The organism is Halomonas sp. MS1 (assembly GCF_024182575.1).
Taxonomy (GTDB): Bacteria; Pseudomonadota; Gammaproteobacteria; order Pseudomonadales; family Halomonadaceae; genus Vreelandella.
Genome location: NZ_CP098926.1, coordinates 4,024,738 through 4,081,454, shown reverse-complemented (window position 1 = coordinate 4,081,454; position 56,717 = coordinate 4,024,738). Strand labels below are relative to the sequence as shown.

The 56,717-nt window shown below is 51.0% G+C and carries 59 protein-coding genes and 2 pseudogenes (2 of these 61 only partly in view); 47 read left to right on the top strand and 14 right to left on the bottom strand.

Annotation, left to right across the window (positions count from 1 at the left end; all coding sequences use genetic code 11):
• The 5 genes from NF683_RS18925 to NF683_RS18905 form a co-directional block, all read left to right on the top strand.
• Positions 1-486 carry the end of a branched-chain amino acid ABC transporter permease gene (locus NF683_RS18925; protein WP_253920730.1) on the top strand. 507 nt of this gene lie to the left of the window's left edge, so 486 of the gene's 993 nt are visible here — the last part of the coding sequence; its start codon lies beyond the left edge, outside the window; the stop codon is at positions 484-486.
• A gap of 247 nt (positions 487-733) precedes the next feature.
• Positions 734-1,888, top strand: coding sequence for an acyl-CoA dehydrogenase family protein (locus NF683_RS18920; RefSeq protein WP_253920729.1), 1,155 nt, complete (start codon positions 734-736; stop codon positions 1,886-1,888).
• Positions 1,889-1,908: 20 nt separating this feature from the next.
• Positions 1,909-3,024 (top strand): enoyl-CoA hydratase/isomerase family protein, encoded by a 1,116-nt coding sequence (locus tag NF683_RS18915; RefSeq protein WP_253920728.1) that lies wholly within the window; start codon positions 1,909-1,911, stop codon positions 3,022-3,024.
• Positions 3,025-3,072: 48 nt separating this feature from the next.
• Entirely contained in the window at positions 3,073-3,981 is a 909-nt protein-coding gene (mmsB, locus tag NF683_RS18910) for a 3-hydroxyisobutyrate dehydrogenase (RefSeq protein WP_275050942.1), read from the top strand.
• Positions 3,982-4,163: 182 nt separating this feature from the next.
• The gene (locus NF683_RS18905) at positions 4,164-4,796 is read left to right on the top strand and encodes a glutathione S-transferase family protein (RefSeq protein ID WP_253920726.1); all 633 of its coding nucleotides are present in this window, start codon (positions 4,164-4,166) and stop codon (positions 4,794-4,796) included.
• Positions 4,797-5,062: 266 nt separating this feature from the next.
• Here NF683_RS18905 and NF683_RS18900 read toward each other — a convergent pair whose 3' ends face one another.
• A complete protein-coding gene (locus tag NF683_RS18900) occupies positions 5,063-5,983 on the bottom strand; it encodes a ketopantoate reductase family protein (protein WP_253920725.1) in 921 nt (306 codons plus the stop codon).
• A 576-nt stretch (positions 5,984-6,559) separates the two neighbouring features.
• On the opposite strand from NF683_RS18900, the gene NF683_RS18895 reads away from it, so the two are divergent.
• The 7 genes from NF683_RS18895 (at position 6,560) to NF683_RS18865 (ending at position 10,907) form a co-directional block, all read left to right on the top strand.
• The gene (locus NF683_RS18895; protein WP_253920724.1) at positions 6,560-6,898 is read left to right on the top strand and encodes a DUF7079 family protein; all 339 of its coding nucleotides are present in this window, start codon (positions 6,560-6,562) and stop codon (positions 6,896-6,898) included.
• A gap of 119 nt (positions 6,899-7,017) precedes the next feature.
• Positions 7,018-7,770, top strand: a complete 753-nt coding sequence (locus NF683_RS18890; protein ID WP_253920723.1) for an SDR family oxidoreductase — start codon at positions 7,018-7,020, stop codon at positions 7,768-7,770.
• 143 nt (positions 7,771-7,913) lie between these two features.
• A complete protein-coding gene (locus tag NF683_RS18885; RefSeq protein ID WP_253920722.1) occupies positions 7,914-8,291 on the top strand; it encodes a hypothetical protein in 378 nt (125 codons plus the stop codon).
• A gap of 164 nt (positions 8,292-8,455) precedes the next feature.
• On the top strand, positions 8,456-8,746 hold the full coding sequence (locus NF683_RS18880; protein WP_253920721.1) for a hypothetical protein: 291 nt from the start codon (positions 8,456-8,458) through the stop codon (positions 8,744-8,746).
• A gap of 160 nt (positions 8,747-8,906) precedes the next feature.
• A complete protein-coding gene (locus tag NF683_RS18875) occupies positions 8,907-9,320 on the top strand; it encodes an immunity 70 family protein (protein WP_253920720.1) in 414 nt (137 codons plus the stop codon).
• 230 nt (positions 9,321-9,550) lie between these two features.
• On the top strand, positions 9,551-10,159 hold the full coding sequence (locus NF683_RS18870) for a class I SAM-dependent methyltransferase (protein ID WP_253920719.1): 609 nt from the start codon (positions 9,551-9,553) through the stop codon (positions 10,157-10,159).
• Between the two features lie 286 nt (positions 10,160-10,445).
• Positions 10,446-10,907: a DUF6194 family protein gene (locus tag NF683_RS18865; RefSeq protein ID WP_253920718.1), complete on the top strand. Its 462-nt coding sequence runs from the start codon at positions 10,446-10,448 to the stop codon at positions 10,905-10,907.
• Positions 10,908-10,979: 72 nt separating this feature from the next.
• On the opposite strand, the pseudogene NF683_RS18860 reads toward NF683_RS18865, so the two are convergent.
• The 3 genes and pseudogenes from NF683_RS18860 to NF683_RS18850 form a co-directional block, all read right to left on the bottom strand.
• Positions 10,980-11,153 (bottom strand): annotated as a pseudogene (locus NF683_RS18860) (integrase core domain-containing protein); the annotation flags it as partial.
• 31 nt (positions 11,154-11,184) lie between these two features.
• Complete coding sequence (locus NF683_RS18855; RefSeq protein ID WP_253920717.1) at positions 11,185-11,598, bottom strand: hypothetical protein; 414 nt, start codon at positions 11,596-11,598, stop codon at positions 11,185-11,187.
• The gene (locus NF683_RS18850; RefSeq protein WP_253920716.1) at positions 11,577-12,953 is read right to left on the bottom strand and encodes an MFS transporter; all 1,377 of its coding nucleotides are present in this window, start codon (positions 12,951-12,953) and stop codon (positions 11,577-11,579) included. The genes NF683_RS18855 and NF683_RS18850 overlap by 22 nt, the downstream gene beginning before the upstream one ends.
• A gap of 99 nt (positions 12,954-13,052) precedes the next feature.
• On the opposite strand from NF683_RS18850, the gene NF683_RS18845 reads away from it, so the two are divergent.
• Complete coding sequence (locus NF683_RS18845) at positions 13,053-13,943, top strand: LysR family transcriptional regulator (RefSeq protein WP_253920715.1); 891 nt, start codon at positions 13,053-13,055, stop codon at positions 13,941-13,943.
• A gap of 41 nt (positions 13,944-13,984) precedes the next feature.
• Here NF683_RS18845 and NF683_RS18840 read toward each other — a convergent pair whose 3' ends face one another.
• The gene (locus NF683_RS18840; RefSeq protein ID WP_253920714.1) at positions 13,985-14,941 is read right to left on the bottom strand and encodes a GlxA family transcriptional regulator; all 957 of its coding nucleotides are present in this window, start codon (positions 14,939-14,941) and stop codon (positions 13,985-13,987) included.
• 146 nt (positions 14,942-15,087) lie between these two features.
• Between NF683_RS18840 and NF683_RS18835 the strand changes: the two genes are divergently transcribed.
• A complete protein-coding gene (locus NF683_RS18835) occupies positions 15,088-15,966 on the top strand; it encodes an MBL fold metallo-hydrolase (protein WP_253920713.1) in 879 nt (292 codons plus the stop codon).
• 129 nt (positions 15,967-16,095) lie between these two features.
• On the top strand, positions 16,096-16,641 hold the full coding sequence (locus NF683_RS18830; protein ID WP_193060463.1) for a cysteine hydrolase family protein: 546 nt from the start codon (positions 16,096-16,098) through the stop codon (positions 16,639-16,641).
• A gap of 196 nt (positions 16,642-16,837) precedes the next feature.
• Here NF683_RS18830 and NF683_RS18825 read toward each other — a convergent pair whose 3' ends face one another.
• Entirely contained in the window at positions 16,838-18,223 is a 1,386-nt protein-coding gene (locus NF683_RS18825) for an FAD-binding oxidoreductase (RefSeq protein ID WP_253920712.1), read from the bottom strand.
• A gap of 419 nt (positions 18,224-18,642) precedes the next feature.
• Here NF683_RS18825 and NF683_RS18820 point away from each other — a divergent pair, with 419 nt between their 5' ends.
• A complete protein-coding gene (locus NF683_RS18820; protein ID WP_253920711.1) occupies positions 18,643-19,176 on the top strand; it encodes a GNAT family N-acetyltransferase in 534 nt (177 codons plus the stop codon).
• A gap of 75 nt (positions 19,177-19,251) precedes the next feature.
• Here NF683_RS18820 and lhgO read toward each other — a convergent pair whose 3' ends face one another.
• On the bottom strand, positions 19,252-20,466 hold the full coding sequence (gene lhgO, locus NF683_RS18815) for an L-2-hydroxyglutarate oxidase (protein ID WP_253920710.1): 1,215 nt from the start codon (positions 20,464-20,466) through the stop codon (positions 19,252-19,254).
• Positions 20,467-20,530: 64 nt separating this feature from the next.
• Positions 20,531-21,493: a glutarate dioxygenase GlaH gene (gene glaH / locus NF683_RS18810; protein WP_253920709.1), complete on the bottom strand. Its 963-nt coding sequence runs from the start codon at positions 21,491-21,493 to the stop codon at positions 20,531-20,533.
• A gap of 252 nt (positions 21,494-21,745) precedes the next feature.
• Here glaH and NF683_RS18805 point away from each other — a divergent pair, with 252 nt between their 5' ends.
• The 5 genes from NF683_RS18805 (at position 21,746) to NF683_RS18785 (ending at position 26,854) form a co-directional block, all read left to right on the top strand.
• Positions 21,746-22,372 carry a LysE family translocator gene (locus NF683_RS18805; RefSeq protein WP_038485060.1) on the top strand — a complete coding sequence of 209 codons (627 nt, stop codon included), beginning with the start codon at positions 21,746-21,748 and terminating at the stop codon, positions 22,370-22,372.
• 485 nt (positions 22,373-22,857) lie between these two features.
• Positions 22,858-23,466: a hypothetical protein gene (locus NF683_RS18800; RefSeq protein WP_253920708.1), complete on the top strand. Its 609-nt coding sequence runs from the start codon at positions 22,858-22,860 to the stop codon at positions 23,464-23,466.
• 130 nt (positions 23,467-23,596) lie between these two features.
• Positions 23,597-24,550, top strand: coding sequence for a hypothetical protein (locus NF683_RS18795; protein WP_253920707.1), 954 nt, complete (start codon positions 23,597-23,599; stop codon positions 24,548-24,550).
• 48 nt (positions 24,551-24,598) lie between these two features.
• Positions 24,599-25,426 (top strand): hypothetical protein, encoded by an 828-nt coding sequence (locus NF683_RS18790; RefSeq protein WP_253920706.1) that lies wholly within the window; start codon positions 24,599-24,601, stop codon positions 25,424-25,426.
• Positions 25,427-25,513: 87 nt separating this feature from the next.
• Positions 25,514-26,854, top strand: a complete 1,341-nt coding sequence (locus NF683_RS18785) for a hypothetical protein (RefSeq protein WP_253920705.1) — start codon at positions 25,514-25,516, stop codon at positions 26,852-26,854.
• A 263-nt stretch (positions 26,855-27,117) separates the two neighbouring features.
• Here NF683_RS18785 and NF683_RS18780 read toward each other — a convergent pair whose 3' ends face one another.
• Positions 27,118-28,482, bottom strand: a complete 1,365-nt coding sequence (locus NF683_RS18780; RefSeq protein ID WP_253920704.1) for an aminotransferase-like domain-containing protein — start codon at positions 28,480-28,482, stop codon at positions 27,118-27,120.
• A 174-nt stretch (positions 28,483-28,656) separates the two neighbouring features.
• On the opposite strand from NF683_RS18780, the gene NF683_RS18775 reads away from it, so the two are divergent.
• The 9 genes from NF683_RS18775 (at position 28,657) to NF683_RS18735 (ending at position 35,915) form a co-directional block, all read left to right on the top strand.
• Positions 28,657-28,890, top strand: a complete 234-nt coding sequence (locus NF683_RS18775; RefSeq protein WP_089038592.1) for a hypothetical protein — start codon at positions 28,657-28,659, stop codon at positions 28,888-28,890.
• Positions 28,891-28,892: 2 nt separating this feature from the next.
• A complete protein-coding gene (locus tag NF683_RS18770; protein ID WP_253920703.1) occupies positions 28,893-30,245 on the top strand; it encodes a tripartite tricarboxylate transporter permease in 1,353 nt (450 codons plus the stop codon).
• A 100-nt stretch (positions 30,246-30,345) separates the two neighbouring features.
• Positions 30,346-31,605, top strand: a complete 1,260-nt coding sequence (locus NF683_RS18765) for a hydroxymethylglutaryl-CoA reductase, degradative (protein WP_253920702.1) — start codon at positions 30,346-30,348, stop codon at positions 31,603-31,605.
• Between the two features lie 9 nt (positions 31,606-31,614).
• Complete coding sequence (locus tag NF683_RS18760; protein WP_125748723.1) at positions 31,615-32,520, top strand: hydroxymethylglutaryl-CoA lyase; 906 nt, start codon at positions 31,615-31,617, stop codon at positions 32,518-32,520.
• A 155-nt stretch (positions 32,521-32,675) separates the two neighbouring features.
• Positions 32,676-32,915, top strand: a complete 240-nt coding sequence (locus tag NF683_RS18755; protein WP_089038588.1) for a DUF333 domain-containing protein — start codon at positions 32,676-32,678, stop codon at positions 32,913-32,915.
• Between the two features lie 524 nt (positions 32,916-33,439).
• Complete coding sequence (locus NF683_RS18750; RefSeq protein WP_253920701.1) at positions 33,440-33,601, top strand: hypothetical protein; 162 nt, start codon at positions 33,440-33,442, stop codon at positions 33,599-33,601.
• A 172-nt stretch (positions 33,602-33,773) separates the two neighbouring features.
• Positions 33,774-34,505: an AraC family transcriptional regulator gene (locus tag NF683_RS18745; RefSeq protein WP_253920700.1), complete on the top strand. Its 732-nt coding sequence runs from the start codon at positions 33,774-33,776 to the stop codon at positions 34,503-34,505.
• 89 nt (positions 34,506-34,594) lie between these two features.
• Entirely contained in the window at positions 34,595-35,476 is an 882-nt protein-coding gene (gene yddG, locus NF683_RS18740) for an aromatic amino acid exporter YddG (RefSeq protein ID WP_253920699.1), read from the top strand.
• Positions 35,477-35,522: 46 nt separating this feature from the next.
• Entirely contained in the window at positions 35,523-35,915 is a 393-nt protein-coding gene (locus tag NF683_RS18735) for a GNAT family N-acetyltransferase (RefSeq protein ID WP_193084979.1), read from the top strand.
• 21 nt (positions 35,916-35,936) lie between these two features.
• Here NF683_RS18735 and NF683_RS18730 read toward each other — a convergent pair whose 3' ends face one another.
• Positions 35,937-36,818 carry a helix-turn-helix domain-containing protein gene (locus tag NF683_RS18730; protein WP_022520598.1) on the bottom strand — a complete coding sequence of 294 codons (882 nt, stop codon included), beginning with the start codon at positions 36,816-36,818 and terminating at the stop codon, positions 35,937-35,939.
• Between the two features lie 168 nt (positions 36,819-36,986).
• Here NF683_RS18730 and NF683_RS18725 point away from each other — a divergent pair, with 168 nt between their 5' ends.
• On the top strand, positions 36,987-37,892 hold the full coding sequence (locus NF683_RS18725) for a DMT family transporter (protein WP_253920698.1): 906 nt from the start codon (positions 36,987-36,989) through the stop codon (positions 37,890-37,892).
• 190 nt (positions 37,893-38,082) lie between these two features.
• Here the strand turns inward: NF683_RS18725 and NF683_RS18720 are convergent, their stop codons facing one another.
• On the bottom strand, positions 38,083-38,904 hold the full coding sequence (locus tag NF683_RS18720; RefSeq protein ID WP_253921906.1) for an aldo/keto reductase: 822 nt from the start codon (positions 38,902-38,904) through the stop codon (positions 38,083-38,085).
• Positions 38,905-38,997: 93 nt separating this feature from the next.
• Between NF683_RS18720 and NF683_RS18715 the strand changes: the two are divergent.
• The 13 genes and pseudogenes from NF683_RS18715 to NF683_RS18655 form a co-directional block, all read left to right on the top strand.
• Positions 38,998-39,084: pseudogene (locus tag NF683_RS18715) on the top strand (Txe/YoeB family addiction module toxin); the annotation flags it as partial.
• Positions 39,085-39,262: 178 nt separating this feature from the next.
• Positions 39,263-39,520 (top strand): type II toxin-antitoxin system Phd/YefM family antitoxin, encoded by a 258-nt coding sequence (locus NF683_RS18710; RefSeq protein ID WP_095603088.1) that lies wholly within the window; start codon positions 39,263-39,265, stop codon positions 39,518-39,520.
• Positions 39,508-39,810 carry a type II toxin-antitoxin system RelE/ParE family toxin gene (locus NF683_RS18705; RefSeq protein ID WP_253920697.1) on the top strand — a complete coding sequence of 101 codons (303 nt, stop codon included), beginning with the start codon at positions 39,508-39,510 and terminating at the stop codon, positions 39,808-39,810. Before NF683_RS18710 ends, NF683_RS18705 begins: the two co-directional genes overlap by 13 nt.
• Positions 39,811-40,011: 201 nt before the next feature.
• Entirely contained in the window at positions 40,012-40,599 is a 588-nt protein-coding gene (locus NF683_RS18700) for an O-methyltransferase (RefSeq protein WP_253920696.1), read from the top strand.
• A gap of 83 nt (positions 40,600-40,682) precedes the next feature.
• Complete coding sequence (locus NF683_RS18695; RefSeq protein ID WP_253920695.1) at positions 40,683-41,087, top strand: DUF1801 domain-containing protein; 405 nt, start codon at positions 40,683-40,685, stop codon at positions 41,085-41,087.
• Positions 41,088-41,179: 92 nt separating this feature from the next.
• Positions 41,180-42,394 (top strand): winged helix-turn-helix domain-containing protein, encoded by a 1,215-nt coding sequence (locus NF683_RS18690; protein ID WP_089040879.1) that lies wholly within the window; start codon positions 41,180-41,182, stop codon positions 42,392-42,394.
• Positions 42,395-42,416: 22 nt separating this feature from the next.
• Entirely contained in the window at positions 42,417-42,836 is a 420-nt protein-coding gene (locus NF683_RS18685) for a DUF2784 domain-containing protein (RefSeq protein ID WP_253920694.1), read from the top strand.
• 140 nt (positions 42,837-42,976) lie between these two features.
• Positions 42,977-43,183: a ParD-like family protein gene (locus NF683_RS18680; RefSeq protein ID WP_038485042.1), complete on the top strand. Its 207-nt coding sequence runs from the start codon at positions 42,977-42,979 to the stop codon at positions 43,181-43,183.
• Entirely contained in the window at positions 43,176-43,967 is a 792-nt protein-coding gene (map, locus tag NF683_RS18675; protein ID WP_253920693.1) for a type I methionyl aminopeptidase, read from the top strand. The genes NF683_RS18680 and map overlap by 8 nt, the downstream gene beginning before the upstream one ends.
• A gap of 151 nt (positions 43,968-44,118) precedes the next feature.
• The gene (locus NF683_RS18670; RefSeq protein ID WP_253920692.1) at positions 44,119-44,607 is read left to right on the top strand and encodes a VOC family protein; all 489 of its coding nucleotides are present in this window, start codon (positions 44,119-44,121) and stop codon (positions 44,605-44,607) included.
• 163 nt (positions 44,608-44,770) lie between these two features.
• Positions 44,771-45,364, top strand: a complete 594-nt coding sequence (locus NF683_RS18665) for a LemA family protein (RefSeq protein WP_089038560.1) — start codon at positions 44,771-44,773, stop codon at positions 45,362-45,364.
• 25 nt (positions 45,365-45,389) lie between these two features.
• Positions 45,390-47,348, top strand: coding sequence for a M48 family metallopeptidase (locus NF683_RS18660; protein ID WP_089038559.1), 1,959 nt, complete (start codon positions 45,390-45,392; stop codon positions 47,346-47,348).
• A 52-nt stretch (positions 47,349-47,400) separates the two neighbouring features.
• The gene (locus NF683_RS18655) at positions 47,401-48,120 is read left to right on the top strand and encodes a ZIP family metal transporter (RefSeq protein WP_089038558.1); all 720 of its coding nucleotides are present in this window, start codon (positions 47,401-47,403) and stop codon (positions 48,118-48,120) included.
• Between the two features lie 129 nt (positions 48,121-48,249).
• Here NF683_RS18655 and NF683_RS18650 read toward each other — a convergent pair whose 3' ends face one another.
• The gene (locus NF683_RS18650) at positions 48,250-48,951 is read right to left on the bottom strand and encodes an FMN-dependent NADH-azoreductase (RefSeq protein WP_089038557.1); all 702 of its coding nucleotides are present in this window, start codon (positions 48,949-48,951) and stop codon (positions 48,250-48,252) included.
• A gap of 122 nt (positions 48,952-49,073) precedes the next feature.
• Between NF683_RS18650 and NF683_RS18645 the strand changes: the two genes are divergently transcribed.
• Entirely contained in the window at positions 49,074-49,979 is a 906-nt protein-coding gene (locus NF683_RS18645) for a LysR substrate-binding domain-containing protein (protein WP_089038556.1), read from the top strand.
• 113 nt (positions 49,980-50,092) lie between these two features.
• On the opposite strand, the gene NF683_RS18640 is transcribed toward NF683_RS18645, so the two are convergent.
• Positions 50,093-52,009: a DNA topoisomerase III gene (locus NF683_RS18640; RefSeq protein WP_089038555.1), complete on the bottom strand. Its 1,917-nt coding sequence runs from the start codon at positions 52,007-52,009 to the stop codon at positions 50,093-50,095.
• A gap of 192 nt (positions 52,010-52,201) precedes the next feature.
• Between NF683_RS18640 and NF683_RS18635 the strand changes: the two genes are divergently transcribed.
• The gene (locus NF683_RS18635; protein ID WP_089038554.1) at positions 52,202-53,449 is read left to right on the top strand and encodes an ABC1 kinase family protein; all 1,248 of its coding nucleotides are present in this window, start codon (positions 52,202-52,204) and stop codon (positions 53,447-53,449) included.
• 82 nt (positions 53,450-53,531) lie between these two features.
• Complete coding sequence (locus NF683_RS18630) at positions 53,532-55,352, top strand: SEC-C domain-containing protein (RefSeq protein WP_089038553.1); 1,821 nt, start codon at positions 53,532-53,534, stop codon at positions 55,350-55,352.
• A 2-nt stretch (positions 55,353-55,354) separates the two neighbouring features.
• Here NF683_RS18630 and NF683_RS18625 read toward each other — a convergent pair whose 3' ends face one another.
• Positions 55,355-56,717: the 3' portion of an AmpG family muropeptide MFS transporter gene (locus tag NF683_RS18625; protein ID WP_253920691.1), read on the bottom strand. 8 nt of this gene lie beyond the right edge of the window; the window shows 1,363 of its 1,371 coding nt (coding positions 9-1,371); its start codon lies beyond the right edge, outside the window; it ends in the stop codon at positions 55,355-55,357.

Sequence of the window (56,717 nt, the reverse complement as noted above, 5' to 3'; positions counted from 1 at the left end):
AGCAACTTAGCGATGTATTACTTCGTTTTTGCCATCTTCATATTTGGTTTTGCGCTGATCCAACGCACCGTGCATTCCCCCTTTGGGCAGGTGCTTAAAGCGATTCGTGAAAATGAGCCGCGTGCTATTTCGCTGGGCTACAACGTTGATGCTTATAAGCTGCTGGCGTTTGTACTTTCTGCGGCGCTGGCCGGGTTGGCAGGGTCTACCAAAACCGTCGTGTTTCAACTGGCGTCGTTAACCGATGCACACTGGCACATGTCGGGTGAAGTTATCCTAATGACGCTGCTGGGCGGGGTAGGCACACTGCTTGGCCCCCTTATGGGCGCGGGCATTGTGGTTAGTCTGCAGCACATTTTGGCACAGTCGCCGTTGGGTAACTGGGTAAGCGTCATTCTGGGGGTTATCTTTGTTGTCTGCGTACTTAGCTTCCGCAGCGGCATCGTGGGTGAACTCACCAAAATGTATCGCAAAAACTTCAAATAACCGTTTCTGTCCGATGATTGGGTGCCCTAGGGCACCCTTTTTTCTGCCCAAATCACGTCTCTACGCCAAAGGTAGTGAGCTAAGCCGGTTGCACCTGTCAGAGTAAGAATATAAGTTAACGTAAACGTCAACGTTGCCAGTAAAGACAATTGCCAATAACGCCAACGGCTAATAAAGATAATAGCAAACGCCAAGCTGCCCAGCCTGCTCACAGGCTGTTCAGTTAAGCATGCTGCGGAGATTCGCCATGAATTTTGAGTTAAGTGAAGACCAGGTCGCCTTTGCCGATATGGCCCGGGCATTCGCCCAGAACGAGTTAGAGCCCCACGCTGCGCAGTGGGATGCCGAAGCCTTTTTTCCTGTCGATGTTATCCGCAAAGCGGGAGAGTTAGGTTTTTGTTCACTTTACGCGCCAGAACGTGTGGGCGGGCTGGGTCTTTCCCGCCTGGATGCCAGCATTATTTTTGAACAGCTTTCCATGGGCTGCACCTCAACCACCGCTTATCTCACCATTCATAACATGGTGACGTGGATGCTGGCAGACTTCGGTACCTCTGAAGCAGTGGCGCAGTGGGGCGAAAAATTGGCCACCGGCGAGTTGCTGGGGTCTTACTGCTTAACTGAACCCAATGCAGGCTCTGATGCGGCCTCGCTTAAAACCACCGCCAAGCGGGATGGCGATGACTACGTACTCAACGGTAGCAAGATGTTTATCTCTGGCGCCGGCAGCACCGACTTTTTGGTGGTGATGGCGCGTACCGGCGGTGAAGGCCCCAGCGGCGTTTCTGCCTTTGCGGTTGATGCGAAAGCAAGCGGCATTAGTTACGGCCGTAAAGAAGACAAAATGGGCTGGAACAGTCAGCCAACCCGCATGATTACCTTTGAAGATGTGCGCGTTCCCGCCAACCACCTGTTAGGCAACGAAGGTGACGGCTTTAAAATTGCCATGAAAGGCTTGGATGGCGGTCGTATCAACATCGCCACCTGCTCAATCGGCACCGCCCAGCAGGCGATCAACAAAGCCCGTGAATATATGCTGGAGCGTAAGCAGTTTGGCAAGCGTTTGGCAGACTTCCAGGCGCTTCAGTTCCGTATGGCGGATATGGTTACTGAGCTTGTCGCGGCTCGCCAGCTAGTGCGTATGGCAGCCACAAAATTGGATGCTGGCCACCCCGATGCCACTACCTATTGCGCCATGGCTAAGCGCTTTGCGACTGATGTCGGCTTCAAGGTGTGTGATGAGGCGCTTCAGCTCTATGGTGGCAACGGCTACATTAAAGAGTATCCGATGGAGCGCTATGTGCGTGATTCTCGTGTACACCGTATTTTGGAAGGAACTAACGAAATCATGCGGCTGATTATTTCCCGTCGCGTGCTCTCTGATGGTGCCTCTGAGCTGTAGCCAACCACAAGGACAATGGAATGAGTAGCGTACTGTTTGCTGAACACGCCACCCAAGATGGCCATGTTATTGGCGAGATCACGCTTAACGCCGAGCGTTCGCTGAACGCCCTGACGTTAGAGATGATTGAAGAGATTCTGCCGCGCTTGAAAGCGTGGCAAACCGATGAGCGAGTTGTTGCTGTTCTGCTTGATAGCGCTGGTGAAAAAGCGTTTTGCGCAGGCGGCGATGTCGTCAATCTGTATAAAGCGATTAAAGGTGACGGCGAGCCAGATTTTCCTGAGCGCTTCTTTGAACATGAGTACCGCCTGGATTACCTGCTCCACACCTATCCCAAGCCGGTCATTTGCTGGGGCAGCGGTATTGTGATGGGTGGGGGAATGGGGCTGCTTAGCGGTAGCAGCCACCGAATCGTGACGGAAACTTCTCGGCTGGCGATGCCAGAAGTGACGATTGGCCTTTATCCGGACGTTGGCGCTAGCTGGTTTTTAAACCGTCTGCCAAATGGTACCGGACGCTTTTTAGCCATGACCGGCAGTCAAATTAACGCGCCAGATGCCGTTCATCTCGGCCTTGCCGATCGTGCGATTGCTAGCCATTACCGCGCAGACCTGGCTCAAAAACTGATGGATGCCACCTGGGGTGAAGGAAAGCAAACTGACGCCCATGGTGTCGTCAATCGCGTGCTGCGCGAATTTGAACAAGCCTCTCAAGAGGTATTTGCCGAGCTGGAATCGCCGGTTCAAAAATCTGCCGCACTGATTCGTGAGCTAATGGATCACGATACGGTTGAGCAAACCGTGGATGCCGTGCTGGCGGTTCGCAGTGATGACAAATGGTTCAGCAAAGCGCAGAAAACGCTTTCCCACGGCAGCCCCGTATCAGTGAAGCTGATTGATGAGCAGCTAAAGCGCGCCAAGCACATGTCGTTGGCTGAGGTGTTCCAGTTTGAGCTGGCGCTTTCAGTGCAGTGTTGCCGCCATCAGGAATTTCCCGAAGGCGTGCGTGCGCTGTTGGTCGATAAAGACGGCACGCCTGCCTGGAAATACCCAGATGTCGCGTCCGTCGAACAAACCTTTATCGATGAGTTGCTGGTTTCGCCGTGGCAAACGAGCCCTCTGGCGGATCTTCACTAAGCTATTTCTTCAAACCATTTCCCAACCCAATTCACCGTCAATTTTCGAATAAGGACAATAAAGATGACTACTGTCGCGTTTATCGGTTTAGGCAATATGGGCGGCCCCATGGCGGCCAACTTGGCGAAAGGGGGCTTTAACGTTCGCGCGTTCGACCTTTCTGAACAAGCCTTGGAAACGGCTAAATCCCAAGGCTGTGAAGTAGCAGTCTCTGCAAAAGCAGCGGCCACCGACGCAGATTTTATTATTTCCATGCTGCCCGCAGGCAAGCACGTGCGTGGGCTGTATGTGGATGGCGACGAGCCGCTGTTTGATGTGATCAAAAAGAGCGCTCTGGTGATTGACTGCTCGACCATTGATGCGGATACCGCCCGCAGCGTCGCTGCCGCTGGCGCTGAGAAAGGCGTTGGCTTTGTCGACGCGCCGGTATCTGGCGGGGTAGGCGGAGCGCAGGCCGGCACGTTGAGCTTTATTGTGGGCGGTAGCGCGGCACAATTTGAGCAGGCCAAGCCTGTACTAGAAGTGATGGGTAAGAATATCTTCCACGCCGGCGACCACGGTGCAGGCCAGGTGGCCAAAGTGTGCAACAACATGCTGCTTTCCATTCTGATGGCGGGCACCTGCGAAGCGATCAATATGGGCGTAAAAAATGGCCTGGATCCAGCGGTGCTTTCCGAAATCATGAAACAAAGCTCGGGGGGGAACTGGGCGCTAAACGTTTACAACCCGTACCCCGGTGTGATGGAAAATGCCCCTGCTTCGAAGGGCTATCAAGGCGGCTTCCAGGTAGACCTGATGATTAAAGATCTGGGTCTCGCCATGGATGTTAGCCAGCAAAGCGCCTCACCGGTGCCCATGGGCTCTGCCGCACGCTCGTTATTCACCCTGCATAAAGCCGGCGGCAACGGCAAGCTCGATTTCTCCAGCCTGCTGCAGTTTTATCAAGATAAGGAGTGAGAGTAAGGCGTGAATGGAAAATAGTGAGGAGCAAGGGGTGGTGTAACGAGTTTTGCGCGGAACGAGCAACACTAGGCACCTGTGAGCGGGCGGCATAAGCCGCCCCTTGTCACTGGCTTCAAGGGCGGGCAAACTCATTCTCTTCGCTATTCTCAGATGTATGCTCAGATAAAAGGACTGCCATGATTACGCTTTGGGGCCGCAATAACTCGACTAACGTCAAAAAAGTACGCTGGGTACTTGAAGAGCTCGGATTGACGTTTGAGCAAATTCCGGCAGGAATGCAGCACGGGGTCAACAATACCCCGGCGTACTTGGCCATGAACCCCAATGGGCTAGTGCCGCTACTCAAAGACGACGCTACCGATAGCGTGTTATGGGAATCCAACACCATTGTCCGCTACCTGGCTGCGCAGTATGGCCAAGGTAACTTATGGATAGATGACCCCGCCAAGCGTGCCCAGGCAGAGAAATGGATGGACTGGGCGAACAATACGCTTTCGCCCAGGCACCGCGTTATTTTGCAGGGATTCGTAAGGACACCGCCAGAAGAGCGCGATAACGACGCTATTGATGCCGGAATGCTAGCCTGTGAAAGGTCATTCGAACTGCTAGATAACGCGCTGGCAAACCAAAGCCAACCCTGGTTTTCCGGCGATGAATTTGGCCTCGGCGACATCGCCCTAGCGCCATTTATCTATAACCTTTGGAACATTGGGTTAACCTGGCAGCGGCGCCCCAATCTGGAGCGCTGGTACCAACAGATTGCAGAACGCCTCGCCTTTCAGAACGTAGTGATGATTCCTGTAACCTGATGTAAAAAGCAGCCTTCCCTGATGACGGGAGGGCGCTCTAGCACGCTACAATTTGCTAAACGGCTAAATACACAGGCTTTATCGTGCATTTATGCGAAGGAGCATACGGGGTTTGTAGTGCGTGGTAAGCGAAGCGCACCCGCAATGGCAGCCCGGCGCAGCGGTTGTAAGTGGAACAGCACAGCCCTGACAGCACAGTAAATAAGGGCAATTTAATATTGTGGGAGGGCGCTTTAGCGCGCGATGATTCAGCCACTAAATGTTCCCTAAAACTCCGCCTCCAATTTAGCCAATTCGCTATCAAGCTCCTTCAACGCCTCACACGGCAAACCATGGCGCTCGGCGCTATCAATCAACGGCCCTAAAATCGCCCCGCGCTCGGTGGGACGCTTGGCCTCAACATCCTGCAACATCGAGGCCTTATTGTTAGCGGTGTTCTCCACCACCTGCCACACAAGCGCCAACCACGCGTCTTCGCCTTCGCCACCATTCGGTGGTGCAATGTTTTCCTGCTTTAAAATCGCCGCGACCTCTTTGACCACCACTTCCAAACGGCCTGCATAAGCGTCACCGCGCAGCTCTCCATTGCGCACGCCATTGAGCGCCACCAATGGGTTGATCGCCGCATTCACCGCCAATTTTTGCCACAAGCGTTGGCGTATATCGCTCACCGCCGTTGCGGTAAAGCCTGCCTCACTCAATAGCGCCGCTAACGCCTCCGCCAATCCCGCGTGCTGATTATCTAAATCACCAATAAACGTAGGCCCGCGCCCCGCGTGAACCACACCATCATCCCCAGTGAGATAAGCACCCTGAGTTGTGGTCGCGCACAGCACTGGCCCAGGCCATGTTTGTGTAATACGCGGTTGTGCCAAAAAGCCGTTCTGCCACAGCACCAGTGGGGTAGTGGGCGCAACCACATCGGCAATACTGGCAAGTGCCGCCTCGGCGGCCATGGCTTTGGTGGTGATATGTACAAACCCAGGCGCGGGAAGCGGATGAGAGGCTAGTTCCGCAACCGTAGCGCTCGCCAGCCGCTGAGTTCGCTCTTCACCTTCAGGGGTGGTCAGGTGTTGTTGTTCAGGCAGCGCACGTCGGCCAATCAAAGTGGTGTCAGTGAAGGGGGAAAGCGAATGCGCCAACAGGCGACCAATGGCCCCAGGGCCAAGTATCCAATGGGAAGTCATCGTTGATTTTTAGCCATTAACAGCGGTGTTGTCGCCAAGCTTACCGTGTTCAGCACTAGGAAATGAAGGTGAAGTGACCAGCGACTTCATAGTCTCCGAAAGATCCCCGTATTAAAGCAGTCCGTATCGCGCCGATGCAGCTGACCTAGCTAACCTAGTTCACTGCATCGGCTTTTTTGTATAAGTGATAGCAGCGGAAAGGTGTGTCATCAGCCAATAGACTCTAGGCATGGCAGAAAACTGCAATGCGCGGCTAATGACTAATGACGAGGCTAAGGATTATCTGATAAATATTTTGTTAGGGTGATTGGGCCGCGTTATAAAGAAAGAGGGGAACACGTTTGAAATGGTGCCTATGATGTCGGTTTTACGGCCTTGAGAGGCTTATCGAGTCAAGATGCCATGCTGGTTCAGCAGTGTTATGCAGCCTACTTATACTTTATTTTCTTTGATTTCATTGAGCTATGTCGTAAATGAAAGGCGGTATAACCTGAATTAGCACGCTGCCGGGTTCATTAAGGTTATGTAGCGGGATGTATAATCACTGTTAAGCATCAGTAGGGAGGGTAGCGATAATTGAGTAGCGAACAACGGCTTAAAGTATGGCGAGCTTTATCTGACCTGTTTCTTGACACAGAAATAGATGATGTAACGTTCAGGTATATTGCCCGTACAATTTCAGAGAGCGAATTTTCCTTGCCTGAAGTTGAGAGCATCCTTTGGTACGAGGTCTACCCAGTATTGGAAAGTAACCTACGAAGCGTTGCCGGTATTTGGGACGGCTGGCCAGATTCTTGGCTTCTTCAAAACTTGCCTGCTTCAGTTCGCCCCAACGCTATACATGGAGATGCTTCCATCATCAAGGAAATAAAGCGTTGCTGGCAGAAAGTGGTGGAGTTCTATGCAACAAGCTAAAATGCATAACCAGATCAATCACAGCGACAGCTTATCCGTTGCGGCTTCGCCTACACTACAAAGCTGCGCGTGTTGGCGATGTTATGCATTACTCCAGTTTTACGAATCAAGGATGATTTATGAATGATTCAAAAGTAGTTTTAATAACAGGTGGTGGTCGAGGTATTGGCGCTGCTACTTCCAAATTATTTGCGTCAAAGGGTTATGCTGTTTGCATTAATTACAAGTCCAATTCTGCTTCGGCTGAAGCTTTAGCTCATGATATTAAGGCTGCGGGTGGTCGTTGTATTACAGTTCAAGCTGATGTCTCCGTTGAAGGTGATGTATTGAGACTGTTTGAGCTAATTGACGACGAGCTAGGCTCTTTATCTGTGCTCGTGAACAATGCGGGAATTTTGCGTAAACAGTCTCGTCTTGAGGATCTGACGGCCGAAAGAATCAATACAATTTTGACCAACAATGTGACTAGCTATTTTCTTTGCTGCCGAGAGGCAGTTAAACGCATGTCTACTCGTCATGGTGGCAGCGGAGGCGTCATTGTCAATGTTTCATCGGGAGCATCTCGCTCTGGCTCGCCAAATGAGTATATTGATTATGCTGCTTCAAAAGGGGCAATTGATACGCTAACAAAAGGCTTGTCACTAGAAGTTGCCTCTGAGGGCATTAGGGTAAATTGTGTCCGCCCGGGGTTGATTTATACCGATATGCACGCTGACGGCGGGGAGCCTGAAAGGGTTGAGAGGTTAAAGAGCATTATTCCTCTACAACGCGGCGGTGAGCCAGAGGAGGTGGCAGAAGCTATTTATTGGCTCTCATCGGAAAAGTCATCGTTCTCGACGGGAAATTACTTAGACCTGTGCGGTGGCCTGTAAATGCGTAACAAAGCGTTTAAGAGGGGCTCCCAACGCTTGGCATTTTGTCTCCGCGTGGGGTGTAGTGTTTACGGTGTAATCGTTTAAGTTGATGGTGAGCGTTGCTCACTACTGAACGCGGCGTTATGCAACCAAGAAGAATTATGAGACAACAGTATCATTTTCGAAACTCAGATGAAGGGCTGCTATCGTGGGACGTTTTTCGGCTAATTGAACTGGCTAAAGATTTGCCAGTTACCGAAATATCTCTAGCTGACATCAGTGAGTTGGACGAAGAATTTTGGTTTGAGCTAGGTGGTGCAAAACCAACGTGTAGAAATATTATAGAGCATACGAAACTCATCCAAAAAACTGATTTATCATACCCAATTATTCTGTGCCATAAAGGAAGGGTAATGGACGGTATGCACAGAGTGTGTAAAGCAGTTTTACTTGGTCACGATACAGTCCGAGCAGTCAAGTTTCCTCAATATTTAGCTCCCGATCATGTTGGTATTGAAGCTGATGAGTTACCGTATTAGAAAGCTGCATAATAAGGTGGTTGAGGCGGATTCAAAATGCTTGGCGATTTGAATTCAAAATCAGGTTTAGTGGTTAGGATGCAATGGCTTAGATTTGGTGATAGGCGTTGTTCACCACTTGGCGCGGTGTTATGTGACAAACGACTATTCAGCTAAGAGGGTATATGGGTGCAGCTACGAAGTTTTTAATCTTATATCTAATTCCAGTGATTTCCTTTTCTGGTACTGTTGGTACCTATATATTTGTTTATGGAGAGAGTGTTGATCATCCTCTAATAGATGTTGCCCTGGCGTTAGTTGTATTAGGTTTTCTATTTTCATCGATTATCAGCGTTAAGCTAATCTCTCAGTTTTTAAGTAGTTATACAAATTACTTGGGTGTTGTTTTTACTGTAGTGGGTTGGCTGTTAGAGCTTGTTCCAGTAAGTGTGTATATGTTATTTCTTGTGCAGTGAGTGCAACCAATAATACACATATAGCAAGGCGCTTAGGCACATTTCCAACGCATGGTATTTATAGTTTGAATTGAATTTAGTATTTACGGCACAATGGGTTAAGTTTAGCGGTGGCGTTGTTCGCTATTTAACGCGACGTTATCAATACTGAGGATCAGGTATGGCTGTAGGCATTAAGGTTGGGAGCATTACAGATGAAATTGGCACCCCGGACTTTTTTCATGCCTTTTTCAGCACTGTAAGCTTTAACCTCGAAAAGGGATGGGGAAGTCGTTTCCCTCTTCTTCTCACTAACCTCTATCAAGGTGGACTTGAAGCGGTGTTCGCTGAAAATGCTCTAGCCGAGTTAAAGCAGGTTAAAGAGGAGTTGTCCGCATTCTCTCCAGAGCAGGTGGTTTGGGATATCGAAGATCTTTCAAAGCAACCGCCGTGGGGCTCTGACATTTCACAGGACATCACGTCACTGGCCAACTATTTTGTGACGTCTACAGGTCGTGATCTCATAGAAATTTTATTAGAAGCGCTAGATGAAGCTGCCAAGAGCAAAAGGCCAACTGCTATTGTTCATTGCTAACAAGGTGCTGCTATCGGGCAAATTTCCGCAAAGCGCGGCGCTACGTGTTGTTATAGTTAGGGGAAGTTCAACCGCCTAAAAATTCGCTCCTGGCCGAGTGCAGAGGCTCAAGCTATTCTGATGGCGAGATGACAGATAACGACCAGAGCGAACATTCCGGCTGAAAGTGACCTACAGGTTCAGCAGTGTTATGTGGCAGGCACGGTTATCTATGTTAAGTGGGGAATTCGATGCTCCAACGCAGTTGGGATAAGGTGGCGAGTGACGTCGACTTTAATCTTGAAATTGACCTAGCGCGATTTCTAGGCATGATCAGCCGAAAAGCCAAAGTGCTCGATTTTGGCTGTGGATACGGACGGATTTCCAACGAACTTACTGAGTGCGGATACATTGATGTAACGGGCGTTGATCCTTCCTTCGCCATGATCGAGCGCGGAAGGAAGGCGTTTCCTGGGGTGCCTCTCCTACATTTTGATGGGATTGATCTTCCGTTCGGCGAAAATGCATTTGATGTCGTCGTCATTTGCGCGGTTTTTACGTGCATTCCTTCACTTGATGAGCGAGATAGAGTGTCTGCGGAGATAAACCGCGTGCTGAAGCCTGGTGGCATCGTTCATATGTCGGAGTTCTGTTCCGTAAAAAGTAAGGGCTTTATTTCCGGTCTCGGTATACCGATGCGGTACAGTAGCCCAGCAGAACTACGCGACGTATTCGTTGGTTTTTCCTGCTTTCACGATGAGGTTGTGAGCGCAAGCACTATGAGTGGTGATTCTACGTCCAGTTACCGTGCGTTCATCCGAAAGCCACTTAACAAAGCAATGCACGCGACAAGCGCATGATTGCGGGCGTTGAGCCTGTAGAAAAACTCCGCTGACGGCTAAGTTTTATTCGCTCCAAGCGGTCGGCTGAAGGTAGGCATTACATCAGTATCGCCTTAAGTTACGAACTGACCGAATTTGACCATGAGTTGATTCCTGCACTGGATGAGATCGTCAAAGTGGGGCACAAATAGAAGACGGAGGGGGATCTTCGGATTGAAAGCTAGATGCTCCCCAGAATCTGAAATTGTTTAATAGACCACAGCTGTTACATTCCCGTACCTGCTAGAAACAAAGAGGATTGTGAGTGAACCAAGCAAAAATAAGAGCGCTTCTTACTAACGACGCCCGTATCTGCGTTCAAGTAGCCGATGCAGCGGACAGCGTGCCAGAAGTGGCAATTGGTGACACTTTCATCTACGCGATTGGATCGGATGGAAGCCCCAAGAAAATGCCCTTCATGACGATCATTACAAAGGACTATCCGGGTTTCGATGAGGACTCTAATTTAAATCGCGACAATGGCTTCAGAGTTAATATTGACCTTGGCAAAGAAAAATTTGTAGAAATTTTCGGTTTCTCACCAAAAGATTTCTCGACGCATAGCTCCAATTGCGACTTCACGGCTCGTGACTCATTCTTTCCGCATCCTGTCTATGGTGCCCATGGCTGGCTTTGTGTCGTCAATCCCGCCAGCAACACAGGCTCAGACTTAGTCAGCTTAGTGGAGTTCGCTAAGAATCGTGCACTTTCTCGCGCGATGGTCTAGCAATTCATTCAAGCTGAACCCGCTTCGCGGGTCGGCTTAACTATGGCGTTAGGCCTATATAGGATTTGAAAACTGAGCATGATGAAGACTGGTGAACCAATGCTCATTTAAACATTCATCTCGAAAGCGCCCATTGAACGATTCGATGTACGCGTTCTGGTTGGGGTTACCAGGTTCGATTTAAAATAGAGCTACACCATGCAGATGCGCCCATGACAACATGGCGCTCCCACTGAACTCCTTGCCCATAGGACCGAACTCTAAAGCGTAGCGCTACTCAATCAGGGGTGACGTCGGCTGTTTCCTGCAGGTATCGCCATAGAGGCTTGCTATCTTTTATATCAAGGATAACCACGGAATAACGAGACGAACTTGTCTCGGCTTCTTGGTGGGTTTCGCGATAACGCAGGACAACGCTGTCTGCGTTGACGAGTAATGTTTCATATTGTTCAATGAGGATTGAAAGTGAGGGGCGTGTACCTTTATTCTTGCGAAACAATGCAACCACTTGAGATTGGCCCACTACGTTACCTGATGTTGTAACCATGGTAAAAGATGGACAAAAGCTATTGATAAGCTTCTCTAACGAAGCATCTTGCTCGGCGCTCCCTGTGAATACATCTTGAATCCACACGTGCAGATCTAGAACACTACGATGGGCAACGGCGATTAACTCTTTTTCGGGTAGCATGATGATATATCCTCGTTTGGCTTACGATTAAGTTGTTTTATGATGAGTAAAGGGGTGACGCCAATAAAAGCAGCGAGCAGGAATGTCAGTTGATACGCCGACATATCATTGGCGTAGTGCTGCAGTACATTGAACAAAAGAGTGAAAAAAGCGGCGCCAAGGCTAAAAGACATCTGACGGTTGAGGTTCCAAACTGCGCTGGCCTTGATTAATGTTGCTTCGTCAAAATCCATCATCGCGGTAGTTTGTGCCGTATTGGCGCTCACACCGCCTCCTAAGCCCATCAATAAATACGCAATAATAAGTAACGGAATGTTGGAATGGTGGCCAACAAAAAATAGCACAGCAATACCGGCAGAATGTGCCAACATACCAAACAAAAATAGTGAGCGAGCGCCAATGCGATTATAGAGTCTACCACCTACGGTAATCGCAACTAATGAGCCAGCCCCGTAAAGCACCATCAACATCCCCGTTTTTTGAGCAGACCAGCCTAATACCTCTTGAAGAAAGAAGATATTCAGTAAGTTTACTCCTGTGAAGACGCCCGGCACCGCTAAATACACCAATACAGAAAAACGCATATGTGTATTTTTAAATACACTCAAATCAAGAATGGCATGCGTGGTTTTACGATAATGGTGTAAATAGAGAACGCTGACCCCCAATCCTGCGATGAGAAACAATATTGGCAGTAGTTTCGAACTCGCATTTGCATAAATAGAAAGTCCGATGAGTAATGTTGCGAGTGAAGTGCTAACAAGCAGGAGTCCTTTCATATCTGGTGTAAGCGCTTTTTTGGTTTCAGAGCGAATCCAATAAGCAGACAATATAGCGGCCAATAAACTAAAAGGAATGTTGCTGAGAAAGACCCAGCGCCAAGATGAATAATCAACAATGATACCGCCGATACTGGGTGAAATAGTCGGAGCAATTAATGCAATACTCATAATGAGTGTTGATATTTTGGTTCTTTCTTTGTTTTTAAATAAATTAAAAGCCAGCGCCTGACCTACTGGTATCAGTAAACCTCCTCCCACGCCTTGAAGGAAGCGAAAAAAGACGAGCGAGTAAAATTCATTCGTCATACCTGAACACAGTGCGCCGAGCGAGAATACTAGCATCGACACGGTCATCGTTTGTCTCGCACCAAACTTGCTCGCTAACCAATTACTAATCGGAATAATCAGCGTTAATCCTAAAATGTAGCTATTGGCAATCCAAGTCACGCTCGACTCTGAAATTGATAACTCTTGAGCAATATCCGGAAGGGCAATCGCTGACATAAAAATATTAATACAATCAATAAAAAATCCGAGCAAGAAAATAAGCGCGATACGATAACGATAAGCCATTGGTGATCCTGGTGTAAATCTAATTACGAGAATTTTAAAGTATTTGACTTGAGGTTGTTAGCTGTTTAAAATAAACGCTGAGTTAAATCAGGGTAAACGATGATGTTTAATGACATTAAACGTATTCATACGTTTATTGCTGTGGTGGATAGTGGCTCTTTTACTAAAGCAGCCAATCAATTGTTTGTTAGTAAAGCCATGGTTAGTATCCATATAAAATCGTTGGAAGACTCGCTCAATGTACCATTGCTTATTCGTAACTCACGCGGATTCATTATGACCGAGGCGGGAGAGTTACTTTATAACGATTTTAAAAATATCTTCTCTGATATTCACTCATCATTAGACAATGTTGTTGAAAAGCATCACTCCTTAACCGGACACTTAAGGGTCTCGTCTACCGTCGAATTTGGCGAAGCATTTCTTATTCCGCTGATTGGTGAGTTTTGTCATGTTCATCCAGAGCTCAATATCAGCTTTCATGCTGACTCATCACTCAATAAATTATTGAATGAGAAAATTGATCTTGCCGTAAGGCTAGGAACGCTCGATGATTCAGCCCTAAAGAGTCGTAAGCTTGGCAGCTTCTCTACTATGATAGTGTGCTCCGCCAATTGGATAGCACAAAACCCTTTATCCTCATTAGAGGATTTAAAAACAGCGCCGTGGGTTGCTAACAGTAACCTCAAAACGCCCAACCAGTGGACGCTACATAGTGGTGATAAACAGACCTTTCAACTAAAGTTTTCAGCAAAGTTTAGCGCCAACTCCTCCATCGCAATCAGGTCCATGGTTCAATCTGATTTAGGTGTTGCGATTCTTCCTGAGTGGATTATTAAAGAGCAGCTACAAAGCGGAGAGTTCGTCGAACTATTTCCAGATTGGCGTTTACCTAAGCAAGACATCAGTGTGGTTTTTACTGGCGATCATCGTGTTCGACGCCATTGCCGCTTATTAATCGACTATCTAGTAGAGAATACCCATTTTTAGACGCTAAAAAGAACCCATATTGGTGTAAGGAAAAACTCTACCTACTTGGCGTTGCCGCCAAAAGTTTTACGCCAGTCGCGTGGGCTGACTTGATGATGCTGCCTAAAGTGTTGACGGAAAGACGTTGCCGTATGAAAGCCAACTCGTTCCGCAATCGCTTCCACCGACAGGGAGGTGGTTTCCAGTAACTCGCGCCCGCGTCGTAACCGCTCGTTGACAAGCCACTCTACCACCGTCATTCCGGTTGCTTTTTGAAAGTGGCGCGTGAAGGTGCGTCTGCTCATGGAGGTTCGAGCGGCTAGCTCATCGATGCGATGCGAGCCTGCTAGGTTTTCTCTCAAATAGTCCAATAAGCGATTGATATGGGCGTCTTGAGTGGAGATGGCAACGGGTTGCTCAATGAACTGTGCCTGTCCACCTTCGCGGTGTGGGGGAACCACCATGATACGGGCAATCTTGTTGGCAATCTTCGCGCCGTAATACTCGCGCACCAAGAACAAGCAGCAATCCAGGCCTGCCGCCGTGCCTGCGGACGTCACTAGACGATCCTCCTCCACATAAAGCGCATTGGTATCCAGCTTGACCTTGGGGAAGCGGTCACTGAAATCCTGCTCGGCGACCCAGTGAGTTGACGCCCGCCTGCCGTCGAGCAGTCCAGCGTACGCCAGCGCATACGTGCCGTAACAAAGACCCACCACATGAGCGCCCCGTTCATGGCAGCGGACGAGCGCCTCTGTCAGCTCAGGCGGTGGCGGTTCATCCAGGTCATGCCAGCCAGGGACCACGGCTATATCCACGTCATTCAAGAGCGTTAAGCCGCCATTGGGCTTTATTGTCATCACCTCATCGCTCTCTAGCGAATCTTCCCAAGCTGCGACGATGGTCAGGTCGAAGAGTGAGCGATCGGGGAAAGCCATGCCGAACACCGTGTAGGGCACCGAGAAATGAAAAGGCGTGATACGGGGATGGAGAATTAAACCTACACGGGGTAAGGACATGGGTAACTCCTATGCTGTTCTCAACGTAACCGTACCATGCTGGCCCAAAACTTTCGAACACTGACTTCCAGGCCAATTTTTTTGTCAGCCGCCTCTCTCTACACTGCTTGCTATCAATCCAGCAACGTATTGAAGGAAGTCGTTAGATGCCTATCAAAACCTTATCCAGTTCTCTTGTCCTCGCCACAGGACTCATTGCCGGTAACGCCTTTGCGGATTCAAACACTCAGGGGACAACGCAGCAGGTGCAGCAGATTCGCAATGCAACGGTGAAAATTACCTATGGGGACACCACCTTTTTGGTGGACCCGATGCTGGCCGAGCAGGGTGTTTATCCAGGCTTCGAAAATACCTATCGTAGCGAGTTGCGTAACCCGCTGGTGGGGCTGCCCATGCCCGTTGAGGAGATAATCGACGGCGTCGACGCCATCATCGTTACTCACACACACCTCGACCACTGGGACGATGCTGCCCAGGAGCTGCTGCCGAAGGACATGCCCTTGTTTGCACAGAATGCTGCCGATGCTGAGCTTATTCGCTCTCAGGGTTTCAGCGATGTGCGTATTTTGGACGGAGAAGTGGAATTTGGTGGAGTGACACTGCATAAAACGGGCGGTCAGCATGGCTCTGATACGCTCTACGCTGTGCCTGAATTGGCGGAAACCCTCGGTGACGTGATGGGCGTGGTCTTCGAAGCCCCTGAGCAAAAAACCACGTACCTGGTGGGCGACACCATCTGGCGCGACGAGGTTGAGCAGACGCTGGCGCGTTATAACCCCGAGGTGATTATCGTGAATGCCGGCGCCGCAGAGGTCACTGGCTTCGAAGGTGACCCAATCATCATGGGTAAGCAAGATACGTTGCGTATGCATCAGGCAGCCCCTAATGCGGCGATCATCGCGGTGCATATGGACGCCGTGAACCATATGACGTTAAGCCGTGACGAGCTGTCTGATTACGTGCAAGAAGTTGGGATCCAGGATCACGTCTCTATCCCCGCTGATGGCGAAGTCATCTCCTTTTAATGCCATGGGTCGCCTTTGATGGCGGCCTGTGTCTTTTTATCAACGTCTTAACGCTGGCACGTTGGCTTGCTGCCTTCATTCCCCAAGCACCAACACACTGGCAACCACTACTGAAAAAGGAATAACCCCATGAGTAAGCGCGCAATCATTGTCGTCGATATCCAGAACGAATATTTCCCCGGCGGCAAGCTGTTGCTGCAGGGGATTGAGGAGGCAGCGGCGAATGCCGCCAAGGTCATTGAGCATGCGCGGTCGGCAAAAGATCTCGTCGTCTATTTTCAGCATGAATCTGCGGATCCAGAGATCCCTTTCTTTACCCCCGGTACGCCAGAGGTCGCCATTCATTCCATGGTTGCGCCACTGGAGCAGGAAACAGTAGTCGTTAAGAATTTTCCGAACTCGTTTCGTGAGACCGGTTTGAAAGAGTTGTTGGATCAGAAAAATATTGAGGAGGTCGTCATTATCGGTGCCATGAGCCATATGTGCATCGATGCAACCAGTCGTGCAGCTTCGGACTTCGGCTATAAGACAACGATTATCCACGATGCCTGCGCTACGCTGGATCTTGAATTTGATGGAGTGACGGTACCGGCGTCACAGGTTCACGCAACGATAATGTCAGCCTTAGCATTCGCTTATGGCACGGTAATCTCTACGGAGCAGTATGTCGGGTAACGCAATCGATCTGTGCGATTTGACTTTCTCGCTGCCGCCTTCAAAGCACCACAGGTGGAAGGCGGCACTGAGAAGTCAGTATTAGAGGATTACTGATCGGAGTGAGTTAAAACCGGATTTAGCTTAAAGGGCGCTTGCTGATACGAGCTTTTGCTCAGAAAGGATCAAGAGCAGGGCTTCATCACTCAAACGACATTCAGGCCGGGGGGATATTCTGATTGATACGGAAAAGGTTTGTTGGGTCGAACTTCTTCTTGAGCGCCACCAGCCGCTCGTAGTTGGCACCATAGGCAAAGGCAGTACGGTCGGTTTCATCCGCGGTCAGAAAGTTAACGTAGGCGCCTCCACTGGCAAAAGGCTGTGACCGGGTGAAGAATTCTCGTGCCCAGTTAATGCAGCGTTCGTCCTCGGCGGCCGTCTCCCAACGGGCATGCACGTTCATCACATAGTTAGCATCACGGTTCGAGTAGGCCATCGCTTCGGGTGGTACTCGGCCTGTTTGACCGCCTATCGTGGCAATGAAAATCTCGCACTGTGAAGACGGTAAGACCTCAGCGTATTCGATGATCGCATCGATAGACCCTTCTCCGAGCGTCGAGAAATTATGAGACTTCCAGTAGTTTCGTGCCCCTGGCGTTAATAGTGGGTCGAACGTTTGCTGCCAGTCAATATACGGTTGCACCCCAATATGCTCGCCGTATGCGGTACCAAATTTTCTAAGCGGCTCAATGTATTTCTCGCCTTCTACGGGATCGCCTGCATAGCAAATGGCAAGAGCGACTATCTCTTTTCCATGGACAGCCTCGGGCAGAAAGGGTAAGGGAGGCGCTTTGCGCGTCACCATCCACACGTTGAGTTCGTCTGGCATCGTTTCCGTGAAGCGAGCGAACTGTGTGATGACCGATTTTGCTTCGTTGAAGGGATAGACGATAAGGCCGGAGAGCACATTCGGACCTACTGGATGCAACTGATATTTGAAACGGGTCACGATGCCGAAGTTACTCCCTCCACCGCGAATCCCCCAAAAAAGGTCGGCGTTTTCCGATTCACTGGCGTGCAACTGTCGACCATCGGCTGTAATTACGTCCACGCCGAGTAGATTGTCGATGGTCATACCGTATTTTCGACTGAGCCAACCGAATCCCCCTCCTAAGGTCAGACCGGCTATACCTGTGGTGGAGTTGATGCCCAATGGGGTAGCAAGACCATATGCTTGGGCAGAGACATCGAAGTCCGCGAGTGTGCAGCCTGGCTCGACATACGCAAGGTGGAGTTCTGGATCTATGTCAACTTTCTTCATTAGCGAGAGATCAATCATCACGCCGTTGTCGCAGACAGAACTGCCCGCAATATTGTGGCCACCACCGCGTACGGAGAAAGGCAGATCGTGTCGGCGTACGAAGTTAAGAGACTGGGCAACATCGTCAGATGAAGTGCAGCAAGCAATCATGGAGGGCCTGCGATCAATCATGGCATTCCATATCTCACGCGCTTCTTGGTATTGAATATCTTCTGGAAGAATCACGCTTCCCGAGAAATTGGCCTTAAATTTCTCTATTACGGTTTGCGAAGGCTGGCTCATGACGAACACCTTGAGGTATGCCCGGGGTAGGGACGCATACAAGAGGCCGCCGGGCGGGTAGTTGAGGAGGACGACCAAGCTGGCGACTATCCCCAATCTTCACAGCGGCCCTTTGATTGGTATTTCGTCAGTGGGTATACACAGTATAGGAGGTCTATCAATGGTTGCTGCTGTTTCTTCGGTTATTCCATTAATCATCATCGTCTGATCACGGTTGGCTAGGAAGAAGTGGTGGTGGAGCTCCTTTGACTGAGGCTTTTCATTATGGAAAGCCATGAACTGAAGTTACTCTATGCGAAGATGCAATCCCTTTGAGCGCTGCGTTTTAACGCAGTCTCGGCCGGAGACTGGCCAAAGCGGCTTGTAGCAAGCTTATAATGTCTGATGGAGTGCCCTGAACCATCCAAGACCAACACACCATGCAGCAAATCCCCTATATGAACAACTTCAACATCAAAGTACTTAACCCAGAAGATTGGGCGCTGTACAAGTCCGTCAGGCTGGAATCGCTCAAGGATTCCCCTGACTCGTTTGGTGCCACTTACGAGCAGGAATCTGTATTGTCGGATGCTGATTGGCAAGCGCGCTTAGATCTTAACGCGCGGGGGCTTGTGGCTTTTCCGTTAGTGGCAGAGCAGGGTGGCCGGGCGATGGGGCTTGCTTGGGGGGTGATACATGCGCCAGAGGTGGAAACCGCTCACATCTACCAAATGTGGGTTTCGCCTGCGGCAAGAGGGCAAGGCATCGCCAAGGCGCTTCTGGGTGAAATTAAAACCTGGGCGATAGATAAAGAGTGTGAGTGTCTCGCGCTTGACGTTACAACCAGCAATGAGGCGGCAGTTTGCTTGTATCGGTCGTCTGGATTTATGGCAACGGGGCAGCCAGTGCTGCTTAGGAAGGACTCTTCTCTTATGATGCAGGCTATGCTGATGGCGTTACACGGCGCTGGTTAAGTAACCGCTTAAGACTATTTCGGACGCAAACTATGCGCCCGAAATAGGCTTGTTACTAATCAGCTTGGTGGGCTCTTAGCTCACTACGGCAGCGCTATCGCCAACCTGCTGCTTAACTTTCTCTACGATATACGCGCCAATGGGAATGGCAGACGTCGCCGCAGGCGAGGGTGCGTTACACACGTTGACAGTACGTGGCGTGTTGACGAACAGGAAGTCGTCGACCAGCTTGCCATCGTTGGACACCGCTTGGGCACGCACGCCAGCCGGGTAAGGCTCAAGATCAGCAAGCGTTAAGCTTGGGCAGTACTTACGCACTTGCTGGAGGTAGCCTTTTTTATAGATTGAGTTCTTAAACTCGGAAAGCCCAGGACGCAGGTTGTCTTTCAGCACCTGGCGGATGCCGCGGTGGCGCAGCATGGCTAGCGTGTCGGATAGCGACACATCGGTTTTTCGGTAGCCTTCACGTTTCCAAGCCAGCACAGCATTAGGGCCGACCGTCACGCTGCCGTCAATCATGCGTGTCAGGTGAACACCAAGAAACGGCATCGAAGGGTCTGGAATCGGGTAGATCAGGTGATTAACAATTTGATTGTGCTGTGCAGGTAGTCGGAAGTACTCGCCGCGGAACGGACAGATCGTAAAGTCTGGCTCGATACCCAGCATACGTACCACGCGGTCTGCCATCAGGCCAGAGCAGGACACCATGTAGCGGGTAGAGAAATCCCCCTGGCTGGTGGATACCACTACCTCATTGGTTCGCTCACTTAAGCCGGTGACTGACGTGGTGTAGCGGATCTCACCGCCAGCGGCTTCGAATTCGCGGCCCATGGCGGCAGCCACTTCAGCGTAATTGACGATACCGCTGGAAGGAACAAAGATACCGCCGACGCCGGTGATGTTAGGCTCACGTTCGTGCAGTTCTTCTGCCGTCAGCCAATACCGCTCCAAGCCATTAGCCTCTGTACGCTCCCATAATGCTTTCATACGCTGGAGTTCGAGGTCATTCGTGGCGACCAGCAGCTTGCCGCATTCGTCGTAGGCAATGCTATGTTCGTCACAAAACGCCTTGGTGGCGAGGTTGCCCTCTAAACAAAAACGCGCCTTTAAACTGCCTGGCGTGTAGTAAACTCCTGCATGAATCACGCCACTGTTGTGGCCTGTTTGATGGCGGGCAGGGCCATCCTCTTTCTCAACCAGCAGCATCTTCTTGTCAGGATAGGCGCGGATCAGCTGCATGGCAGTCGACAGCCCAAGAATGCCGCCCCCGATAATAATGTAGTCGTACATAGGCGTCTCGGTAGCCAAGGGAAAATGGCCACCGTCATGGCAGTGGCCAGCTTATTCTAAATGATTATACCTGACGCGGCTGACGTAGTGTTTTGGCATGGGTGAAATAGCCACGCTGACGCATCAACTCACGACGCAGGTCAGGGTGCGGGGTGAAGCGATCGCGACCATGCAGCCAGAAGTGATTGTTAATCAGCAGGAAGCTGCCAGTAGCGACCGGAACCGATAGCTGATGTTGGCTACCTTCCAGCGAATCAGACAGATCAGCTAGCCAGTTGCCTTCTTCAAAGTCCTTCGGCTGAACGAACTGGTCAATGTAGGCCATGATCGGGCGACCCTCGGTGTCCACATCGAACACGGGGTGGTAGATATCGCGATCAACATTCTTGCTCGGTGGCGCGGTCCAGCGCATGTCACGACGCGCCAGTGGGTGAGAGTAGAAACTGTCTAACCCTTCCCAGTCATCAAGGTGCAACAGTAACGAGTTGCCGCCTTGCATGTTCTGTTCGTCAACTTTCATCATCAGCACGTAATCGGTGTCCTGCTCCACGAACGTGCCGTCGTTATGCAGCTCCATCACGCGGTGCGGCTGACGTAGGTAGCTGTCTGAGTTATCGACGTTCTTCACCACAAACCGCGCATAGTACTGGCCGCTCATGGCATCGTAGTTAGAGCGTCCCATCAGGTGAGACACAGCCGTGGCGAATATCACCATCTCGTCAGCCTGCTCAACCTGATCCAGCCCTTCTGGCGTCACCAGAAACGCTCCCGTATCCCGATCCACCATGGTATCGATCAACACCGGCTGCAAGGTGTTCTTACACAGGTCATCAAGAATCTTGGCCACTCGAAAACGCAGGAAAGACTTATATTCCAGTGCCTGAACCGGCCATTCCGACACGGCGTCAAGAAACGCTTTCACTGTTTCCTTAGGGAAGCTCAGTTGCAGTAAGCGGTCCGACTGCGGTGAGCGGCCAAGGGTGAAACCATGATGCTGCTGTGCGGGGATAGTGGCTGGAGCGTTCATTGGACGCCTCTCTTTAGCAAAAGGGTGAAAAAGAACCGACTGAATAAATAACCTACGCTTAAAAAATATCTACATTTTTATATTTCGTCAACGTTTTATATTTATTTAGTTAAAAAGGCGGTGCGAGCTCGACCACCAGGGGAGCTCACATCGTCAAAATAGTGGGGATCTCAGAGGGCGTTGCTAATGGGGGACTCCAGCCTACCGAGGCTTATGCTAACTTAGTCATTACTACGTCTAAGGTGCTGTCCTATGTCTATCGAAATTTGGTTTGCCTTTGCGCTTGCATCCGTGGCCTTGCTCGCTATTCCTGGGCCGACGATTTTGACGGTTGTCAGCTACTCCATCGCCCAAGGCCGACGCGCTAATATTCCGCTTGTCGCTGCGGTTGCATTAGGCGATTCCACGGCGCTGATTTTTTCGCTACTTGGCTTGGGTGCTGTTTTGGCCGCTTCGGCGTTTTGGTTCACCGTTATCAAATGGATTGGCGGTTTATACCTGCTCTATATGGGTATAAAGCTATTGCGTGCCGGGATATCGTCGGTTCAGCCGGTAACACCCGCCGTATCAGGGTCGCGCTGGAAGCTGTTCACCAATACCTATTTGGTAACGGCACTGAACCCCAAGGGCATCATCTTCTTCGTCGCCTTTTTGCCGCAATTTGTCAGCCCTGGTGCTAATGCGGGGCAGCAATTGTGGATTTTGGCAGTCACGTTCGTGGCGTTAGCGACACTCAATGCCACGCTTTACGCGGTGTTTGCCTCATCCGTGCGCAAAATGCTTGCCTCACGCCGCGCCCAGCGCCGTTTCAATATTGTGGGCGGAACGCTACTGTCTTCGGCGGGTGTTTGGGCACTGCTGGCTAAGCGGCCTGCGTAATAAGCGGCCTGCGAAATAGGCGGTTGGTGATTTTAGACTGTCAGGAAACCGACGAATTAACCATGATCAGGGAGGCCGGTATTCACAATAAGTGGCGGCATCACGCGCCTGTCCATAGTGAAACCAGAGCTAGACGACTAATTTCTAATGACGGCAGCAATCATTATCTGCTAGTTTTTAGGCTAATTATATTTTGACAGTTGCAGGTTGCTGAATAAAAGTAAGCGGAGTCGGTTACTGCGATCAGACACCTTGCTAGAAGTCTGTTTTCGACCCTGAGCGGACATGCCAGGAAATGCAGTAAGCGCGCGAATTTTGGATATATAGCCTAATTAAAGTTGATTCATTTAAAAAATCATAGGCTTAGGCTTAGGCTTAGGCTTAGAAGAGACTGGCAGGCTGCATTTACCGGGGAAAAGTGCCAGCACGTTCATTCAATCATAGAACGCGCCGTCTAATACACTGTTATGTATCTAAGGAAGGTTATGGGCATTAGTTTCAGCAAAATGTTAGAAAATCATCACCGAAGAATTAATGATGAGGCGATAGGTGAGTTCAGAGAGCTGGTAAGAAAATCAATTTCTGACTGGGAAGGTAAAGTTGATCGTGAATGGACTGAATTGTCGCCAGATAATTTTATAGATGCCAGAGATGTTGAAGAGTACAAAAATGTTCTCGATGATCAATATTACCTAGCAGCACAAGTAAAGAACCTTGCGAATGAATTGGCTGTTACAGCGTTGTTTAAGCTCGTAGAAATCCATACAAAAAGAGTTGTCGAATGGCATCTTCCATCCATTGACTCGAAAAAATTGTTCAATATAAATTCATTAAAATCAGCGCTTCCTTTCACGTTAGAGTCAGTTAACAATTTCGAAGCATTTAATGAACTAAGAGAGTTAAATAATGCAATCAAGCATGTTGGTCATGTTTCTGAAAAATTGGCTAATAATCATCAGGGGCTAGGTTGGGTACAAGGCGATCAGTTTGCTAATTTGGACGACGTTTATGAAAGGCTTTCTCCCAAAATATCATCTTACATGGACTCTTTTGCTCAGGAAATTTATCGTAATTCAGAGCGAAGCGATACATAACAAGGTTTTAAAGTCAGACTCGTAACAGTTTGCTCAGTTCCACTTCGTTTCACATTTTAGCAAACTGTTTCTCGCCGCTTAAAACGGCGTTAGGCAGCATTAATATAATCGTACTGATTGAGTTAGATAAATGACAACAAACATTCTAAAAGCTGAATTTATCGAGGAAGACTATATTTCAGCTGTGGAAACTTTGATTTCTACTTCCTCTTACGGTCGAAATAAGAAATTTATGGAAATTTCACGTATTTCACAGGATAGAGAAAGAGAGCTTGGCTATGATGGCGTTTTAACTTCAATAGTCCCTTTCTACTTACAATTTAAGCGTTCAAGTTTCTACACACCTGCATTTAATGGCAAATTAAGTTCAGATAGGAAACAAGTCTTTAGTCAGGCTTTCGATAAAGGCTTTCTAGGATTTTCTCTGCATAAAGATAGAAATACCGGTGGCTATGATCAGCATAATGCCATCTGGGAGCTGTCGAAAAAAAGTTCCGCAGCCTATGTTGCACCATTGTTTTATAAGTCTAGAAACTTAACGTCACTTAAAAAAAATGAATTTAACGTTCCATGGATGTATATACGGCAAAACGTTAAAGATAGAGTTTATGGAATGAGTTACCCGTTGCAGGCTATCCGTACATTTAGAGACTCAATCGTAATTGTTCCTCATAGAGAAATTAAAGATAAAGGAGCTAGTCACCACTACACATACGATAAGGCTATGAATTGTTTGGCGTTCCATAGCGAAGTTGAGGAGTTGAAAGGTTTGCCTAGAGATTTGCTTGAATATCTAAGCGAGCTTATTGATAGAACATTAGAGACTGGAAGCCGAGAAGACATCAGTCTTTCGGTTTTGCAGAGTTTACCCCAGCTATTTGGCTTTACTTGGCGTTCAAGAAAATTTAGAGCGATGATAAGTCATTACCTGCGTGAAGCTGGCTTGATGAAAAACTCATTGCCACGAGATGCTTTTGCTTTTCTAGCTAAAGATTTGGATATGTCTGATCGCTATTACCTTATTGAGACTTTGCTAAAAGAAGAGTTGGATATCATTCAATATACAATTCGGATTAATGCCTAACACGACCATTAATTTGACCGCCTTACGCTGCGCTCCATGCGGCAAATTATGGCGACATTAGGCTATGAATATGGGTTTAAAGTTATGAGCGAAACTCCTTCGCATGATGATATTGTTAAGCTGATAATTGAAAAAGGTGATAAGTCTACTCATCAATTTGAGGAAAATATTCTCGCTGTATATTCTCAGCCAGAAAATATTAGAGCAAAGCCTGATCATGTAGGAACAGCATTTTTCATAAATATAAAACATTCGATTTATCTAGTGACAGCTTGTCACGTGATTAAAAACTCAGTTGAGATGGGATCTACTTTATTCTTAAATAAGAAAGGCCGCTGCTTCACACTTGGGGAGCTAACGGCTAATAATGAAACCCCTATCTTTTGTACGGAAAAAGATTTATTCATAATTAGGGTCGGGGGCGTGAGCAGTGGTATAGATGCGATGGTCTGCTCTATATTTGATAGGGTAGATATACCGGATGTATGTGTGAGCATTGGTTTCCCAAACTCGAAAAACAAAAAAGGGATAAGCCCTAAGAGTAAAGCCGGAAAACTGGTAGCTCTAAAGGTTCATCTATATAATATTAGTGCGAAGGGAGAAAAAATAAATCACCCTGAGAGCCCTCATTTTTTTTACAAGTGGGGAGAGAAGGTGTCTTTAAGTGAGGAGCTTGTGGAGAAGAATTCCATAGGACTTAGAGGAATGAGCGGGGCTCCTTGTTTTTATGTTCCAATTACTTCTGAAAATATATTAAACGCCGAAAATCTTGCTGGTGAAACAAGCATTGCTGGAATACTTATTGAACATAAAGATGAAGTTATTACTTTTACAAGAGCAAGTGAAATATTAAACCTAATATCAGGTAGAGCCTAGCAAGTGGTTCAAATCTTTCGCTTCGCTCACTGGGACGGCCTAAAGCCCGCCCCTTAACCAAACGTTAGACCTCCGAGGTTAAGTACTATGGCTACTATTATTAAAAGCGTGGATGAGCTAGAAACTCATTTTCTAAAATATAAAAGCGGTTATTTGTTTCGAGGTCAAGTAAAGCATTATGTGGACTCTAACGGATTCACGAGCATTCCTACATCTTTCAGCAGGCATGGCTGTATTCCAGATGTTATGTTTAAGTGGACGCATTACGCTAAAGCTATGATTCGTGGTTTTTCCGGTGCGGACTACTTTGATATGGATTTAGAGCTGTCCCAGGCAATACTGCAGCACTACGGCTGGAGATCATTTTATGTGGATTTAACTAAATCTTCTTCGATTGCATGTTGGTTTGCTTCAAATGCATATGAGGAGTCTAAGTCTATTCATATGAGTGAAGATATACATGAGAATCCTGTATGGCTGGTTCATAAAGACGCAAAGCATAGTCAGCCTGAGGGAGTCGGGCATATCTATATTGTAGATTGCTTGGCGTTAGAAACCCTGGGTATAAAGATTCATGATCTCGCTTCTCTAAAAGAGGATGAAGGCAGGCTTAGATTCCACGCTCAGCAAGCATGTTTAGTGGGTAATTTGAACGACCGGTTGCCACCTCAAGTTATTACTTCACACATCGAAGTGTCGAGTAGTGTGTTGAAAGACTATTGTGAGAAGCAGCGAATAAATGATGTCTCAGATGTTTTTCCATCAAGAAAAGAAGACTTTGTTTTAAGAACGCTTCTAAGTTTGCCGTGGGAAAAAATGCATATCGATAGCCCAATACCTGTGTTTCGAAGAGGTTTGGAAATCCCGGATTATGAAGATAACTTTATAAAGCATCTCCCTCCACATATAACGCTGTACGAGAATTTTTGGGTTTCTGATAATAGAGACGATTCGAATAATCCATTTAAGGATCTTATTTTTTACAAGCTCCCACAATTCTCATATTACGCTAATACCGATAAACCTTTCGACATAGATCTTGTTAGCGAGGCTCTGGAAAGGCATGGTGACTTTGTTGTTGAGATAGATGGGTTGGTAAAGATAGTGGAGGAGCAAGAGGAATATGTTTACGAAAAAGGAATACATGTTTCGGTTAATGAGGAAGGATATATTTCGGTATCAGGATTAGTTGTCTCTCACCCAAGCAATATTGTTGATGGTGTGGGCACAAATGTTGGTTGGATTTATAAAGATAATCATAATGTCTGGGAGCGAGTAGATCACCATGAACAATGCCCCTGCAACAATGCGCTAAGACATCAGTTGCAGTTTTCATTGCTGAGGATGCTAAATGAAGCGATAAAGAATGAGGAATTTATCACAGAAAACGCTTTTTCATACAGGCATAAAGATGTCCAGCCAGCCTAACAAGTCAAGGCTGTCGGACGCTTCGTGCCGCAGCTTGAAGCGTTATATCAGCACTATCTCAAAGACCGCTCTTGGCCGTGAGCAGCCCATATATGCTAAAACAGAATTAGCAGTGATTGATATAATCCAATGATAAGCTTTTCTTTTAGCGGGTTGCGCCTAGGGGCACTGGTATACGCAACGGTATACTTTTCGAGTTTGTATATAAAATCTTTTAGATTTATATGTTTACTTATAGTTCTAGACTTGCCAGGAGCCCAACCCTACCCCAAAAAACGCTCAAGAAATCCCAAAAACCGATGATCATTGGCATAGGCAATATGCATACGCATAGACGATGCATCCGGCCCATTAGGGCGTAGTGAAAAGATACTGCCAGGCGCGATGAAAATACCTTCGTCCGAGGCTATTTTGGCAAGTTGCATCGCGTCGATATTATTCGGCAGGCGCGCCCATAAGTAATAACCTTCACCAGGCCCCTCTATATTCTCAAGTCCCACTTCTTTCAATGCAGTAATCGTACTGGCACTGGCCTTGGTAATACGTTCGCGAAGCTGTACCAAGTGACGGCGGTAACGCCCGTGGGCAATCATGTCGTGAATCAGGCGCTCGCTGAAGGTGGAGCTGTTAACGACAGTCACCATTTTGATATCGGTAAGTGCATTAACCAGCCCAGGGTTGGCCGCCAAGTAACCCGAGCGAATGCCGGTGGAAAGCGTCTTGGAAAATGTACCGACGTAAATCACGCGACTCAGGTCATCCAGTGCTGCCAAGTGAGCGCTTCCTCGGTGGAGTAGATCAGCGAAGGCGTCGTCTTCTACCAGAATCAGGTTGTAGCGTTCTGCGAGTGTCAGTAGCCGATACAGCTGGTTAAGTGAAAGGGTAGAGCCCGTCGGGTTATGGGCATTAGGCTGGAGAAAGAAAACATTGGGGCGATATTGAATAATCTTGCGCTCCAGGTCATCTAGGTCCAGCCCATCGTGGCTGCGCGAAACGCCAATCAGCTTGGCCTTGGCCAGGCGCAGCTTGCCAAACAGCGGGTAATAGCCGGGCGTTTCCACCAGGACGCGGTCGCCCGGGGAGATTAGGTGGCGAATAATCAGATCGAAGGCGTGATTGGCGCCGAAGGTCAGCAGTACCTGTTCATGGGAGGCATGGATGGAGCGTCCAGCCAACACCCTGGCAATCGTTTCACGCAGTGGGAGATACCCTTGAGGGGCTCCATACTCGATATCATCATTGCCGATAGACGTTAATCGCTTGGCTTGCCGCGCAAGCGCCGCGCCGCCCATCCAGCTGGCGGGCGCTCGGCCGTCGCCTACCCGTACCTGAAAGTTACCTACCAACTGCTCCCTCAGAAGCGAGACGCTATCGACGGCTTCCTTTAGCTCGTAGGTCTTTTCCCGCGCTTCAAGCGCGGGTGGCTGCGTAACAAAAAAGCCTGCCCCTTGGCGGGCGCGCAACCTGCCCAGCGCAATTAACTGATCATAAGCATCCACAATGGTGTTTTTTGACACTCCATGCTGCCGGGCGGCTTCGCGTATAGAAGCGAGCCTAGCCCCTGGGGCAAGGCGGCCTTCGTTGATAGCCTTGAGAATGGTGTCGGCCACGTGTCTGGATTTCGACATGATCCGTATCTTCCGCAAAACGGGTTAAGCCCGGTGAAATCAGTGTACCTGTCTTTTGATGGGTACAGTACTTCGTACAATCTCGCCAACTGTACCTATCAGTACTCAGCAAGTTTACCCATCATGTGCTCCATTAAAAAAGACACATCCATAATAAATTCAAGGAGACACGCTATGTCTGAAAAGAAGAATCGGTTTCTCAATGTGTGGGATGACTCGGTGAGTGGGAGAGATCTTCTGCTGTCACTGTGTATTTCGACGCCGTTAACACTAGGCGGCTATCTGCTTGCTCCAGCGCAGCCTCCGCTTCCTCTTATTCTTGGGTTGAGCGGCGCTATTCTGGGCTTCTTCATCAATGCGCTGCTGTTTCGCCCTAAGCGGCAGCTGCAAACCGGTGAGGATAAGTAGTCATGGATCCCGTCTTATTACTTCAAATGTTGGCGGCTGCGATCATTGCCGTCATCGTTTATACCGCGATTGGTGTTGCACCGGGTACCGATGAAACCGCCGTACTGGCTCCGGTAACGCTGGCGCTGGTGGTCGCGGGCATACCGCTTCCCGTGGTGCTGGCTTTCTTTATGGCGGCCATTGTTGCCAAGAAGCTGACCGACTCCATTCCCGTTTCGGTAGCCGGTATACCGGGAGGGGTGATGTCGGCACCTATGGTTGAGCACGCACTGATCTTGAAGCGTGAAGGTCATGCCACCCTGGCGATTCGTAAAATGGCGTCCGGTTCGGTCATCGGTACGCTGGTGGCGATCCCCATTAGTCTGTTTCTGGCTTTTCTATTGACACCCCTAGCCGATGTGCTTGGCCAGTATGCCAGCCAGATCTTCTTTGGTGGGGCCGTATTTCTTGCCCTGATGAGCAAGGAGAAAGTCATCAGCCTGATCAGTATTGTGCTACTGGCAGCATTGATTCAGGGCTTGCGGCACCTGTATTGGGGGATGGGCGTCATTCCGGAAGGGCAGACTGTATTCATCTCGTTCTTCTTGGGCATCACCATTGGCCCGATGATGTTTAATCTGGCACAGCTCACGGTCAACAGTGAGCGCCATAAAATGGCGGAGTCTGAGCCCAAGCAGATCCAGATCTACGGTAACGATGAGAAAGGGCAGCTACCCAATCCGTTTCGCATTCTGACGCGTCAGGAAACCGCCTCGGCCGCAGCTAGCTCTGTCCTGGGTTCGGTCACATTCTTCATGAGCCCGGTCGGCATCACGATCTTTCTGGGCGAAGTAATGTCGAGCTGGGTGAAAGGTACGGTCAATAAGGCTAGTCGCGCGCTATCTTCAATGGATGCCGTCACCAACGCCTCTTACATCGCGGGCATCTTGATTCCCTTAGCGGCACTAGGCATACCGATGAGCCCGATGGCGATTGGCCCGGGCAACGCCTTCTTCAACGCCCCGCCGGTACTGACGCTCGAGCAGAATGCTCACCACTTGATGAGTTTTTCTGAAATTACCATCGCCAGCATTTTGGGTGCCGGTGTCGCTTTGCTGATTACCTACCCGATTGCGGTTCGGTACGCGCGGTGTATCTGCATCTTTGTGTTCAAGCACATTCCTCACGAAGCGTTCCTGGCGATGTTCTTCTCGCTGGTCATGCTGCTTGCCTATATGGATGCCGGAGTAATGGGCATTTTGGGCGTGATGGTGCTGGCACTGATGGCAGGTCTACTCAACCGTTGGGGCGTCAACTATGGCGTTCAGTTCATGACGCTTTATGCCGCACCGTGGCTTTTAGGGTTAATCGCTTAATCCATATGGATCCATGCCTGACGCATATGCTGACTCTTGGTAAATCGTACACGTCAGGCACATTTACTTATTCAACCTCAATTGATCAGAGGCATTATTCATGGCACACAGCACATCCCGCATTCCTGGTTTTTATCAGCTTACTCCCAGCGAGCGGCTTGAGAAAGTCATCGAAATAGCTGAGCTCGGCAGCGAGGTTCGCACGCATTTCTCTGATACGGGCAATATCTCGTCGGCCACTGCCGATGCCATGATCGAAAACGTCATTGGTACGCTGAACCTGCCAATCGGCGTTGCCACCAATTTGATTATTGATGATGAGGAACAGCTGGTACCCATGGCGACCGAAGAGTCTTCCGTGGTCGCCGCCGTGTGTAATGCGGCCAGGCAGTGTCGCGCATTGGGCGGGTTTCATACCGATACGTCAGAACCCATCATGATTGCGCAGGTACAGTTGCTGGATGTGCCTAACCCCGAGTTTGCACGCCTTCGGCTGCTTTCCGAATTCGAACAGGTAAAAAGCATTTGTGATGCAACCGACCCAGTACTGCTCCAGCACGGTGGGGGTTTCCGTGACCTGGAAGTGCGCGTTCTCAACAACATGCTGATCGTTCATCTGCTGGTGGATGTGCGTGACGCCATGGGTGCCAATGCTGTCAACTCGATGGCGGAAGCTGTCGCGCCTTCTCTAGCGGAGTGGAGCGGTGGTCGCAGCTGTCTGCGTATTCTGTCCAACCTCGCTGATCGACGCATTGCTCGCGCACGTGCTACCTGGAAACTAGAAGATCTTGGCGGGGAGTCGGTACGTGACGGTATGCTCAACGCGTATCGCTTCGCAGACCAGGACCCTTACCGGGCAGCTACCCACAACAAAGGCATCATGAATGGAGTCAGCGCTGTCGTGCTGTCAACGGGCAACGATACCCGCGCGGTAGAAGCGGGTGCTCATGCCTACGCCGCTCGCACGGGGCGTTACCGTTCCTTGACACATTGGGAAGCCGATAGCGAAGGGAACCTGACCGGCACCTTAGAAATGCCTATGCCGGTAGGCTTGGTAGGCGGCGCTACTCGATCGCACCCTAGTGCTCGGCACTGTCTTGATATTCTGGGCGTTAAAACAGCGGATCGCTTGGCGCGTATTATTGTCGCGGTGGGTTTGGCGCAGAATTTTGCCGCCATTAAGGCGCTGGCGACCACCGGCATTCAGAAGGGGCATATGGCACTGCATGCTAAAAATATTGCGGTAATGGCCGGGGCCGAGAGCGATGAAGTTGATCGTATCGCAGCGCTGCTTGTGGATGGCGGCAAGGTGCGTGTGGATATCGCCCAGCAACTGCTTGAACAGCTGCGTAACGGCTAAGGAGACAACATGGCCTTGCCATCCTCTGTGCGCCTGGTCGAGGTCGGTCCGCGCGACGGTTTGCAAAATGAACAGGCGTTTGTGCCTACTCACCTGAAGCTTGCGTTTATCAAGCGCCTGGTGGAGGCGGGTTGTGCAAATATCGAGGCGGCGAGCTTTGTGTCGCCTCGCTGGGTGCCGCAAATGGCCGACCATCGGGAAATAATGCAGGGCGTTGAGCGGCGCCCTGGCGTTGTCTATTCAGCCTTGACACCTAACCTGAAAGGCCTTGAGGCAGCGATTGAGTGCGATGTTGACGAAGTCGCCGTATTTGGCGCAGCAAGTGAAGCCTTTTCTCACAAGAACATAAACTGCTCTATCGCCGAGTCGCTCGAGCGTTTTGAGCAAGTGGTAGAGCATGCGCGCCAGGCCGGGCTACGTGTACGGGGATATATTTCCTGCGTGCTTGGCTGCCCTTATGAGGGGGAGATCGCGCCTTTACAGGTGGCGCGAGTTGCCAAGGCGCTATACCAGATGGGCTGCTATGAGGTATCACTGGGCGATACGATCGGCACCGGAACGCCATCAAAAGCCAAACATATGTTGGCGGCTGTTGCCGCTCAGGTGCCAATAAATAACCTGGCCGCCCACTGTCATGATACCTACGGCCAAGCACTTGCGAATCTCTATGCGATGCTGGAAGAGGGCCTAAGCGTTATTGATAGTTCCGTCGCCGGTTTGGGGGGCTGCCCCTATGCCAAAGGAGCTTCTGGCAATGTGGCCAGCGAAGATGTGGTGTATATGCTTGAGGGTTTGGGAATCGAGTCAGGCATTGATTTAAACGCGCTGGCAAGAACGGGGGATTGGATCACAAAAGTGATCAACGTACCCAACCGGTCACGCGCTGGCAGCGCCTTGATGGTGGCAGGGGGATAGCGTATTCAACCTGACTTTCGACATATTAGAAGCAGGTCATCATTTCTGGCTGCCATGCCAAGAAAGTCCGAACGTTGACTATAATGAATGAATATCAGCGGGTTTTGCGCTGCTAATAATCACTGTTCAGCGTAACAATGCAAAGGGAGAAGCACATGGCTCGTTATGGCCTGTTGGTTTTGATAGGGATGGCACTGGCGGGATGTTCGACCCTAGGTACTACTGATGGTGCTAACCAGGCGCAGCAGGTTGCCGTCAATTACTGTGAGCAGGAAGGCGGCGAGGTGCGATCGCGCCAGGAAGCGGGCAAGACTCGTCAGTATTGCCACCTGTTGGAAGGACGGGTGGTAGAAGTCAATCTGCTTTATCAGACGGAAGGTTTGCGCGTTCACTAAGCGAGGTGCGGCGTATGCGTTGTCGTACCGGCGCTTGCCTAGTGTTTTAATATTCTTGATTCAGTGCGTTGACAACAGTTGTGTTGGAGACGATGGACAACAACGGTAGCTGGAGGAGGCACTTGCGCGTGAACTCGAAGCGGCTGGCCACAGTATAGATTGGAACACGGTTATGCGCGTTTGATACGCTACCGGCTACGATTGAAGGGCCGCTGCAACGGCCTCGAAATGCACTTTGTCAGGTTCCTTTCTGACAACCTTTAAATCGCGTGTACCGGGACTGGTTTTGCGCTGCCACTACAAACCAGCCCGTAACGCGGGCGTTATAAATCGCCACATCAGTGATACCTAAAAGACCGCTTCTGGCCGATTTCAGACCTTCGATCAATCTGGTGAAGTGCATGATGTGCGTTAAGCTGAAAACGTTACGTTTCTAAGCTAGGTGGGCATGACGTTTTACCACCTTCTGAGGCCGATTAGTCGGCTCTTGTTTTAAAGCTGTTTAGATTGCTAAGGGGGTAAGTGTGGTCGAATCATTACGCGAGTTGCTAACTGAGTTAGAGCAATTTGGCCAGGAAAACGATGCTGCCATTGCTGATCGTCTGCGTCGTATGTTGAATATCACTCGTGGCACGGGGGAGTTTCTTTTGGTAGGGATTCAATTCATTGGGACTTCGGCGAATTGAAGCAGAGATCGTCTCTGACTCGGCAATGTATGGGCGACTGGTAAGTGACCATCCAGCATCTCATAACCAGGCAATGCACGCGACAAGCGAGCGTTGCCTAAAAACGCACAGCCTAAGACTGGGGGGAATCAAGTCAAGGAAGTGAATATGCCCACGACTGCTGAGTAAGGTCATGAAATATCCAGAGATCGGCCTGCACATACGTACTTATGATGATGAAGTGAAAAGTCACTCCCACGACCATCATCAACTGGTATTGCCCCTGGTCGGCACGCTGTTTCTGTCAGTAGATTCCATGGCGGGGGAGGTGGCACAGCACCGTGCGGCCATCATCCCTTCAGGAAGCGGCCATGGGTTTGCTGCAACAGAAGATAATCGGTTTTTGGTAGCCGATTTGCCTGTAAGGCTGGCTCCTGCACTAGATAAGCTGCCTTGTTTCGTGGGGCTTGATTCGGCACTACACCATTACGTCCAGTTCCTTCATGCTCAGGCTATGAGCGGGGCTGGGTCAAGCGTTACCCAGCATCACATGCTGCTGTTACTGATACAGCTGCTGCAGGAGCGCCATGGAAGTCAATTGAAACTGGATCGCAGGGTTCACGCAGCGCAACAGTTTCTGGATGATCACTTCCACCAACCGATTTCCATGGCAGAGGTTGCTAACGTGGCCCATCTGAGTATTCGGCAGTTGAACGATCTTTTTCGCCATCAGGTGGGCGTGACGCCTCATCAATACCTCACAGAAGTGCGAATGAAAGAGGCGTTTCAGCTTCTGGAACAGTCAGGTCACAGCGTTCAGCGGGTGGCTGATGCGGTAGGCTATTCGTCGTTATCGGCCTTCAGCGACCGCTTCAGACGTCACTTTGGCAAACCGCCTAGCCACTTCCGCCGTCTCTCGACATAATTCCGCCAGGATTCAAAAGACCCCCATCGATGTCATGGATACGCTCTCCCGTCACTGCTAACGCATGAGAATCTCGGGGGGAGAGTGACATGGCAACCGTGAATGCCGCTACTTGGATCGGATCCATTTCCGTTCTGCTTTGGGGTACTTTGGCTTTGCTGACCAAGCTATCCGGCGGAGATATTCCAGAGTTCCAGCTGATGGCCATGACTTTCGGCATTGCGTTTCTGTTGATGGGTGGGCGTTGGGTCTTGGCTGGCCACACGGGCGTTCAGTATATACGCCAGCCGCCGTTTGCCTGGTGTATCGGTATCGTCGGGTTATTCGGTTATCACTTTGCATATTTCAAGGCGATGACGCTAGCACCGGCGGTGGAAGTCAGCCTGTTGGCTTACCTCTGGCCGCTACTGATCGTTCTGCTGTCTGCCCTGTTACCGGACGAGAGGATGCGAGCTCAGTCTATCGTTGGCGCCTTGGTGGCGCTGGTGGGTTGTTGGTTGTTGATCAGTCGAAATGCAGGCGGATTTGCTTGGGAGAACCTGTCCGGTTATCTGGTAGCGCTGGCGTGTGCATTGATTTGGTCTTCTTACTCCGTGCTCAGCAGATTGGTGCGTTCAGTGCCAACCGATGCCGTCGGTTGGTTCTGCGGCGTGACGGCGCTGTTGGCTTTAGGGTGCCATATGCTGTGGGAAGAGACGGTGTGGCCGGATGGCTTGATGCAATGGGTAGGCGTGGTTGGGCTGGGCCTCGGGCCGGTTGGGATCGCATTTTTTACCTGGGACTATGGCGTCAAACACGGGAACATCCAGCTACTTGGCACCCTAGCCTACAGCGCGCCACTCATTTCGGTGGTGCTACTGATCTTGGCGGGATACGGCGAGGCCACGGTGGCCGTATTGAGTGCTAGCGTGCTCATCGTCATTGGTTCTTTGATCGCAAGCCGCGCGAAGCACCGGGGCGCGCAGCGCTAGAAATGATGGCAGACTGATAACGCTCGTTGAGCAAATAGGCTCAGCCATGGAACCTTCATCCGCAGTCACGCTGGCGTTGGCAGACGCATCGGCATTTGATGCGTTCAAGCAAGAGCTAAAAGCCTCGTTTAGCGTGAAAAACGGCTTTCGGGAAAAAAGTATCATCGAGCTGGAGCAAATCGGTATTCACCCGGAAGCAGCAGGTAGGGGGCTGGGTAAGCAGCTCATTGTGGAGTCGCTAGCGCCGTTCAAGGCTCACGTGCGTCGTCAGGGCTGCGATGTGGGGGCGGTGATGGTGACCACCTCGGAAGGCAACTTCGCAGAGAAGCTGTATCAATCCACGCTAGGAGTCTCCCGCGCGGCCGTGATTAGCGGCTATGGGGCTGGAGATGAGGTGATCTTATATAACGCCAGCGTAGGCCCAGAGCGGGGCGGGTAGAAGGCAGTCTTCGTAAGAACCCTAGCTACGTTGTTGCGTCCGATACTCAGTAGGACTGACACCTGTCTCTGCGCGAAAACGGTTGCTGAAATGACTGCTGGAGCCAAAACCGCAGCGTAGTGCGATCTCAGTCATATTTAGCGATGTTTCCGCCAACAAGTATTGCGCCCGGATAAGACGACGGTGCAGCACATAGCGATGTGGTGGGTAACCAGTGGCTTGTTTGAACATGCGGGCGAAGTGGTAGTCACTTAAGCCAGTGATACCCGCCATGCATGCCAGCGTAAGGGGTTGGTTCAGGTGATGCTCAATGAACTCCACCACTCGTTTTAATTGCCACGCAGGTAGTCCACCGGTTGGGCGCAGAGTTGGCAGTCGGCGCTGGCTATAGTGGCGTAGGGTGTGTATCAATGCCGTTTGGGTGGCGGAATCCAGCGCTAATTGATCCAGCGGGTCTTGCCAGTTGCTCTGGCCAAGGGTGGTGCAAAACAGCTGAGTGAGCAGCGCATCCTGGGCGAAGTCGATTTCGTCCAGTTGCACGCTTCGGCCATCTTTATCCCATACCTGTTCGATCAACTGACTCAGGTGAGTGTCGCTGAAATAGAAATGCAGTAGTGAGATAGGCCCATGCACGTCCCAACTGGTGATTAGGTTGGCGGGCATTAAACACACGCTATTGCTGGTCTCGCTGGCAATGGTTTGTGATCCCTGCCTGCGTAGGGAGTTCTCCGCGCCGTTCAGATAAACGCTCAGAGTGTGGTGGTTTGAGTGAATTTTCTCAATACGGTCTTCTTGGTTACTCCAACGGGCCAGCGCCATGCCATTTTTTAGCTGGGTGCTACTCACTAGACGCGCCTGCGTCTGTTTCATCCTGGGATAGTGGCTCAAAGTGTCGGTGAACATGGGCGGCTCCTGGGTACTGCGTTAACAGTACTCAGGCTCAGCACGAAACTCAATTCAGCGAGCCATTCAACCGCAAGAATAGACAAACTGGCGCAAACGCAGGCAAGCCAGCCAGCCGGGGTGAGCCGATACTATGGCTGACACTAACCACTCTGGGAATGGCAAGCCATGAATAGCCTTCTGTATATCTCAACAGTTCTTATCTGGGGCTCGACCTGGCTGGCTATCGCTTGGCAAGTGGGCGAGGTGGCGGTGCCGGTCTCGGTATTCTATCGTTTTCTCATCGCCGCGCTGGTGTTGTTGGCCGGGCTTACATTGTTGCGCCGACGCCAGGCTCTGCATACCAGGGATCATCTTTTCTGCCTGTTGCAGGGGGGCTGTGTCTTTGGTTTGAATTTCTACTGCTTCTATACCGCTGCGGGTTATCTGCCCAGCGGCCTAATTGCCATCCTGTTTTCTATGTCGATACTGTTTAATGCGGCCAATGGCTACCTGTTCTTTCGCACACCGGTTCCGCGGGTATTTTACCTGGCTTTGGCCCTTGGTCTGCCGGGCATGGCGCTGATTTTCTGGCAGGATCTGGTCACAGTTGAGGCTACGTGGGAACTGCTGGGCGCCATTGGCTTGACGTTGCTGGGTACCTACGGGTTTTCGCTGGGTAACATGGTGTCGGTCAGGCATCAGCGATGCGGTCTGCAAATCAACACCACCAACGCCTTTGCCATGCTGTATGGAGGGATGTTGATGGGGTTGATTGCCTGGGCTCAGGGAGCCAGTTTCAGCCTGCCAGCGGAACCGAGATATCTAGGTGCCCTGGTTTATTTGGCGGTAATAGGATCGGTGGGAGGCTTTGGTGCCTACTTTATGCTGGTCGGCCGTATTGGTGCCGGTAAGGCGGCTTATGCGACGGTATTGTTTCCTTTGGTTGCGCTGGCGCTGTCAACGGTGTTCGAGGGTTACCAGTGGCATGCGAATGCACTTATAGGGTTAGCAATGATTGTGAGTGGCAACCTACTGATGTTTAATGCCCATCGTTTGGTTTGGCGGTGGTGGGAGGCGCCGAGCCATACATGAGCGATAAGTCGATCAGGCCACCGCCATGCTCGAAGAATGCCTGAACCACCTCGGTACGCGCATCGAGCAGTTCAGGGTCGTTGCCAACAGTATGAACAGCAGGTGGGCGAGAAAGCTGATCTAGGCATTGGGTTTTGGGGCGGGCAGTGATATGACATCGCTCCAGTGCTGGGCCGTTAATGGCTCGGATTCACACCATCTGCAAAGGCTGCTTGCGCGTTGGCGGAGGATAGGCGGCATCGATCTCGGCCAGGTCATCGTCGTCGAGTCTGACATTATCAGCATCAACGTTCTGCTTGAGGTGATCCAGATTCACAGCCTTAGGAATTGCAATCACGCCGGGGTGGCGCAGTGCCCAGGCGAGGGCGACTTGCGCGGTGGTGGCGCTGTGTTTGTCGGCGATGCGTTGCAGGGCGGCATCATGCAGTAACGCGCCGCCTTGCCCGATCGGGCAGTAGGCCATGAGCGGCATGTTTTGTTGTGCTTGCCATGGCAGCAGGTCGTGTTCAATGCCGCGTGCTTCGGGGTTGTAGAGCACCTGGTTGGTGGCGCAAGCTGGCGCGTCGAGCTCAGCTAAGTCGTCAATGTCGAAGTTCGATACACCCCAGCGTAGAATCTTGCCCTGCTCGCGCAGCCGCTCAAAAGCTTCCACTGTTTCGCTCAGCGGGTATTGGCCGCGCCAGTGCAGCAGGTATAGATCAATAGTGTCGGTGCCCAACCGCCGCAGGCTGCGCTCGCAGGCGGCTTGAACACCCTTGGTACTGGCGTTGTGGGGGTAGACCTTGCTGACCAGATACACCTCATCGCGCCGACCGAGGATGGCTTGGCCCACGATCTCTTCAGCGCCGCCTTCGGCATACATCTCTGCGGTATCGATCAGCGTCATGCCCAGATCCAGTCCTTCGCGCAGCGCCCTGACCTCAGCCTGCCGCTGTTCGGCATTCTCGCCCATATGCCAGGTGCCCTGGCCGATACGGGGTACGCTTTCTCCGCCTAGCTCTATTGTCTGCATATCGCTATCTCCTACTGTATCTCCTGCTGTGGTACTGCTCTGACTATCCGCCGCCATAGCAGTTCATGAACCAAAACCAGCACCTTGAGCAATCGAAAGCCTCCACCATGTGAAAAGCTCATCGGTGATCATGCAGGCGCTTATTTACGTCAGATTAATATCCAGCATAGCTTGGTCTAGCAAGTGCTTGAAGAAGAGCGGGTGGTTAAGGTTCTTCGGCTCTGGAGTCACTACGAATAGTGCATAAACTGCCGCTGTTAGTGGGCAACTTGTCGTTAACTGGTGATCATCAGCGGTGATTGCCCCACTTGGGAAGTGATACTATAGTGCCACTATCAGTCTGACTCAGAGTGTGCCCATGAAAGTTGAGCTTGTTACCAACCTTAAGCGCCAAGCCACAAAAATCTTGGCAGACCTGCATCTTTCGAAAGAGCCGGTACTGATCACTGAACATGGCAAGCCATCCGCATACCTTGTCGATGTACAAGATTACGAGTTTATGCAGCGCCGATTAGAGCTGCTTGAGGGGCTTTCGCGGGGAGAGCGCGCTGTACTTGAGGGAAGAACGTACAGCCAAAGTGAGGCCAGGGAGAAGATGAGTAAATGGCTGAAGTAATTTGGACAGAGCCTGCCCTTCAAGAACTGGATGCCATCGCTGAGTACATTGCTCTGGATAATCCTGCTGCCGCAAGCCATCTGGTCAAAGACGTTTTCGATAAGACCGAGCGTTTGGAAAATTTCCCCCAATCCGGACGGGTTCCTCCTGAGCTCCCCAATTCGGTATACAGGGAGATAGTGGTTCTACCATGTCGCATTTTTTATCGTGAGGATGAGAAACAGGTTCTGGTCCTTTATGTTATGCGAGAGGAACGGCAGCTTCGTGCGTACATGCTTGGGAACAGCTAACCAGGGGCGTTACTAGAATACCGTTGTCTTAGCTGCGTCAACGTCACCGGTGAGCTTTCGATCAATCTGGTGAAGTTCATTATGTGCGTTAAGCTGAAAACGTTAAGTTTCTAAGTTAGGTGGGCATGACGTTTTACTACCTTCTGAGCCTGACCAGTCGGCTCTTGTTTTAAAGCTGTTTAGATTGCTAAGGGGGCAAGTGTGGTCGAATCATTACGCGAGTTGCTAACTGAGCTAGAGCAATTTGGCCAGGAAAACGATGCTGCCATTGCTGATCGTCCACGTCGTATGTTGAATATCACTCGTGATACGGGGGAGTTTCTTGCAGTACTTACCCAAGCCACGGACGCAAAACGAGTGCTGGAGATTGGTACCTCTAATGGCTATTCCACGTTGTGGTTTGCCCAGGCCGCTCAGAAGATTTCCGGGCACGTCACGACGGTAGAGCTTTCTGAATACAAGTTCGATCTGGCCGCCACGAATTTTGAGCGCTCGGGTCTTTCTGACTACATTACATCGCTTCAATGTGAGGCTGGCAAGTTGCTGGAAAGCGTGGAGAATTCTTCATTCGATCTGCTCTTTCTCGATTCTAATCGTTCTGAGTATGTGCCGTGGTGGCCGAATATTAAGCGGCTCTTGAAAGGTGGTGGGCTTCTGGTGGTGGATAACGCCACTTCCCATGCTGATGAAATGGCTAGTTTTGTGGCGCTGGTGTCGGCAGACCCAGATTTCGCCACGTGCACTGTGCCTGTCGGCAATGGTCAATTTATGGCAACGCGGGCAGCATGATCTTTGAACCATTCAGCATAGATAATTGAGTTAATAAATAAGCGTTTATGCCATATTGTCGTTAATTTCTTGGAAAGATTATTGTGAATCCAGCTGTTCAGGCTAAGTTTGAAACCTATCCGATAAGTGCTCGGCGGCAGCTTGAGCGTGTGCGGCAGCTTATTCTGACAATAGCGGCTGAAGATGGGTTGGGCGATGTCGAAGAAGTGCTCAAATGGGGAGAGGCTAGTTACCTTGTCAAAGGCGGCACGACCATTCGCATCGATTGGAAAGCGAAAGACCCAGATGCTATTAAGGTGTTTTTTCACTGCCAAACGCGTTTGATTGAAACGTTCAAAGAGATATATCGCAGTGAATTTGAGTATGAAGGCAAGAGAGCTATTGTGATCCCTTTGGGCATGAATATTGCGCAAGTCCCATTAGGGCATTGCATCGAGTTGGCACTGAAGTATCACAGGCTTAAGCATTTGCCCCTTCTCGGTGTGTAGCTGTTGAGTAAAGCGCATTAAATACACTAAGTACGGTCGTCAGGCGCTCGTCTTTCGCGCAGTTTATGGCGGGCGTTGAGGCAAGTACGACGATGATTGAAATTGAACGTCCGCAAGCGTTGGCGCGCTTACGTCGCATTGCCCTGGCTGCGCAAGGGTTGCTGCAAGTTCAGCCGTTCGGGCGCGGTTTGGCTGGAACCCGTGCCGCGATTAATCATCTGGGTTATGTTCAGATCGATACTATTTCAGTTGTCGAGCGAGCCCATCACCATGTGGTTCACTCGCGAGTGCCTGGGTTCAAACCAGACATGATTCATCAGTTGTTGATCAATAGAGACATCTTTGAATATTGGGCCCATGCGGCTGCTTTTTTACCCATCGACGATTTTCGCTTTTCGTTACCCTACAAATACACCATCAAAAGTGGCCAAACGCACTGGTTCAGAAACCCTGACAAAAAGCTGATGAGTGAGCTATTGGCTCGTATAGAATCAGATGGCCCGCTGCGCTCTCGAGACCTGGAAAACACGACGACGAAACGCTCAGGCTGGTGGGACTGGAAACCTGCCAAAAAGGCACTGGAACAGTTGTATATGCAGGGCGACCTGATGGTCAGCGACCGCGAAGGTTTTCAAAAAACCTATGATCTAACCGAGCGGGTACTTCCAGCTCATATCAATACGCAAATGCCCAGCGTGGAAGAGTTTGCGACGCACATGGTCGACCAGCAATTACGCTGTCATGGGTTTGCATCACTCAAAGGCTTTACCTATCTACGGCGTAGCTCTGAGCTGCGCAATGCAGTGAAACATCTGGTAAACGAAAGGTTAGCGCAGGGAACGTTAGAAAGCGTAAAAGTAAGCAGTGGCGAGGTCTTTATAGTGGAAGCGGGGACGCTTGAGAGCCCGTTGCCTAGGTTAAAAAACCGGCTGCTGATTCTTTCCCCGTTCGATAACAGTGTTATTCAGCGCGAACGGCTCAAGGCGCTTTTTCAATATGATTATCAATTGGAATGTTATGTGCCTGAAGCCAAACGTCAGTATGGCTATTTTTGCCTTCCGCTACTTTATCGCGATGCCTTTATTGGGCGTATGGATTGTAAAGCCCATCGAAAAAGCCGTCATTTAGAGATCAAGTTCTTACATTTCGAACCACATACGTTTGATGAGGGGCTCGTCGTAACGGCTTTTGTGGATGCCATCACCCAGTTTTGTCATTTCCAGCAGTGTGATACTGTGTCGTTGACTGATGTCCACCCCGACCATCTAACCCAGCATTTGCGCAGTGCGCTTCAAGCTCTGGGGTAAGGTGAGGATCACGTAGATTACTATGTCTGAACAAACGCTACTGTTACGCTTGGCAGATTTGATTTTAATTCTCCACGTTTTGTTTGTGGCGTTTGTTGTTGTCGGCCTGCTAGCCATCTACGCAGGGTATTTCCTGCAATGGCAGTGGGTGCGACATCGGACATTCCGGATCATTCATCTGTGTGCCATTGGTTATGTGGTCGTGCAGGCGTGGTTTGGGATCGTTTGCCCATTAACCACGTGGGAAATGGCGCTACGGGCCAAGGCTGGGGCGGGTACTTATACGGGCTCTTTTATTCAATACTGGTTGCAGAGCCTGCTCTATTTCACTATGCCTGAATGGGTATTTATCGTGGTTTATACCCTGTTTGGTGGCTTGGTGCTGGCTAGCTGGTTTGTCGTGCTGCCAAATCACACTTCCGTTAGTTTTTTCAGATCCTGATATCTTCGAACCCGGCTAACCAAGCGCAATGCATTGGTGTGGCCTGCTGCGCTAATGGCAGGGAAGCTTGTCGCTCAATGTTCGATAATATATGATTCGTATATGTTTCATATTCATTTCGTATATTTTGAGAGGGCGCTATGGGGATCGTGAAAATTAATGATCAGCTGCACGAAGACGTGCGCAAGGCTAGTTCGGTGATGGTGCGTTCCATCAATGCCCAAGCTGAATATTGGATAAAAGTAGGGATGCTCGCGGAGGCTAATCCGGGCATGACCTTCTCTGAAATTATGCGTGACCAAATGCAGCAAGCCGATGTCGATCTAAGGAAGGTGATTGGTGGCTAAGGTAACGCTGAAAAGTGCAGAGGAACTGCGCGTAATGCGCGAGGCGGGGCGGCTACTCGCCTCAGTTTTCAGTTATCTCGATAAACAAATAGTGCCCGGCATTTCTACGATGGATATTAATCATTGGGCCGAAGATTATATCGTTGATCATTTACAGGCTCGCCCTGCCAGTAAGGGGCAGTATGGCTATCAGTATGTGTTGAACGCGTCAGTCAACCATGTGGTTTGTCATGGCATTCCATCTGAAACGCAAAAACTTAGGTCAGGCGATATCATGAATGCCGATATTACCTTAGAGAAGGGCGGGTTTATCGCAGATTCAAGCAAGATGTACCTTCTTGGAGATGTAACGCCCTATGCCAAGCGGCTGGTCGATAAAACCTACGAGTCCATGTGGCAAGGGATACAAGCGGTTAAGCCTGGCGCAACGTTAGGCGATGTAGGTTACGCGATTCAGCAATATGCTGAAAAACAGGGCTACTCTATCGTTCGTGAGTATTGTGGGCATGGAATTGGCCGAGAAATGCACGAAGAGCCCCAGGTGTTGCACTATGGGAAGAAGGGCAAAGGGCTGACTTTACAAGAGGGTATGGTATTTACCATAGAACCGATGGTTAACCAGGGGAAAGCCAAAATAAAAACTAAGAAAGATGGCTGGACAGTGGTTACCAGTGACAAGAAGTTGTCTGCACAGTGGGAGCACACGATTGCGGTCACCTCATCCGGTTTTGAAGTGTTAACACTTCGCGACGACGAAACCATCCCTACAGCCATTAACCATTAACCATTAACCATTAACCATTAACCATTAACCATTAACTGTTCACCATTCACCACCGTATTTCATCCTCTTAAATCCCCTCTGGCGAAGCAGATCAGATGCGTTAAGCTGAAAACCTAGGTGCAATTAGGTCCGCATATCTTGGAGAAACCTCATGACGAGCTTCGCAAAGAACACTATTTGCCTTTGGTACGATGGTCGCGCAGAAGAGGCTGCACGCTTTTACGCGGATACCTTTCCCGATTCGTTCGTCAAGGCTGTTCATTATGCGCCGGGAGACTTTCCGTCGGGTAAACAAGGGGATGTATTAACCGTCGAGTTTTCCGTGATGGGCATTCCGTGCCTTGGGCTCAACGGTGGACCTGCGATCACACACAATGAGGCGTTCTCTTTCCAAGTCTCAACGAATGATCAAGCCGAAACGGATCACTATTGGCATGCCATTGTTAGCAACGGTGGTGAAGAAAGTGCCTGTGGCTGGTGTAAGGACAAATGGGGCGTATCTTGGCAGATAACACCGGCGGTACTAATGAACGCGATTACCAATCCCGACCCTAACATCGCTAAGCGTGCCTTTGATGCGATGATGCAAATGAGAAAAATCAACATTGCTGAGATTGAGGCGGCGCTTAAGGGGCAATGAGTTTGCGATGGTCGATCGAATGGCTGGCAGCACGTCTGTTGTGCGGCCAAATGCGCGCTTTCGTTAATACGCATCTGACGCTCAACTGCTATTATTTTTCCGCTAGCACTTTTTCCCCTAGCACTTTTCCGCTAACTACAGCTAACGCTAAGGATGGACCCAAATGCTGACACTCATCATTGTTTTGGTAGTCGTCGCCGTTATCGCGTTTTACGTTATCGGAATCTACAACCGTCTTGTTTCGTTGAAAAATCGCTTTGAGAACGCCTTTGCCCAGATTGAAGTACAGCTTAAGCGGCGGCATGACCTAATTCCTAACCTGGTAGAGACCGCCAAAGGCTATCTGACCCATGAGCGGGAAACGCTGCAGTCGGTCATTGAGGCTCGTAACACGGCAGTGGCCGGACTTAAAGCGGCGGCGGCGAACCCTGGTAGCGCCAAAGCAATTGCTGATCTTGGTGGTGCTGAAGGTGCACTAACTCAGGCGATGGGACGGCTCAATGTCGTCATGGAAGCTTACCCAGACCTAAAAGCTTCGCAAAATATGATGCAGTTGTCAGAAGAGCTCACCAGCACGGAAAACAAGGTGGCTTTTGCGCGTCAGTCATTCAACGATGCGGTAATGCACTACAACACTTATCGGCAGAGCTTCCCCCCAGTGGCGGTGGCTGGCATGTTTGGGCATGGCCAAGATGCCTCATTGCTAGAATTCGAAGACAGCGCCCAGATCCAAGTGGCACCCAAAGTATCGTTCTAAGCTACTGCGCAGGAGCTAGGATTAGATGGATTTTTTTACTGCTCAGGAACACGCTCGGCGCAAAACCTGGCATCTGGTTGTCTTGCTGGTACTAGCAGTGCTGGCGTTGGTTGCCGTGACGACATTGGTGGTTGCTATCGCCTTGCAGCTGATGCGCGGCGCAGAACAAAGCAGCCTTTCGGCGCAGGGAGTGTGGTCCGCGCTCTCATTCCAGCTAGTCGCTGGTGTGGCCATCGGGGTGCTGGCTGTTGTGGTGCTAGGCGGTCTATTCAAACAACGTCAGCTCAGTGGTGGTGGCCGGGCAGTCGCAGAAGCGCTCGGCGGGCGCGAGATTAATCTAATGACCCAGAACCCCGATGAACGCCGCATTCTCAATGTCGTTGAAGAAATGGCCATTGCATCGGGCACGCCGGTGCCTTCCGTTTATGTCGTAGAGGAAGAGGGCATCAATGCTTTTGCGGCAGGGTATCAAACCAGCGATGCGGTGATCGGTATTACCCGTGGCACCATCCGCAACCTGACACGGGAAGAGTTGCAGGGGGTCGTCGCGCATGAGTTTAGCCATATTCTGTACGGCGACATGCGGCTAAACATACGCTTGGTCAGCATCCTCCACGGTATTCTGCTGATTGGGCTATTGGGCGGTACTTTGCTACGTAGCATGCGCTATCGTCGTGCCGGAGGCAGTAAACGTAACAACTCCGCGGCGATAATTTTGGGGTTGGGAGCGGCGCTAATGGTGGTCGGCTATGCGGGGACCTTTTTTGGCAATCTGATTAAGTCAGCGGTCAGCCGCCAGCGCGAATATCTGGCGGATGCTTCCGCAGTTCAGTTCACCCGTAACCCTTATGGCATTGGTAATGCGCTGATCAAGATTGGCTCGCATAGCCAGGGTTCCTACCTCAAAGCGCCACAGGCAGCCGAATTCAGCCACCTGTTTTTCGGCCAGGGCATCAAGCTGGGATTTACGCTTATGATGGCGACCCACCCGCCACTAAAAGAGCGTATTCAGCGGGTAATGCCAGACTGGGATGGCCGCTTCGAGGTTCGCTGGCCGCCGCAGCAAACGGATCATGACGCCCCTGGCTCAGTAGATAATGAAGATGATAGTGAAGACCGTTCTGATGCGAAGCTAAGCAGAGGGACGTTGGCTGCTGTATTAACTGCAGCTTCTGCTCAAACGGCCATTAACGCCATCGGCCAGCCCAGTCAACGCCACCTAGCGCAAGCCAGGGCAACGCTAAATGCGCTGCCAGAACGAATCAAAACTGCGGCCCATGAACCCTATACCGCCCGAGCGTTAATTTATGCACTACTACTAAGCGATGAACTATCAGTTCGTGAGCAGCAGTTAGATGCATTACAACAAATTGCCTTGCCAGATACTTATCAAGCGCTGATGGGCATTGGTTCCGAGGTATTGAGGCTGAATATCGAGTTACGTCTACCGCTGGTTGAGTTGGCACTACCAGCCTTAAAGTTGCTTTCCGTTGATCAGGCTCAGCACTTTCGCCTCTGCATGGAGCAATTGATCAACGCGGATGGCCACGTCAGCTTGTTTGAATGGGCGCTGTACCAGCTGCTACTGAACAATCTGGGCGAAAAGAACAGCGGGCTCTCTCATCTTAAACTGGGTGATTTACAGCGAGAGTGCCAGCGCCTACTCAGTGTGCTGGCAGCAGCAGGCCAGGATAACCCTGAAGAGATTAGCGCAGCGCTTAACGCAGCGGAAAGCGAGCTGCCGTTCGCCTTATCTGCCACTGACGAAGTAAGTGATATGCGGGCATTAAGCTTGGCCGTGGAGCGTTTACGGCGCTTGAAGCCTTTGCAGAAGCCCGTTCTTCTGCAAGCCATGGCGCGCTGCATTGAGCATAGCGGGCATATTCGCCCAGCCGAAGCTGAGTTGTTTCGGGTAATAGCAGATATCCTCGACTGTCCGATGCCGCCGCTGCTGATAGATGAGCGATCTGGTGCTGTAAAGTAAAGAGAATATTGCTGGAAAATTGAGGTCTTTAGGAAAGTGATCGCCAATATCAATGACTGAAATTACCTATATCTTATTATTATCATTGCTGGCTGGTGCGGCAATGCCCACGGGGGCATTGCTTGCTCGACTTGATCTTGTGCATCCCTATTTCTTAGGTACTGCATGGCGGCATTTTATTGTTGCTTTTGGCGGGGGAGCGCTTATATCGGCAGTCGCTTTGGTGCTAGTCCCTGAAGGGGCGGGCAAGCTTTCTCCTGTATTCGCGGCGCTGTGTTTTGCTGCGGGAGGAGTGTGTTTCTATCTGTTGGATACTTTTTTAAGTAGGCTGAACAGTTCTGTTGGTCAACTGGTCGCAATGCTTTCTGATTTTGTTCCCGAAGCCATTGCTTTAGGAGCGGCCTTTGCCTCGGGAGGAAGTGCTGGCTTTTTGTTGGCGTTGCTGATGGTTTTGCAAAACTTACCGGAAGGGTTTAATGCCTTTGAGGAGTTAAGTAGTAACTCTCAACTCTCAGCAAATAAAATTGTGCTGGCTTTTAGCGGTTTAGCGTTAGTAGGTCCTGCCTCTGCCGCCACAGGGTATTATTTGCTGTCTCAGTATGAGGAGTTGATGGGCGCTTTAATGCTGTTTGCTAGTGCGGGAATTCTTTACTTAGTTTTCCAGGATATTGCACCAGAATCTAAGCTTGCACATAAAAGCATGCCCGCAGTGGGAGCAGTTACAGGCTTTTTGCTCGGTTTAGTCGGTAATATGATGATTGCCGGTGGCTAATATAGTCAGCTATTACCCATGACCAAGCGCGTGTTGATCACGGGTATGGAAAGCTAACAAATAATAGCCAGCTTCATTGATGTGGGAAGCACAAAACAGCGCTTGGCAGCGTTCTGCTTCACCTGATGTTTAGGCCGGTGAGGCAAGTGGAGTGACCTCCACCGTTTCCTGTAACGCCTCTACCAGAGCTGCAACCTTGCCTAACGCCTCATTCACCGAGGCCGCCAGTAACTCACCACCAACTTCCTGGCCTTCGATAGCGATGTAGTGGATACGGGTAATTCCGATAAAGCCAAGCGCTGTGGCTAGATTTGGTTCCAAATGATTCAGATGAGCCATCTCACCACCTGGGTCAAAGCCTATTCCGCCCCTGGCGGTAAGAACAACAGCATGCCTTTCTCGATCTGCTAGCTTGGGTATATAGGGTTCGATCTGATTCGACTCATCGATATCGACTGTTCGACCGGGCCGCACGACTTGGTCAATCCAAGCTTTCAGGGCCGCAGGCATACCGAAGTTGTAGAGCGGCGTTCCAATCACCACAATATCAGCGGCAACTAATTCATCAATCAGTTGATCGCTCTCTGTTAGTGTCTCCTGCATCCAGTTTTCTCGACGCTCTGCGGGGGTGAAGGCAGACGCAATCCAATCATGGCTAATAATAGACGGCGGGTTTTGACCTATGTCGCGATAGGTGAGCGTGTCTTGCGGTCGGTCAAATTGCCATTGACTGACAAATTGATAGGTCAAATGGCGGCTATGCGAGCCGTGGTTATCTTTTCCTGCAATACCGGGCCGGGCGCTAGCGTCTATGTGCAGTATATGTGCCATGGTAATAGCCTCCTAATCTGAACTGAACTCATCTATGATTAACAACAGGCTCAGCTTAGTCTGGCCCTCTTGGCCTAAACAAACGATCTTTTCTTGCCGCTATAGATGAGGAAAACTCATTCATGAGCCATCGCCGATTACCCTCTCTTTCGTCGCTTCGCGCTTTTGAAGCCGCTGCTCGCCATGAAAGCGCCAAGCAGGCCGCACAAGAGCTGTCGGTCACCGCTACCGCCATTAGCCATCAGGTCCGGGGGCTTGAAGAAGCGCTGGGTGTCCCTCTCTTTCTGCGTAAACCGCGTCAGTTGGAGCTGACCGCTCAGGGCCGTGAGCTTCAGCAAGTGCTGGAAACAGCTTTTGACAGTATCAGTAGTGTGGTCGATCGATTAAGCGCTGTACCTGTTCGCCAAACCATTACGCTGTCTACAACGCCAGCTATAGCGGTGCGCTGGTTGCTACCTTGGGTATGTATGCTGCGTGACGCGCATCCCGATATTGATCTGCGTATCCACGCGACGCATGAGCCGGTCGCTCTGGATGGGGTGACGGCGGACCTTGCTGTTCGTTATGGCGATGGCCGTTGGCCTGGGTTGATAGCAGAGAAACTCTTGGATAACACCTTTATCCCAGCGTGTAGTCCACACCTAGGCTTGCACGATATAACGCAGCTACCTGGGCACTCGCTTATCCATTTCCGCAGCCCAGGGGCGGTGTCTTCGCCACTGGATTGGAGCGTTTGGCAGAAGTTGGCAAAAGTTCCTGGGCTGGACGTGAGTGCCGGGTTGGTATTTTCTGATGAAACCCACGTTATTTCGGCCGCCGTTGGTGCGCAGGGTGTGGCGCTAATGAGTCGTCAGTTGATTCAAGATGAATTGGAGGAGGGGCGCTTGGTGCAGCCCTTTGGCCCGGAATTTGAAGGCAAGCCGTTCTTTTTGGTTTACCCAGAAAGCCGACGTCATGATCCGACGGTTCTGGCTATTCGTGATTGGGTGTTGGCAGTACCGGGTGGGCTGTGCACGTTATCGGACTGAGATAATGGAATAAGTTTTATACCGTTATCTTGCATGTGCTAACTATAAATACCGCTAAGCTGCCTGCTCGCTGTTCAACACAAGTTAAGCGCTACGCACTGATTAAATGCTCATCAGCTCATCTTCTTTCTGGCCCCGGTACTCTTCCTTTTCGAATAACTTTTTCTTGGCTTAGTTGTGCGTTTTGCCGGGCCTCCGGCTTCACCTTGGGCGGTTTGTAGGCTGTGTCTCAGCTTGGCCGCATCGCTGTGGGTGAGTAGGCCACGTAGATCATCCAGGAGTGCTTGCTGAAACGCGCCGGGGTCATCCTGCTGTTCTGAGATCGCTCGAAGCCGCTGTTCCCAAAGGGCGGTGCGTTCTGGCGTGCTTACGGCGCTGGGTAAGGCGGCGATCAGCGCGCAGCCGAGTTTAGTGGCGCGCAGGGCTTTTTGCTGCCGCACCAAGTAGCCACGCTGCACCAGCGTTTCAATAATACCTGCGCGGGTTGCTTCGGTGCCAAGGCCGTCGGTGTCACGCAGCGTGCGACGCACGTTAGGGTCATCCACGTAGCGGCCTATGTTCATCATCGCTTTAATCAAGCTGGCATCAGTGAATGGTTCCGGCGGGCGGGTTTCTTTCTCCTCAACGCCTGCGCCCAGCGCTTGGCAGGCTTCCCCTTGAGTGAGCGGCGGCAGTGGTGGGGTTTCGTCGCGGGTGGTGAAGAGTGGCTTCCAACCATGATCAAGAATGCTCTGGCCACGGGCACGGAAAGCTTCATCTAGCAGGGTGAACTCTGCTTTCACCTCAAAGGTGCGCAGCGGCCGATAAAACTGCGCCATCACATTACGCACAATCAACCGAAATACATGGCCTTCAGTGGCGGAAAGTTGGCTAAAGTCCGCGGGCTTGCCGGTGGGCGCTAGGGCATGGTGCGCGCCTACCTGTTTGTCGTTCCAGGCTTTTGAGCGCAGGGTAAAGTCAGCGCCACCCAGCCACTGACGCAGCGTAGCATCGTTCTGGCAGGCGCTGCTCAAGCTACGCTGGGCCAGCGCTAGATGCTCTTCGGGCAGGTAGCGGCAGTCGGAGCGGGGGTAGGTAATTAACTTGTGCTGTTCATAAAGCCGCTGGCAAATATCCAGCACCATCTGTGCGGAGAGCCCGTGGCGGCGTGCGGCGTCTACTTGTAACGCGGAAAGCGAATAGGGTAGCGGCGGCGCTTGGCGTTTTTCCTGTTGATCGAGGGTGGTTAGGGTGCCCCGTGCGCCGGGAAGCTGTGCTGCTAAGGCATCGGCGGGAGTGCGATCAATCAGCCGTCCTTGCTCATCTAAGGGCTGGTGCTCTTTAGGTGCCCACCAGGCGCGCAGCTGGCCTTGGGCCACTTGTAAATCCACCCATAGCGGGTAGAACGGGTGAGGCTTGAAATTACGAATAGCATTGTCGCGGCGCACGATCAATCCGAGTACTGGTGTTTGCACACGGCCAACGGAAAGCACGCCGTCATGTCCCGCTTGGCGGCCGGTGAGTGTCCAGGCGCGGGTTAAGTTAATGCCATACAGCCAGTCAGCACGCGAGCGCGCCTGGGCCGCTTGAAACAGCGGCTGGTATTCCATATTAGAGCGCAGCTTGGCAAGTGCTCGGCTCACGGCGGGTTTGTTAAGGTCACTGATCAGTAGCCTCTGAACGGGGCCGCGATACTTCATGTACTCAATTACTTCCTGCACCAGTAGCTGACCTTCGCGGTCTGGATCGCCAGCGTGCACCACGCTGGTGGCCTGCTTAATCAGCTTGCGAATCACTGCCAGTTGCCCTCGCGCCTTGGGGCGCGGCATCAGTTTCCACTGCTGCGGCACAATGGGTAGCCGATCTAGCCGCCACTGTTTATCGGCAGGGTCGTAGGCTTCGGGGGGGGCTTGTTCTAGCAAGTGGCCTAGGCACCAAGTGACGGTGGTGTCGCCGCAAATCATAGCGCCATCCTGGCGTTTTGCGCTGCCGGGCAGTGCGTCGGCTATGGCCCGTGCAAGGCTGGGTTTCTCGGCGATAATCAAGCGCATACAGTGTCTAGCCCTGTCAGATAACAACAAGTTGCCATCTTAGCAGAACCCGCAACAGGTTAGCGTCTAGCTTGTGTGTTAGATGGCGAGTGAGTTGTTTTGTAAATGGATGGATTTATTTCTTTGTATAGTTTTTGTATAAAATTAACAAATTAAGTAAGCTGTCAAAAAGCAATTAATGAGGCGATTTCCATGCGCGAACGCGGCAGAACACGACGTTTATTGGGTCTGGGTGCCCGCACGGGCGGGGCGCTGCTGAAAACTCGTCTAGGTGGTCAAGCGGATTGGCGGGCGCTAGGTGAAGCGCTGTTTGAAGGGCTTTCGGAGTTAAAAGGCCCGGCCATGAAACTGGCGCAGATTATGTCCCAGTGGGATGATCTGCTGCCCCCAGACCTGGCAAATGAGCTTGCTCGCTTGCAGCGTCAAGCAGAGCCAATGCCTTGGCCGCGTATCCGTGAAGCGTTGGTGCTGCAATATGGCGATATTGATCAGTACTTTAGCGATATAGAAGAGCGTCCGTTTGCCAGTGCTTCCATGGGACAGGTGCATAAAGCGGTCACCCATACAGGTGAAACAGTGGTGCTGAAAGTGCAGTACCCTGGGCTTGCGGATGTGTTGGAAAGCGATCTTAAGCAGGTCAAACGGATCATGAGCTTGGGCCGCTGGTTCAAAGTGCCTCAAGCGCGTTTGGATGCGTTGTTTGAAGAGTTAGCGGCAGGGCTGCGTGAAGAGCTGGATTATCACGCCGAAGCACGAGCGCTGGCTCGCTATCGCGAGCGGTATCAGGATAATCCTCAGTTGGTCATACCCGAACCACTGTTTGAGTTATCTGGCCAACATGTCCTTGCTATGCGCTTTGTAGACGGTACACCGCTGCGGGATTTAGAAAGCACCGATGATGGCACTCGTCAGAAAGTGGCCGTGGCGTTGGCTGATTGGATTACCGAGGAGCTGTTTACCTACGGTGAGCTGCATGCCGATCCCCACGCCGGTAACTTCGCAGCGGATGCTGAAGGTCGCCTGATCATCTACGATTTTGGTGCAGTGATACCTGTGCCCGAAGCGCGTCTAAAAGCCATGATGCAGTTATTAGATGCCACCTTGGCGCAAGACCCGATGGCAATGGATGATGCGTTAATGAAAATGGGCGGCCGCCAGGGGCAGGGCGCGCCGCTGGCACTTTATCGAGAGTCCGCCGAGTGCGTGTCACCACTATTCTGCCTTGGTGAGCAGGACTTCAGCGATGTGCGGGTACACCGCCGCCTGCGCGAACTAACGCCCAAAGTGTGGGCTGCCATGGATCGACTGCAACCACCTGCGGATACCTTGCTGCTCTCCCGGGCACTGAATGGGCACTACTGGAACTTAGTACGTCTGCAAGCGCGTCTTGATATGCATAGCCGCACCGAGCCACTGCTAGCCTGGGCGCGTAGTCGCTAACTAATTGCCGCTGCGGGAGCGCCGCCTGTCATGCTAGACTATTGCGCTTTTCAATAGCGTTTTGAAGACAGTGGAGACGGCAATGCTGGCGGTATGGGTCGATCAACTGCTGGGATTTGCCTCTGGGGCACTCTCGGCAATTAGGAAACAGGAACACTACCCCGATTTTATGACCTGGGTACGTGACGAAGGCGCAGATTCGTTTAATGGCGATGTGGCAACTGCCCAGGCGCTTGCGCCTATTTTATGGTCGCAAACGCCGCTAGAGCGGCTTAATTTTGCGAACGAACCGTTGGCTACCCCAGGGCGCAACGAACCTTGCTGGTGTGATTCAGGACGTAAATTCAAACAGTGCTGCTACCGCGTTGACTTCCCCACGGATATCCCTGAGCAGATGATGTGGATGCTTTCCCTGCGTGAGTGGAAAGGCGCAACGCTAAAAGCGGCGCTGGAAAGCCAGCAAGCACCTGCCCAGGCGTTATTAGAAGCCGGGCTAATTGCTGCTGAAAGCGGTCAAACCGGTCGTTCAATGCAGATTCTTGAGTCACTGTTCGACGGCAGTGATTGGTCGCGGCTGCCGGAGCAGGCTGAGCCTGCGTTTGAAATTCTGTTAGATATCTATCAAGAGCGCGGTTTTACCCGCAAGCGTGCTGACCTGCTTGATGACGTTATGGAGCGCGGCCCGCTGTTTTTGCGTGGCGTGGCGCTTGAGCGGTTGTGCCTAATGCACCTAGATAACGACGACTTAGACAGCGCCCGCGCTGCGTTCGTGAAAGCCCAGCAGGCGCTACCGGATTCACCGACGCTAGCCTACATTGAAGCCATGTTGCTGCTGCATGAAGGTCATGAGGAAGAGGCCAAAGAGCGTGCTAACTTCTGGTACCGCCGCTTGGTTCGCCAGGGCGACTTGGATGAAGAGCAGCTCGAATTCCTGGCAGCGCTGGCTGAAAATCCTGGTGCCACTTTGGCCGACCAGTTGTTGAGCGCCGAAGAAGATATGGCGACGCCGCTGGTATCGCTGCAGGCGCTGTTGGCTGCGCTTCCTATCGCACCGAAGCTTACCATTGAGCAAGATGCCGATTCCGGTAGGTTGCACTACACCACCACTGCTCGTGAAGAAACCCTGTTTGCGGCTTGGCACGAACAGTTTCAGGTCATGGTCGATGAAGAGGTCGCCTTGGGCTTTCGCGATGACCCCTGGGGCAACGCGATAGAGTGGATGTCTGAGCTATGTGCTCACCCAGAATGGTTGGATGCCCCCCAGGTAGTGCAAGATGTAACGTTAGCACTGACCAGCCGCTTTGGTAGCCTGCCGTGGATGGCACCGAGCTTGCTGGAACCGCTGGCACTGCGCCTTTCTCGCTGGCTTGAGCAGGCCCGTGCAGCCGGTGACGGCAGCCTGTGTTGGGACGATGCCGATAACGCCATGCTACTGCGCACCGGCCTTGCGCTGGTGGTGGGCATGGAGCGCGGCGCGCGCCAGCACTCCCGCGAGTTGGCTGAAGAGCTGCTAGCCATAGACCAGGAAGATAGTCTTGGCTTAAGAGAGTTAGTACTTGATCAATTGCTGCGTGATGACCGCAATGAAGAAGCGTTAGCGCTCACTGATGAGCCCCAAAAAGATGATGGCTCTTTAGAGTTGGGGTTATTAATGGGCCGTACACTGGCGCTGTATCGATTGGAAAAGCACGATGCCGCTGAAGCAGCGCTGGCGGATGTGGTCGCTCATAATCGTCATGCGATAGAGCTGTTATGTGCCGAGAACCCGCGGCCTTCAATGCCTCACGCGGATGGTCAGGTCGATCCCGGCTCCCGTGCGGAAGCGTGGCAGTATCGTACATTGATGCGTGACCAGTGGCGCACCACGCCAGGCGCGCTGGCGTGGTTGGCGGATCACCGCTAGCTTTATTTTGCCTCTGCGATCACTGGGGTAGGCACCAACTGCTTATCCCGGCTGATCCAGATGGCTAGCAGAATGGCGGGTAAACCGAGCAGAGTGGCCACTATGAAGAAAGTGGCGTATCCCTGAGCCGTAACAACCAGCCCGCCAAAACCGCTCAGAAACTTCCCTGGTAACGTCATTAGCGACGAAAACAGTGCGTATTGGGTGGCGGTATAAGCCCGCGACGTTAAGCTGGAAAGAAACGCAATAAAGACAGCGCTGGCTAAGCCATTGGCAAGATTATCGCCAATAATGGTGACGACCAGCATGGGGAGTTGGTTACCTATCAACGCTAACGCGGCAAACAGCAGGTTGGTCACCATGACAAAGCCTGCGCCAATGATCAGCAGTGGCCCAATGCCGTAGCGAGCAACCAGCAAGCCGCCAAGAATGCCCCCCGTTATACTCATGGCAATACCAAAAATATTGGTGACGTTGGCGATGGTGGCCAGTGAAAAGCCTAAATCGATATACAGCGGATTTGCCATAGAGGCCATGGCAAGGTCGCTAATTCGGAACACCGCGATAAACACTAAAATGCCCAACGCCTTCACCCCATAGCGGCGGAAGAAGTCGGTAAAAGGGCACACAATGGCACCAATCACCCAAGCACCTAGACGTCGCAAAGCTTTCGGTTGTCCACGGCTGGCACGAATGAAGGCGCGTACCTTGGGTTCGTGAATGAGCTGAACCGTCAACGATGCGCGCTTTGGTTCAGGTCGAATCAGCACGGTGAGCACGCCAATGCCCACAAGCGCGGCCATGCAGAGGTACGCTGCGTTCCAGGAAATCGCTGAGGCCACATACAGCGCCCCGGCACCTGCCGCTAACAGCCCACCGCGGTAACCGATAATGTAAGTAGAGGCCATCGCTGCTTGTACATCGTCATCGGCGGATTCGATGCGATACGCGTCAATGGCGATATCCTGGGTGGCCGAACCAAAGGCTATCAGCAGCGCAAAGGCGGCTACCCAGCCTAAGTTGCCTACGGGACTGACTCCCGCTAAGCCAATTAGCCCTGCCGCAATCATCCCCTGGGCAAGCAGCATCCAGCCACGCCGCTGGCCAAGCGTGCGGGTTAAGATCGGCAGGGCAAGTCGGTCAACGATAGGCGCCCAAAAAAACTTGATTGAGTAGAGCATGCCAATCCAGGCGAAGAAGCCAATGGCGGCCACTTCAACGCCGTCACTGCGTAGCCATGCAGAGAGAGTCGAAAACACCAGCAAAAAAGGTAAGCCTGCTGAAAAACCTAGAAACAGCATGGTGATAACAGGTGCACGACAGTAAATACCTAGCGCATCCAGCCAGCTGCGCTGGGGAGTAGGG

Bases quoted from the DNA above. Each gene is read 5' to 3' on its own strand.
- NF683_RS18920 (WP_253920729.1), top strand. From the start codon at position 734: ATGAATTTTGAGTTAAGTGAAGACCAGGTCGCCTTTGCCGATATGGCC.
- NF683_RS18915 (WP_253920728.1), top strand. From the start codon at position 1,909: ATGAGTAGCGTACTGTTTGCTGAACACGCCACCCAAGATGGCCATGTT.
- NF683_RS18905 (WP_253920726.1), top strand. From the start codon at position 4,164: ATGATTACGCTTTGGGGCCGCAATAACTCGACTAACGTCAAAAAAGTA.
- NF683_RS18900 (WP_253920725.1), bottom strand. From the start codon at position 5,983: ATGACTTCCCATTGGATACTTGGCCCTGGGGCCATTGGTCGCCTGTTG.
- NF683_RS18890 (WP_253920723.1), top strand. From the start codon at position 7,018: ATGAATGATTCAAAAGTAGTTTTAATAACAGGTGGTGGTCGAGGTATT.
- NF683_RS18885 (WP_253920722.1), top strand. From the start codon at position 7,914: ATGAGACAACAGTATCATTTTCGAAACTCAGATGAAGGGCTGCTATCG.
- NF683_RS18880 (WP_253920721.1), top strand. From the start codon at position 8,456: ATGGGTGCAGCTACGAAGTTTTTAATCTTATATCTAATTCCAGTGATT.
- NF683_RS18875 (WP_253920720.1), top strand. From the start codon at position 8,907: ATGGCTGTAGGCATTAAGGTTGGGAGCATTACAGATGAAATTGGCACC.
- NF683_RS18870 (WP_253920719.1), top strand. From the start codon at position 9,551: ATGCTCCAACGCAGTTGGGATAAGGTGGCGAGTGACGTCGACTTTAAT.
- NF683_RS18855 (WP_253920717.1), bottom strand. From the start codon at position 11,598: ATGCTACCCGAAAAAGAGTTAATCGCCGTTGCCCATCGTAGTGTTCTA.
- NF683_RS18850 (WP_253920716.1), bottom strand. From the start codon at position 12,953: ATGGCTTATCGTTATCGTATCGCGCTTATTTTCTTGCTCGGATTTTTT.
- NF683_RS18845 (WP_253920715.1), top strand. From the start codon at position 13,053: ATGATGTTTAATGACATTAAACGTATTCATACGTTTATTGCTGTGGTG.
- NF683_RS18840 (WP_253920714.1), bottom strand. From the start codon at position 14,941: ATGTCCTTACCCCGTGTAGGTTTAATTCTCCATCCCCGTATCACGCCT.
- NF683_RS18835 (WP_253920713.1), top strand. From the start codon at position 15,088: ATGCCTATCAAAACCTTATCCAGTTCTCTTGTCCTCGCCACAGGACTC.
- NF683_RS18830 (WP_193060463.1), top strand. From the start codon at position 16,096: ATGAGTAAGCGCGCAATCATTGTCGTCGATATCCAGAACGAATATTTC.
- NF683_RS18825 (WP_253920712.1), bottom strand. From the start codon at position 18,223: ATGAGCCAGCCTTCGCAAACCGTAATAGAGAAATTTAAGGCCAATTTC.
- NF683_RS18820 (WP_253920711.1), top strand. From the start codon at position 18,643: ATGCAGCAAATCCCCTATATGAACAACTTCAACATCAAAGTACTTAAC.
- lhgO (WP_253920710.1), bottom strand. From the start codon at position 20,466: ATGTACGACTACATTATTATCGGGGGCGGCATTCTTGGGCTGTCGACT.
- glaH (WP_253920709.1), bottom strand. From the start codon at position 21,493: ATGAACGCTCCAGCCACTATCCCCGCACAGCAGCATCATGGTTTCACC.
- NF683_RS18805 (WP_038485060.1), top strand. From the start codon at position 21,746: ATGTCTATCGAAATTTGGTTTGCCTTTGCGCTTGCATCCGTGGCCTTG.
- NF683_RS18800 (WP_253920708.1), top strand. From the start codon at position 22,858: ATGGGCATTAGTTTCAGCAAAATGTTAGAAAATCATCACCGAAGAATT.
- NF683_RS18795 (WP_253920707.1), top strand. From the start codon at position 23,597: ATGACAACAAACATTCTAAAAGCTGAATTTATCGAGGAAGACTATATT.
- NF683_RS18790 (WP_253920706.1), top strand. From the start codon at position 24,599: ATGGCGACATTAGGCTATGAATATGGGTTTAAAGTTATGAGCGAAACT.
- NF683_RS18785 (WP_253920705.1), top strand. From the start codon at position 25,514: ATGGCTACTATTATTAAAAGCGTGGATGAGCTAGAAACTCATTTTCTA.
- NF683_RS18780 (WP_253920704.1), bottom strand. From the start codon at position 28,482: ATGTCGAAATCCAGACACGTGGCCGACACCATTCTCAAGGCTATCAAC.
- NF683_RS18775 (WP_089038592.1), top strand. From the start codon at position 28,657: ATGTCTGAAAAGAAGAATCGGTTTCTCAATGTGTGGGATGACTCGGTG.
- NF683_RS18770 (WP_253920703.1), top strand. From the start codon at position 28,893: ATGGATCCCGTCTTATTACTTCAAATGTTGGCGGCTGCGATCATTGCC.
- NF683_RS18765 (WP_253920702.1), top strand. From the start codon at position 30,346: ATGGCACACAGCACATCCCGCATTCCTGGTTTTTATCAGCTTACTCCC.
- NF683_RS18760 (WP_125748723.1), top strand. From the start codon at position 31,615: ATGGCCTTGCCATCCTCTGTGCGCCTGGTCGAGGTCGGTCCGCGCGAC.
- NF683_RS18755 (WP_089038588.1), top strand. From the start codon at position 32,676: ATGGCTCGTTATGGCCTGTTGGTTTTGATAGGGATGGCACTGGCGGGA.
- NF683_RS18745 (WP_253920700.1), top strand. From the start codon at position 33,774: ATGAAATATCCAGAGATCGGCCTGCACATACGTACTTATGATGATGAA.
- yddG (WP_253920699.1), top strand. From the start codon at position 34,595: ATGGCAACCGTGAATGCCGCTACTTGGATCGGATCCATTTCCGTTCTG.
- NF683_RS18735 (WP_193084979.1), top strand. From the start codon at position 35,523: ATGGAACCTTCATCCGCAGTCACGCTGGCGTTGGCAGACGCATCGGCA.
- NF683_RS18730 (WP_022520598.1), bottom strand. From the start codon at position 36,818: ATGTTCACCGACACTTTGAGCCACTATCCCAGGATGAAACAGACGCAG.
- NF683_RS18725 (WP_253920698.1), top strand. From the start codon at position 36,987: ATGAATAGCCTTCTGTATATCTCAACAGTTCTTATCTGGGGCTCGACC.
- NF683_RS18720 (WP_253921906.1), bottom strand. From the start codon at position 38,904: ATGCAGACAATAGAGCTAGGCGGAGAAAGCGTACCCCGTATCGGCCAG.
- NF683_RS18710 (WP_095603088.1), top strand. From the start codon at position 39,263: ATGAAAGTTGAGCTTGTTACCAACCTTAAGCGCCAAGCCACAAAAATC.
- NF683_RS18705 (WP_253920697.1), top strand. From the start codon at position 39,508: ATGGCTGAAGTAATTTGGACAGAGCCTGCCCTTCAAGAACTGGATGCC.
- NF683_RS18690 (WP_089040879.1), top strand. From the start codon at position 41,180: ATGATTGAAATTGAACGTCCGCAAGCGTTGGCGCGCTTACGTCGCATT.
- NF683_RS18685 (WP_253920694.1), top strand. From the start codon at position 42,417: ATGTCTGAACAAACGCTACTGTTACGCTTGGCAGATTTGATTTTAATT.
- NF683_RS18680 (WP_038485042.1), top strand. From the start codon at position 42,977: ATGGGGATCGTGAAAATTAATGATCAGCTGCACGAAGACGTGCGCAAG.
- NF683_RS18670 (WP_253920692.1), top strand. From the start codon at position 44,119: ATGACGAGCTTCGCAAAGAACACTATTTGCCTTTGGTACGATGGTCGC.
- NF683_RS18665 (WP_089038560.1), top strand. From the start codon at position 44,771: ATGCTGACACTCATCATTGTTTTGGTAGTCGTCGCCGTTATCGCGTTT.
- NF683_RS18660 (WP_089038559.1), top strand. From the start codon at position 45,390: ATGGATTTTTTTACTGCTCAGGAACACGCTCGGCGCAAAACCTGGCAT.
- NF683_RS18655 (WP_089038558.1), top strand. From the start codon at position 47,401: ATGACTGAAATTACCTATATCTTATTATTATCATTGCTGGCTGGTGCG.
- NF683_RS18650 (WP_089038557.1), bottom strand. From the start codon at position 48,951: ATGGCACATATACTGCACATAGACGCTAGCGCCCGGCCCGGTATTGCA.
- NF683_RS18645 (WP_089038556.1), top strand. From the start codon at position 49,074: ATGAGCCATCGCCGATTACCCTCTCTTTCGTCGCTTCGCGCTTTTGAA.
- NF683_RS18640 (WP_089038555.1), bottom strand. From the start codon at position 52,009: ATGCGCTTGATTATCGCCGAGAAACCCAGCCTTGCACGGGCCATAGCC.
- NF683_RS18635 (WP_089038554.1), top strand. From the start codon at position 52,202: ATGCGCGAACGCGGCAGAACACGACGTTTATTGGGTCTGGGTGCCCGC.
- NF683_RS18630 (WP_089038553.1), top strand. From the start codon at position 53,532: ATGCTGGCGGTATGGGTCGATCAACTGCTGGGATTTGCCTCTGGGGCA.